Annotated in this window: 71 protein-coding genes and 1 pseudogene (1 of these 72 cut by a window edge); 49 read left to right on the forward strand and 23 right to left on the reverse strand. The window is 42.1% G+C overall.

All coding sequences use genetic code 11. The features are described from left to right. Nucleotides 1-164: 164 nt before the first annotated feature. The gene (locus tag A3775_RS05510; RefSeq protein ID WP_066377311.1) at nt 165-839 is read right to left on the reverse strand and encodes a LuxR C-terminal-related transcriptional regulator; all 675 of its coding nucleotides are present in this window, start codon (nt 837-839) and stop codon (nt 165-167) included. Between the two features lie 103 nt (nt 840-942). Here A3775_RS05510 and A3775_RS05515 point away from each other — a divergent pair, with 103 nt between their 5' ends. Next, complete coding sequence (locus tag A3775_RS05515; protein ID WP_066377314.1) at nt 943-1596, forward strand: DUF3386 domain-containing protein; 654 nt, start codon at nt 943-945, stop codon at nt 1594-1596. 140 nt (nt 1597-1736) lie between these two features. On the opposite strand, the gene A3775_RS05520 is transcribed toward A3775_RS05515, so the two are convergent. The 3 genes from A3775_RS05520 to A3775_RS05530 form a co-directional block, all read right to left on the reverse strand. Beyond that, nucleotides 1737-3131 (reverse strand): TldD/PmbA family protein, encoded by a 1395-nt coding sequence (locus tag A3775_RS05520; protein WP_066424172.1) that lies wholly within the window; start codon nt 3129-3131, stop codon nt 1737-1739. A gap of 119 nt (nt 3132-3250) precedes the next feature. Beyond that, entirely contained in the window at nt 3251-3673 is a 423-nt protein-coding gene (locus A3775_RS05525; protein WP_066424174.1) for a hypothetical protein, read from the reverse strand. 56 nt (nt 3674-3729) lie between these two features. Next, nucleotides 3730-4566 (reverse strand): FAD-binding domain-containing protein, encoded by an 837-nt coding sequence (locus A3775_RS05530; RefSeq protein WP_066424189.1) that lies wholly within the window; start codon nt 4564-4566, stop codon nt 3730-3732. 582 nt (nt 4567-5148) lie between these two features. Between A3775_RS05530 and A3775_RS05535 the strand changes: the two genes are divergently transcribed. Further along, nucleotides 5149-7059: a lipoxygenase family protein gene (locus A3775_RS05535; RefSeq protein ID WP_066424190.1), complete on the forward strand. Its 1911-nt coding sequence runs from the start codon at nt 5149-5151 to the stop codon at nt 7057-7059. 45 nt (nt 7060-7104) lie between these two features. Here the strand turns inward: A3775_RS05535 and infC are convergent, their stop codons facing one another. Continuing rightward, nucleotides 7105-7599, reverse strand: coding sequence for a translation initiation factor IF-3 (infC, locus tag A3775_RS05540; protein ID WP_082803683.1), 495 nt, complete (start codon nt 7597-7599; stop codon nt 7105-7107). A 222-nt stretch (nt 7600-7821) separates the two neighbouring features. Between infC and A3775_RS05545 the strand changes: the two genes are divergently transcribed. Further along, the gene (locus A3775_RS05545; RefSeq protein ID WP_066377372.1) at nt 7822-8481 is read left to right on the forward strand and encodes a general stress protein; all 660 of its coding nucleotides are present in this window, start codon (nt 7822-7824) and stop codon (nt 8479-8481) included. 68 nt (nt 8482-8549) lie between these two features. On the opposite strand, the gene A3775_RS05550 is transcribed toward A3775_RS05545, so the two are convergent. The 6 genes and pseudogenes from A3775_RS05550 to A3775_RS05570 form a co-directional block, all read right to left on the reverse strand. After that, nucleotides 8550-8921: a hypothetical protein gene (locus A3775_RS05550; RefSeq protein ID WP_066377321.1), complete on the reverse strand. Its 372-nt coding sequence runs from the start codon at nt 8919-8921 to the stop codon at nt 8550-8552. Continuing rightward, a pseudogene (locus tag A3775_RS24935) lies at nt 8914-9126 on the reverse strand (LLM class flavin-dependent oxidoreductase); the annotation flags it as partial. The pseudogene A3775_RS24935 and the gene A3775_RS05550, both read right to left, overlap by 8 nt. Before the next feature lie 95 nt (nt 9127-9221). Beyond that, a complete protein-coding gene (locus A3775_RS05555) occupies nt 9222-9584 on the reverse strand; it encodes a hypothetical protein (RefSeq protein ID WP_231866951.1) in 363 nt (120 codons plus the stop codon). 172 nt (nt 9585-9756) lie between these two features. Further along, on the reverse strand, nt 9757-10068 hold the full coding sequence (locus tag A3775_RS05560; RefSeq protein WP_066377323.1) for a hypothetical protein: 312 nt from the start codon (nt 10066-10068) through the stop codon (nt 9757-9759). Nucleotides 10069-10070: 2 nt separating this feature from the next. Next, entirely contained in the window at nt 10071-10361 is a 291-nt protein-coding gene (locus A3775_RS05565) for a hypothetical protein (RefSeq protein WP_066377325.1), read from the reverse strand. A gap of 75 nt (nt 10362-10436) precedes the next feature. Continuing rightward, nucleotides 10437-10865 carry a hypothetical protein gene (locus tag A3775_RS05570; RefSeq protein ID WP_066377330.1) on the reverse strand — a complete coding sequence of 143 codons (429 nt, stop codon included), beginning with the start codon at nt 10863-10865 and terminating at the stop codon, nt 10437-10439. 1060 nt (nt 10866-11925) lie between these two features. Between A3775_RS05570 and cysK the strand changes: the two genes are divergently transcribed. After that, complete coding sequence (gene cysK / locus A3775_RS05575) at nt 11926-12861, forward strand: cysteine synthase A (RefSeq protein WP_066377331.1); 936 nt, start codon at nt 11926-11928, stop codon at nt 12859-12861. 87 nt (nt 12862-12948) lie between these two features. Here the strand turns inward: cysK and A3775_RS05580 are convergent, their stop codons facing one another. From A3775_RS05580 to fdxB, 8 genes are all read right to left on the reverse strand, one after another. Further along, nucleotides 12949-13458, reverse strand: a complete 510-nt coding sequence (locus A3775_RS05580) for an ArsC/Spx/MgsR family protein (RefSeq protein ID WP_066377375.1) — start codon at nt 13456-13458, stop codon at nt 12949-12951. A gap of 88 nt (nt 13459-13546) precedes the next feature. Further along, the gene (locus tag A3775_RS05585; protein WP_066424192.1) at nt 13547-14158 is read right to left on the reverse strand and encodes a cupin domain-containing protein; all 612 of its coding nucleotides are present in this window, start codon (nt 14156-14158) and stop codon (nt 13547-13549) included. Nucleotides 14159-14163: 5 nt separating this feature from the next. Beyond that, nucleotides 14164-14340: a hypothetical protein gene (locus A3775_RS24565; protein ID WP_197480095.1), complete on the reverse strand. Its 177-nt coding sequence runs from the start codon at nt 14338-14340 to the stop codon at nt 14164-14166. Between the two features lie 41 nt (nt 14341-14381). Next, nucleotides 14382-14867: a hypothetical protein gene (locus tag A3775_RS05590; RefSeq protein ID WP_066377333.1), complete on the reverse strand. Its 486-nt coding sequence runs from the start codon at nt 14865-14867 to the stop codon at nt 14382-14384. A gap of 103 nt (nt 14868-14970) precedes the next feature. Beyond that, a complete protein-coding gene (locus A3775_RS05595) occupies nt 14971-15555 on the reverse strand; it encodes a heme-copper oxidase subunit III (RefSeq protein ID WP_066424194.1) in 585 nt (194 codons plus the stop codon). A gap of 113 nt (nt 15556-15668) precedes the next feature. Continuing rightward, on the reverse strand, nt 15669-17336 hold the full coding sequence (gene ctaD, locus A3775_RS05600) for a cytochrome c oxidase subunit I (protein WP_066424198.1): 1668 nt from the start codon (nt 17334-17336) through the stop codon (nt 15669-15671). 57 nt (nt 17337-17393) lie between these two features. Continuing rightward, nucleotides 17394-18344 carry a cytochrome c oxidase subunit II gene (coxB, locus tag A3775_RS05605; RefSeq protein ID WP_066424200.1) on the reverse strand — a complete coding sequence of 317 codons (951 nt, stop codon included), beginning with the start codon at nt 18342-18344 and terminating at the stop codon, nt 17394-17396. A gap of 478 nt (nt 18345-18822) precedes the next feature. Continuing rightward, complete coding sequence (fdxB, locus tag A3775_RS05610; RefSeq protein ID WP_066424202.1) at nt 18823-19116, reverse strand: ferredoxin III, nif-specific; 294 nt, start codon at nt 19114-19116, stop codon at nt 18823-18825. Nucleotides 19117-20041: 925 nt separating this feature from the next. Between fdxB and A3775_RS05615 the strand changes: the two genes are divergently transcribed. From A3775_RS05615 to A3775_RS05640, 6 genes are all read left to right on the forward strand, one after another. Continuing rightward, a complete protein-coding gene (locus A3775_RS05615; RefSeq protein WP_066377348.1) occupies nt 20042-21631 on the forward strand; it encodes a helix-turn-helix domain-containing protein in 1590 nt (529 codons plus the stop codon). A 244-nt stretch (nt 21632-21875) separates the two neighbouring features. After that, nucleotides 21876-22541: a deoxyribonuclease V gene (gene nfi / locus A3775_RS05620; protein WP_066424204.1), complete on the forward strand. Its 666-nt coding sequence runs from the start codon at nt 21876-21878 to the stop codon at nt 22539-22541. A gap of 127 nt (nt 22542-22668) precedes the next feature. Then, the gene (locus A3775_RS05625; RefSeq protein WP_066377352.1) at nt 22669-23295 is read left to right on the forward strand and encodes an FHA domain-containing protein; all 627 of its coding nucleotides are present in this window, start codon (nt 22669-22671) and stop codon (nt 23293-23295) included. A gap of 96 nt (nt 23296-23391) precedes the next feature. Continuing rightward, entirely contained in the window at nt 23392-25350 is a 1959-nt protein-coding gene (locus A3775_RS05630) for an FHA domain-containing protein (RefSeq protein ID WP_066424206.1), read from the forward strand. A gap of 203 nt (nt 25351-25553) precedes the next feature. Next, nucleotides 25554-26279 carry a GDSL-type esterase/lipase family protein gene (locus tag A3775_RS05635; protein WP_197480096.1) on the forward strand — a complete coding sequence of 242 codons (726 nt, stop codon included), beginning with the start codon at nt 25554-25556 and terminating at the stop codon, nt 26277-26279. A gap of 76 nt (nt 26280-26355) precedes the next feature. Next, on the forward strand, nt 26356-26787 hold the full coding sequence (locus tag A3775_RS05640) for a hypothetical protein (RefSeq protein WP_066377359.1): 432 nt from the start codon (nt 26356-26358) through the stop codon (nt 26785-26787). Nucleotides 26788-26855: 68 nt separating this feature from the next. Here A3775_RS05640 and nrtS read toward each other — a convergent pair whose 3' ends face one another. Beyond that, complete coding sequence (gene nrtS, locus A3775_RS05645; RefSeq protein ID WP_066377361.1) at nt 26856-27104, reverse strand: nitrate/nitrite transporter NrtS; 249 nt, start codon at nt 27102-27104, stop codon at nt 26856-26858. A 757-nt stretch (nt 27105-27861) separates the two neighbouring features. Between nrtS and A3775_RS05650 the strand changes: the two genes are divergently transcribed. From A3775_RS05650 to A3775_RS05660, 3 genes are all read left to right on the forward strand, one after another. Beyond that, nucleotides 27862-30054: a cation:proton antiporter gene (locus A3775_RS05650; protein WP_066377365.1), complete on the forward strand. Its 2193-nt coding sequence runs from the start codon at nt 27862-27864 to the stop codon at nt 30052-30054. Nucleotides 30055-30058: 4 nt separating this feature from the next. Continuing rightward, nucleotides 30059-30550, forward strand: coding sequence for a hypothetical protein (locus tag A3775_RS05655; RefSeq protein WP_066424208.1), 492 nt, complete (start codon nt 30059-30061; stop codon nt 30548-30550). Nucleotides 30551-30624: 74 nt separating this feature from the next. Then, the gene (locus A3775_RS05660) at nt 30625-31392 is read left to right on the forward strand and encodes an AMIN domain-containing protein (protein WP_066377368.1); all 768 of its coding nucleotides are present in this window, start codon (nt 30625-30627) and stop codon (nt 31390-31392) included. A gap of 188 nt (nt 31393-31580) precedes the next feature. Here A3775_RS05660 and A3775_RS05665 read toward each other — a convergent pair whose 3' ends face one another. Next, complete coding sequence (locus A3775_RS05665; RefSeq protein WP_066377370.1) at nt 31581-32120, reverse strand: DUF3172 domain-containing protein; 540 nt, start codon at nt 32118-32120, stop codon at nt 31581-31583. Nucleotides 32121-32339: 219 nt separating this feature from the next. On the opposite strand from A3775_RS05665, the gene A3775_RS05670 reads away from it, so the two are divergent. Further along, on the forward strand, nt 32340-33167 hold the full coding sequence (locus tag A3775_RS05670) for an ABC transporter permease (protein WP_066424210.1): 828 nt from the start codon (nt 32340-32342) through the stop codon (nt 33165-33167). Between the two features lie 84 nt (nt 33168-33251). After that, complete coding sequence (locus A3775_RS05675) at nt 33252-33710, forward strand: hypothetical protein (protein ID WP_066376308.1); 459 nt, start codon at nt 33252-33254, stop codon at nt 33708-33710. Nucleotides 33711-33811: 101 nt separating this feature from the next. Here the strand turns inward: A3775_RS05675 and A3775_RS05680 are convergent, their stop codons facing one another. Beyond that, nucleotides 33812-34300, reverse strand: coding sequence for an NAD(P)H-quinone oxidoreductase subunit N (locus A3775_RS05680; protein WP_066376310.1), 489 nt, complete (start codon nt 34298-34300; stop codon nt 33812-33814). A 1055-nt stretch (nt 34301-35355) separates the two neighbouring features. Here A3775_RS05680 and rplC point away from each other — a divergent pair. From rplC to prfA, 31 genes are all read left to right on the forward strand, one after another. After that, the gene (rplC, locus tag A3775_RS05685) at nt 35356-35991 is read left to right on the forward strand and encodes a 50S ribosomal protein L3 (RefSeq protein ID WP_066376313.1); all 636 of its coding nucleotides are present in this window, start codon (nt 35356-35358) and stop codon (nt 35989-35991) included. 78 nt (nt 35992-36069) lie between these two features. Next, nucleotides 36070-36702 (forward strand): 50S ribosomal protein L4, encoded by a 633-nt coding sequence (gene rplD, locus A3775_RS05690; protein WP_066376315.1) that lies wholly within the window; start codon nt 36070-36072, stop codon nt 36700-36702. After that, nucleotides 36695-37009, forward strand: coding sequence for a 50S ribosomal protein L23 (locus tag A3775_RS05695; protein ID WP_066376318.1), 315 nt, complete (start codon nt 36695-36697; stop codon nt 37007-37009). Before rplD ends, A3775_RS05695 begins: the two co-directional genes overlap by 8 nt. 6 nt (nt 37010-37015) lie before the next feature. Further along, complete coding sequence (rplB, locus tag A3775_RS05700) at nt 37016-37879, forward strand: 50S ribosomal protein L2 (protein WP_066376319.1); 864 nt, start codon at nt 37016-37018, stop codon at nt 37877-37879. A 101-nt stretch (nt 37880-37980) separates the two neighbouring features. Beyond that, nucleotides 37981-38259 (forward strand): 30S ribosomal protein S19, encoded by a 279-nt coding sequence (rpsS, locus tag A3775_RS05705; protein ID WP_066376322.1) that lies wholly within the window; start codon nt 37981-37983, stop codon nt 38257-38259. A gap of 71 nt (nt 38260-38330) precedes the next feature. Further along, nucleotides 38331-38690, forward strand: coding sequence for a 50S ribosomal protein L22 (gene rplV / locus A3775_RS05710; protein ID WP_066376325.1), 360 nt, complete (start codon nt 38331-38333; stop codon nt 38688-38690). Between the two features lie 51 nt (nt 38691-38741). Continuing rightward, the gene (gene rpsC / locus A3775_RS05715; RefSeq protein ID WP_066376327.1) at nt 38742-39497 is read left to right on the forward strand and encodes a 30S ribosomal protein S3; all 756 of its coding nucleotides are present in this window, start codon (nt 38742-38744) and stop codon (nt 39495-39497) included. 102 nt (nt 39498-39599) lie between these two features. Beyond that, complete coding sequence (gene rplP / locus A3775_RS05720; RefSeq protein ID WP_066376330.1) at nt 39600-40028, forward strand: 50S ribosomal protein L16; 429 nt, start codon at nt 39600-39602, stop codon at nt 40026-40028. A 3-nt stretch (nt 40029-40031) separates the two neighbouring features. After that, nucleotides 40032-40259, forward strand: a complete 228-nt coding sequence (gene rpmC, locus A3775_RS05725; RefSeq protein WP_066376332.1) for a 50S ribosomal protein L29 — start codon at nt 40032-40034, stop codon at nt 40257-40259. Between the two features lie 6 nt (nt 40260-40265). Further along, entirely contained in the window at nt 40266-40517 is a 252-nt protein-coding gene (rpsQ, locus tag A3775_RS05730) for a 30S ribosomal protein S17 (RefSeq protein WP_066376334.1), read from the forward strand. Nucleotides 40518-40542: 25 nt separating this feature from the next. Further along, nucleotides 40543-40911: a 50S ribosomal protein L14 gene (rplN, locus tag A3775_RS05735; RefSeq protein WP_066376335.1), complete on the forward strand. Its 369-nt coding sequence runs from the start codon at nt 40543-40545 to the stop codon at nt 40909-40911. After that, nucleotides 40911-41258, forward strand: coding sequence for a 50S ribosomal protein L24 (rplX, locus tag A3775_RS05740; protein ID WP_066376337.1), 348 nt, complete (start codon nt 40911-40913; stop codon nt 41256-41258). The genes rplN and rplX overlap by 1 nt, the downstream gene beginning before the upstream one ends. 104 nt (nt 41259-41362) lie before the next feature. After that, complete coding sequence (rplE, locus tag A3775_RS05745; RefSeq protein ID WP_066376347.1) at nt 41363-41911, forward strand: 50S ribosomal protein L5; 549 nt, start codon at nt 41363-41365, stop codon at nt 41909-41911. A 20-nt stretch (nt 41912-41931) separates the two neighbouring features. Further along, nucleotides 41932-42333, forward strand: a complete 402-nt coding sequence (gene rpsH, locus A3775_RS05750) for a 30S ribosomal protein S8 (protein ID WP_066376349.1) — start codon at nt 41932-41934, stop codon at nt 42331-42333. A 61-nt stretch (nt 42334-42394) separates the two neighbouring features. Beyond that, on the forward strand, nt 42395-42943 hold the full coding sequence (gene rplF / locus A3775_RS05755; protein WP_066376353.1) for a 50S ribosomal protein L6: 549 nt from the start codon (nt 42395-42397) through the stop codon (nt 42941-42943). A gap of 2 nt (nt 42944-42945) precedes the next feature. Then, nucleotides 42946-43308, forward strand: coding sequence for a 50S ribosomal protein L18 (rplR, locus tag A3775_RS05760; protein ID WP_066376354.1), 363 nt, complete (start codon nt 42946-42948; stop codon nt 43306-43308). A gap of 106 nt (nt 43309-43414) precedes the next feature. Further along, nucleotides 43415-43939, forward strand: coding sequence for a 30S ribosomal protein S5 (gene rpsE / locus A3775_RS05765; RefSeq protein WP_066376357.1), 525 nt, complete (start codon nt 43415-43417; stop codon nt 43937-43939). 58 nt (nt 43940-43997) lie between these two features. Next, on the forward strand, nt 43998-44444 hold the full coding sequence (gene rplO, locus A3775_RS05770; protein WP_066376359.1) for a 50S ribosomal protein L15: 447 nt from the start codon (nt 43998-44000) through the stop codon (nt 44442-44444). A gap of 74 nt (nt 44445-44518) precedes the next feature. Continuing rightward, nucleotides 44519-45832 carry a preprotein translocase subunit SecY gene (secY, locus tag A3775_RS05775; protein ID WP_066376364.1) on the forward strand — a complete coding sequence of 438 codons (1314 nt, stop codon included), beginning with the start codon at nt 44519-44521 and terminating at the stop codon, nt 45830-45832. Further along, nucleotides 45832-46386 (forward strand): adenylate kinase, encoded by a 555-nt coding sequence (locus A3775_RS05780; protein ID WP_066376368.1) that lies wholly within the window; start codon nt 45832-45834, stop codon nt 46384-46386. Before secY ends, A3775_RS05780 begins: the two co-directional genes overlap by 1 nt. A gap of 180 nt (nt 46387-46566) precedes the next feature. Continuing rightward, nucleotides 46567-46791, forward strand: a complete 225-nt coding sequence (gene infA, locus A3775_RS05785) for a translation initiation factor IF-1 (protein ID WP_006276978.1) — start codon at nt 46567-46569, stop codon at nt 46789-46791. Between the two features lie 116 nt (nt 46792-46907). Further along, the gene (gene rpmJ, locus A3775_RS23435) at nt 46908-47021 is read left to right on the forward strand and encodes a 50S ribosomal protein L36 (protein ID WP_082803684.1); all 114 of its coding nucleotides are present in this window, start codon (nt 46908-46910) and stop codon (nt 47019-47021) included. A gap of 113 nt (nt 47022-47134) precedes the next feature. Beyond that, a complete protein-coding gene (rpsM, locus tag A3775_RS05790; protein WP_066376371.1) occupies nt 47135-47515 on the forward strand; it encodes a 30S ribosomal protein S13 in 381 nt (126 codons plus the stop codon). A 54-nt stretch (nt 47516-47569) separates the two neighbouring features. Next, nucleotides 47570-47965, forward strand: coding sequence for a 30S ribosomal protein S11 (gene rpsK, locus A3775_RS05795; RefSeq protein ID WP_066376373.1), 396 nt, complete (start codon nt 47570-47572; stop codon nt 47963-47965). Nucleotides 47966-48284: 319 nt separating this feature from the next. After that, nucleotides 48285-49232 (forward strand): DNA-directed RNA polymerase subunit alpha, encoded by a 948-nt coding sequence (locus A3775_RS05800; protein ID WP_066376375.1) that lies wholly within the window; start codon nt 48285-48287, stop codon nt 49230-49232. A 36-nt stretch (nt 49233-49268) separates the two neighbouring features. Then, on the forward strand, nt 49269-49619 hold the full coding sequence (rplQ, locus tag A3775_RS05805) for a 50S ribosomal protein L17 (RefSeq protein ID WP_066376377.1): 351 nt from the start codon (nt 49269-49271) through the stop codon (nt 49617-49619). Between the two features lie 115 nt (nt 49620-49734). Further along, nucleotides 49735-50559 (forward strand): tRNA pseudouridine(38-40) synthase TruA, encoded by an 825-nt coding sequence (truA, locus tag A3775_RS05810; protein WP_066424212.1) that lies wholly within the window; start codon nt 49735-49737, stop codon nt 50557-50559. Between the two features lie 59 nt (nt 50560-50618). Continuing rightward, on the forward strand, nt 50619-51074 hold the full coding sequence (rplM, locus tag A3775_RS05815) for a 50S ribosomal protein L13 (protein ID WP_066376381.1): 456 nt from the start codon (nt 50619-50621) through the stop codon (nt 51072-51074). Continuing rightward, nucleotides 51074-51490: a 30S ribosomal protein S9 gene (gene rpsI, locus A3775_RS05820; protein ID WP_066376384.1), complete on the forward strand. Its 417-nt coding sequence runs from the start codon at nt 51074-51076 to the stop codon at nt 51488-51490. The genes rplM and rpsI overlap by 1 nt, the downstream gene beginning before the upstream one ends. Nucleotides 51491-51647: 157 nt before the next feature. Beyond that, on the forward strand, nt 51648-51887 hold the full coding sequence (gene rpmE / locus A3775_RS05825) for a 50S ribosomal protein L31 (RefSeq protein WP_066376694.1): 240 nt from the start codon (nt 51648-51650) through the stop codon (nt 51885-51887). A 102-nt stretch (nt 51888-51989) separates the two neighbouring features. Beyond that, nucleotides 51990-53090 (forward strand): peptide chain release factor 1, encoded by a 1101-nt coding sequence (gene prfA, locus A3775_RS05830; RefSeq protein WP_066376387.1) that lies wholly within the window; start codon nt 51990-51992, stop codon nt 53088-53090. A gap of 478 nt (nt 53091-53568) precedes the next feature. Here prfA and A3775_RS05835 read toward each other — a convergent pair whose 3' ends face one another. Further along, nucleotides 53569-54072, reverse strand: a complete 504-nt coding sequence (locus tag A3775_RS05835; RefSeq protein ID WP_066376389.1) for a hypothetical protein — start codon at nt 54070-54072, stop codon at nt 53569-53571. Between the two features lie 219 nt (nt 54073-54291). Here A3775_RS05835 and A3775_RS05840 point away from each other — a divergent pair, with 219 nt between their 5' ends. The 3 genes from A3775_RS05840 to A3775_RS05845 all read left to right on the forward strand — a co-directional run. Continuing rightward, a complete protein-coding gene (locus A3775_RS05840) occupies nt 54292-54654 on the forward strand; it encodes a helix-turn-helix domain-containing protein (protein WP_066376392.1) in 363 nt (120 codons plus the stop codon). A 93-nt stretch (nt 54655-54747) separates the two neighbouring features. Continuing rightward, nucleotides 54748-54885, forward strand: a complete 138-nt coding sequence (locus A3775_RS24940) for a hypothetical protein (RefSeq protein WP_231866952.1) — start codon at nt 54748-54750, stop codon at nt 54883-54885. Nucleotides 54886-54909: 24 nt separating this feature from the next. Continuing rightward, a protein-coding gene (locus tag A3775_RS05845) for a DNA methyltransferase (protein ID WP_339373755.1) crosses the window boundary here: on the forward strand, nt 54910-55246 show its start. Its footprint extends 2189 nt past the window's final position; the window shows 337 of its 2526 coding nt (coding positions 1-337); its start codon is at nt 54910-54912; its stop codon lies off the right edge, out of view.

Below are 55246 nucleotides of genomic sequence, written 5' to 3' on the forward strand. Positions count from 1 at the left end.
CGGCTCTCTCGCCTCGACACTTATCTAGAATAGCGAGGATTTTTGGCTTCGTCAAGGGGTAAAGGAAATTTTTTTTTTCTAACCTCTTAATGGTGCGGTCATTCAATAGGCTGAAAGGCTTGCTGGGCAAGGGCTGGGTTGCATAAAAAAATTTATCTTCCATCTCATCTTTGAATGAGCCAGTCTTGTAATCTGGCTACCATCTCAGCACGGGCTGATACTCCTAGTTTGCGGAACATTCTTTTGAGGGCTTGTTTGACGGAGTTTTGAGTAATCCACAGCCTTTGGGCAATTTCAGCGTTGGTTAATCCTTGTGCTACGAGTTCGGCAATTTGTAGCTCTCTGGGGGTTAAGGGATTAGTTGATGAGGAGGAAAATGTTTTTGGCGTGGTTCGTAGGGTGGCGATTTTGGCGGACAGATGTATACAGAGTGCACTGAGGTCGGCTAAATCGCTGGCGGTAAAGGGTGGATTTCCTCTGTCGCGGGCAAAATTCAGTGTTCCGATTAAACGACCGTCGCAAACAATTGGCCCTGTCATGACGTGTTCATGGTCATGGCGTGGACATAGGTTTTTCCAGTCTTCTGGGGTTAATATGAGTTGTTCATGGGCGGGAGAATGCCGCTCAACTACATATTGACCGATGGGATTACTTTCTAAACATACGGCTGGGATGCTTTGAATATCAATATTAGTTTTTGGCTGACTATCTATTAAATAGATACCCCAACGTTGCACACCGAAGTGTTCGCCAATTTTATCCATGAGGGTTGTTTGAATTTCTTCCTCGTTACGGATGTTAGCGATCGCATGAAATATATCATGTAGAGAATTAGGCATAAGTGTACCCAGTTGGGGTCTATGCGAGACTCAACAATTACTTCTATGCTAATACCAGCAAGATTAAAAAGCGACTATAAACTAATTGCGCTAGGAGAAGCACATGACAGTTACACAACTCTCTGCTCAGGAACTTTTCCGGGCTGCTTATGACAATCGATACACTTGGGACAAGAATTTTCCTGGTTATACAGCAGATATCACCTATAAACATGATGATCAGGTGATTACTGGTAAAGTTATTATCAATGCTGAACTCAAAGCGGAAGTTTTGGGTGTAGAGGATGAGTCAGCGAAAAAAGCTATTCACGGACAAGCTTGGGAGATAGCTATTCACCGTGTACGTCGCACCTTTGAAGAAACTCATGGGGCAAACACTTTTCGATATGGCGCGACTGACGAAGATGGTGCTGTGGAAATTTTAATGGGCGGTAAGGCTGAAGGCGATCGCTACAAAGTCCACAATAATATAGTGACTCTGGTTCATCGTCATATTCATGGTGTTGTTGTCACAATCAATACTTTTAGTGTTCACGACACTGGGGAAGGCTATCTGTCTCATACCTATGATTCGGTTTACCATGATCCTCAAACTGGTGAACAAAGAGGCGGAGTCAGCAACTTTGTAGATGAGTATGAAAAGGTTGGGGCTTATTTCATTCTCAACCGTCGGGAAATTCGCACTGAAACCGCAGGAAAAATCAATGTTCAGGAATTCAAATTTTCAAATATTCAGTTGTTAGAGTCTGCTGCTTAAGCTGAAGGTTTGAGATATTAGCATATTTATAGGGATACAGAATTAGCTGTGTCCCTTTTATTTGTGGGAATTTTTATCACGCAGAGGCGCAGAGGCGCGGAGAGTAAGAGTAAAAGAGTGGGAATTTTTGAGTTGCAGATTCATGTTTCTCCGCCTACTACTACATCTCGAATTCTTAGGCTGGGGCCTCCACATCCTACAGGTAAGCCATTTTGTCCGCCTTTGCCACAGCCGCCGGATTCATCCCAGTAAAAATCATCGCCAATGGCTTCAATATCTGCTAAGGTTTGAAACACGTTACCAGAAAGTGTGACATCTTTGACGGGTTCGGCAATTTTGCCATTTCTAATCATCCAAGCTTCCCCGGCACTGAAGGTGAACATTTCGCCGTTTGTCATGCCACCTAGCCAATTACGGGCATATACTCCTTCTTTGATATCTGTGAATAAGTCTGCAACTGGTGTTTTACCTGCTTCAATCCAAGTGTTGGTCATGCGTACAATCGGGTTAAAGTGGTAATTGAGACAACGAGCGTTACCTGTGGGGGTTTCGCCTAATTTACCTGCGGTTTCACGGGAATGTAAACGACCTACTAAAATACCGTCTTTTATGAGTTGAGTTGTGGTAGCTGGTGTACCTTCATCATCATAAAAATAACTACCACGATGTCCTTGTGGGGCTGCACCGTCAAAAATTTGTAGTTCTTCGGGGCCAAATCGCCGTCCAATAGTCATTACCTCTAATAAATCGGGGTTTTCGTAGGCCATATCAGCCTCGGAAAGATGTCCGAAGGCTTCATGAACAAATAAACCTGTGAGAATAGGGTCAATAACTACGGTATAGGTATTTCCTTTGACTGAGGGTAGAGATAAAGCTGCAACTGCCCTTGTGGCGGCACTTTTGACTTGTTTATCTAAATTGATCAAGTCTTCGTAGGCTTGGCGTGAACCTGTGGTTTCTCTGCCTGTTTGGACTATTTCGCCGTTTCTGGCTGTAGCTGCAAACCGCATTTCCATATCTACCCACGACTGTTGAATTAATGTCCCTTCTGAGGTGGCGATAATCACTTTTTGGGAACTGTCACTGTAACGAACTGAGGTGGTGGTAATGCGATGATCTACAGTTCTTAGTAATTCAGTATAGCGATCGCATAATTCTTTTTTTTCCGCAAGAGAAACTTGGCGCGGGTTTTTACCTTTCAAGGGTAGAGTACATACTGCTTGCACTGGTTCAATAGGTGCAAGTGTTGTCTGTTCATCACCAACCATCCGCGCGGCTGCAATTGCTTCTGTAATACGTTCTTCAATGGTGGAAAGCTGATTAAAACTACTTAAACCCCAACCACCTTTGTAACAAGCGCGGATATGTCCACCGATGGATATACCTTCGCTGAGGGTTTCTACCTTGTCGCCACGCAACAAGATATCAGTTCCTTCTGCTTGCTCTAGGCGAATCATTAAATAGTCTACACGCGATGAGTAGCGAGCAATCAGGTCAGAAAGTAAATTTTGTGTGTCAACAAGTGTAGATGTCATTTTTCGGTAGTCCCCAGATGAACTGCATTTATTTTGCAATTATTTGGGGAAAACCGACTAGGGGGTGAAAAAATAGGCAACTGAAAACAGTCTGACTTTCAGTCACCTACATTGATTAGCTAATCAAAAACATACTTTTCTGCTACCTTCCAGTAGCGTGAAAACCGCTTTAAGTCAATATATCCGTCATAATCAAAAAACGGTTCTACTTCAAACACTTCCAATTTTAAGGAACGTTCTATTTCATCACATGTATTATTAAACCGGGGACTGGGACTATCTGCCGTTACGACTAGGTTGGCATTATGTTCTTTAGCAAAGGTTAAAATTTCTTGTGCTACGTTCCCACGACGGATTTCAACTGGTAACTCTAGTAAGCATTCATAAATAAAGGTAAGTCTCTTGAGGCTGAGTTGCCATTCTTCGATCAAAGCATCATCCCAAACCCAAATAGCTGGCGCATCTGGGTATTCTTGTAATGCGGGGTTGTAGGGACTGAGACAGTCGCCGTGTATCCAAACAATTGCATTATTGTTAGTCATTAGTCATTAGTTATTGGGCATGGGGATTATGGCATAGGCTATATGATCTATCTTGTCTATTTTTTCTTGCCTCGCTGCCAAGTTTGACTGTTGGGTTTTTTGGTAAACTCACCTTTGGGAAAAAGTCGCTGTTCTATTTGTTCATAGCTGCCTTCAAAGTCACAATGACCATATAAAGGACATTTTTGGCAGTAAACGCCTTTGGTGTAACGTTCTAAGTTCTCGCGGTTGAAAAAATAAGGTTTATGGCTGAAGGTGCTGGCTACCCACTGCCATGACATATTATTGCTGGCAGGATCTCCGTCTAATAGGTGTTCTAAAAACCATTTTGCGCCTGCTTGCCAACGAATGCGCCGCCAATGAACTATGTACGCTGCTATCCACATTCGCGCATGATTATGCAGGTAGCCTGTTTCTCTTAGTTCTTGGCTGAAGTTGTCGATGCAAACTAAGCCTGTGCTTCCCTCTGTGATGTCTTGGGGTAGTTTGGGTGCGTATTCTGCGCTGGTGTAGCCTGTTTTATATTCTTCTTGGTCTTTCCAGATATCATTCCCTAATTTCACATATAATCGCTGCCAATAGTCGCGCCAACCTAATTCATTGATTAGTTTTGTCGCATCTTCCGGGTTTTCTACTTTATCTAATACGTAATCTCGAATTTCGCGTAAGCTTAAGACTCCGTAGCGGATGTATGGTGACAACCGAGTTACGTTTCCTGTGAAAAAGTTACGTGTTTTTGCGTAGGATGCTGGGTTGACTTTTTGTAAGGCTTTCTGAGCGGCTTTTCTACCGCCCACTGTGTTGCTAATATGATCATCACGTTCTGCTGCTTGCGGGAATTGTTGACGCAGATAGGCAACCAATTCATCTCGACTCGAAAAATCACGTAGCATATATTTACGTATTTATACAAAATATACGGCTGACAATATTTGTGGCTAGTAGGTTAAATAGCTTATGCTATACAACTGCATAGTAGTCGAAATCTAGAGTATCTATAGATAGTTTAGGTTGTTATCTATATTGGGACTTATGCAAGTATCACACAAAATTCTAGTTTTGTGTTGGTAGTAAGCGGCTCTAGCCTTGATTTTATCAAGTGCGTTTTGTTGGCGTAGGCTCTCATTGAGAAGAGAGGACTAAAGTCCTCACTACGAACTAGGTTATTATGCCATTGGCTTAAGTCCTAATTCTAGTTTTGTGTTGGTAGTAAGCGGCTCTAGCCTTGATTTTATCAAGTGCGTTTTGTTGGCGTAGGCTCTCATTGAGAAGAGAGGACTAAAGTCCTCACTACGAACTAGGTTATTATGCCATTGGCTTAAGTCCTATATATAAGACTTACGCATAGGTAAGAAAAAAACAAGGGTGGGGTTCGGGTTTGAGAATCTTAAATGTTACCTTGATGAAAAATACTTTTGCATAAGTCCTGCTATCTTATCTGCTGTCTATACTTAGTTCTGTACCAGGAATAAATTATGGTTTCTCAAGGAACTACCACGGAACAAAAAGGACACTATCGTTATAATCCCTATGGGTTAAATCAAAAGGGGCCAGCGCGGATTTTTCCTTATGCTGGTGAAGATGGGGTGTTGCGTTATATATTAACTAAACTGGGGGAAGATGCTATCAGTCAAGGTAAACTGTCTGAGCCTTGGAGTCTGCTGTTAAAACAAGCTAAGAGTACGATCGCTTCTTTAGATGAACTTTGGCTAGGTGTCTCTACTAAGTTGGTAGATTTGGAAATTTTTCAATCGGGGTGGTTTAATTTTAATTTGCCGCCTAATGAACAGTTTAACGCTAGCTATGTGCGGCAACGTCGGGGAATGATTGATTTCATCACTGCGGCGCAAAAGGCTGCTGATGCTAAAAATAGTATTGAGCAAAAGCGATCGCTCTTTTTCCAATCTTTAGAAAAAAGTGCTAAATCTAGCAAAAACGCCTCTCCCTACATTCCGACTCGTCCAGTAGCTAGTATCATACATCAACGAGATGGCGGTTTAAGCGATCGCGAATTTGCACGGCAACGATTAGCCGGTGCTAATCCTATGGTACTACGGCGGGTGAAATCAGCCGACCAAGGATTATTACAAGCTTGGGCAAATATACCCACTAATGTAGACTTGATTGAGTCAGCAGCCGCTAACCGTTTGTTTATTGCTGATTATCCCCTGTTTAAAGATTTAAAAGTGACTGATTTACAGGTGGGGAAGTATGTAGGAAGTCCGGTGGCTTTATTTCATCGCTCTGAAGCTGGGTTAGAACCTATACTTATTGAGGTGGAAAAAGGTAGAATAGTTACTCCTACAGTTACGGGAACACTTGCTGATGATTGGACAAGGGCAAAACTCTCTGTTCAAACAACTGATGTTACCCATCATGAGTTAATTTCGCATCTGTGCTATACCCATTTAGCAATGGAAGCATTTGCGATCGCTACTGCTCGACAATTACCGAATAATCACCCAGTTTCTCAGCTACTCAGTCCCCATTTTCAGTTTTTAATTGCGGTAAATGACCGGGCTAATACTATTTTGCTGGAAGAAGGCGCAGCAATCAATAAACTGACAGCACCGACTATTAGCACATCAGTCAATTTAATTAATCAAGCTTACCGCAATAAAATATTTTGGGATTATGCTCTACCCAATGACATCGAACATCGGGGAATTGAAACTAAGTTTTTGCCGGAATACCCCTACCGTGATGATAGTCTACTGTTATGGGAGGCGATCGCTAAATACACTAAACTATATTTACAACGCTACTATGTTGATGATCAAGCTGTAATCAAAGATTCTTATCTACAAGCTTGGGCTGATGAACTTAGCACACCATTAAATACCCGTCCGAAGTCAGAGTTTCCCCAGGTTCCTGCATGGTTTCCTCAAGAATGGGCGATCGCATTGGGACTACAACCCCAAGATTTACCTTCTCATCCCCGTGTACCTGGGTTTACTAAAATCACCAGCTTACAACAATTAATCGATATTGCCACAATTATTATCTTTACTTGTGGCCCTCAACACGCAGCTATTAACTATAGTCAATTTGATTATCTTGGTTACGTACCCAATGCACCTTTAGCTAACTACAGCCGACCAGATACACCTGTTAGTTTACCAGAATTCTTACCACCAGCAGATAGAGAAGTTTTGCAAATGCGGTTAACCTTTGCTTTGAATGCGATTTATTGGGGTAAGCTGGGAAGTTCTGAGTTAATTAATTTTACCAATAGAAGCGATCAAGAAATTCTCACCCAGTTTCAAAATGATTTAATGGAAATAGAAAACAAGATTAAAGCACGCAATCAAAAACGCCTGGCTGATACTGGGGTTGACTATCCCTATCTTCTACCTTCGCGCATTCCCAACAGTATCAACATTTAAGTAGTTTTTATCAAGGGATCTCTCCAGAGATCCCTAAAAATTATATTAAGCAGGAATCACTTGCACAACCAAGGCGCGTTTATCAAACGACTGGATTTTACCTACTTGACTGAGATCATTGACAACCCGATCTAACAATTCTCCAGCATGATCACGATGTTGGTGTTCTCTACCACGTAAACGCACAGCAAATTTTACAGAATCACCTTTACTTAACCACTGTCTTGCTTGCTGAATGCGTAAATTATAATCAGCCAAGCCGACGTTTGGACGAAACCGTACTTCTTTTACGGTTGGCCTAGCACTATTTCCTTGACGTTTTTTCTTTTGATATTGTAATTTGCCATAGTTGATAATCTTAGCTACTGGAAACTCTTGGTTTTGAGAAACCACCACTAAGTCAAGCCCTACACTCTCTGCTATCTGTAGAGCCTCATTGGTATCAACCAAGCCACGATTATGATTTTCATGGTCAATCAAGACGACTTGAGATGACTTGATTTGGGAGTTAATTTGTTGTTTTTGAACTACGATAACGATTTCCTCTTAAAATTACTAAACATTTTACCTTGTCGGTAATACTAAGGTAACACAATATTCATTGATGAGAATTTTTAGGGAAAAGTGGCTGATATTATACCTTTCTTCTGATGGAGTGGCACTTAAACCTATAGATTGATGAATTTATTGATGCCAGAAGCCAAACTTGAAATAAGTATTACTAACAAAAATAGTGCCAAAGTAATTATTTCAGGAGGAAAAATGGTATCTACTCATTATAAACGTGCAATTGGTACATTTAGAAACCGACAAGAAGCTGAACAAGCACTACACGAACTGAGAAATTCCGGTTTCCCAATGGATAGGGTTTCTATCTTGGCAAAAGACACAGAACGGAATGAGCAAATAGCAGGCGCGCGTGTAGAAGATCGTGGTGATACAGAGGCTCAAGAAGGTGCTGGTATTGGTGCGACAACAGGTACTGTCTTGGGTGGTATTGGCGGTTTACTGGTTGGGTTGGAAGCTTTATTAATTCCCGGTGCTGGGCCTTTTCTAGCAGCCGGTACAATTGCAACTACCTTGGCTGGTGCTGGTATTGGTGCGGCGGCAGGTGGTATCGTGGGGGCATTGACTGGTTTAGGTATCCCTGAAGAAGATGCTAGACGTTACAGCGATCGCGTGTCTCAAGGAGAATACTTGGTAATCTTAGAAGGCACGGAAACAGAAATTGATCGCGCTGCTCATATTTTCAGAAACCGGGGTATTCGTGACTGGAGAGTACACGACATCTCTGATACTCGTGGTTATAGAACTGAGGTTGCTCCTACTACAGTAGTTGAGCGAGAAACCGAGGTTTACCCTGGAACATCACCAGATGAGGATGTGGTGGAGATTATTGATAAGCGCGATCGCATTTCATAAAAAAAATAACTCTCCCCAAGGGTGGGGAGGTTAAGGTGAGAGTTGAAAAACTTAATATTTACAGCCAATCACAGCCAATCACGGTAAGCTGAGATTTCATTGACGCTAATTTCTAATGGCCCACCTTTACCAAAAGGGGGATAAACACGAATTTTGGCGTGAGTGGTGAATCTTTCTAGTCGATTACCTAACTGGGGAATGTTGCTGACTATATGCCAGTAAGATACTATATCAGGGCAGTCAATGACTAGCATGACAATAGTATCTTTTTTGGTTAAATACCATTGGCAGTTAGATAGTAGTGCTTGGGTAATGCGATCGCAGGCTAAATAAAAGCATCTGCCAATAGATTGTTCTAGTTCCAGATGCAGCATTCCATCCTCTTTTGTCACCTCGCTGGGAGGTAGATCATCAGGAGGAAGCAAGTTAAGTTTAGACATAATTTTTAACCTCTTGGTTATAGCACCGCCAACTTTCTTGATTCTTTTCCAGACTCAAAGATGCTTGTTTAAATGCTAGTTTCCCTCGATGCAATGTGTCCTGAAATCTCGTGATTTTGTCGCGACAAGTGAATACATCCCCAATAATTGAATTTTCAATCAAGTAGTCTTCATCAAAACAGAAGTTTTTTCTGCTCAAAAGCTTGATGATGGTGAGAACTATTTTGCAATGCAAAATAGTCCATTGTTCATCTTTAGCTTACTTGTGTTAGTGCTTCATCTCCAGCGAGATGCCAATCTTTAATTCGTCACCATATGCAAATCCAACCACAAACGTGGATCATTATCCTTGAGCTTCGACAAGGGATCTCGTAATAATCGTTTAGCATTCATGCAAACAACTTGTACTAATCCCATGTTTTCTGCTAACTCTCGCAATATTTCCTTATGCGCTTGCACATGAGGTAGCATCTCATCAGAGCAGTAAATTCCTATATATTGCAAGCGTCTAACTGGCCGTCCCCAAAAACAGGTGATGACTTTCACATGACACCCATCTAATAATTCCCCAACTTTTGGGTAGTATTGATTGACGACTCTTGTGAATTCTTTAGCTAATATATCCTCTGCAATCATTGCCACTGATATTTTTGTAGCGTTCATCACTACAATTAATATAACATATATTTGTTATTTAATGATGACAAATAACTTTATTTGTTTACATAAATTTATTAAAATATACAGAAAAAAAGGGGTTGCTTGATATCAAGTAAACCCCTAAAAATTTCTAGTCAATTCATGCCACTCAATGATTTATTGATTGGTATTTATATTATCTAGCCTTGCGTTCTGCAACCAAGACTTCTGCAAGTATTTCTGGTAAATTATTCAAATCAACAAACCCATCGGAACCGTTAATCGGTGTCATAAAAGTATAATTTGGGTCACAAGCTCCTGTATCATAGACTTGAATAAACCATTTATCTGGAAAGCCTTCTACACCCAATTCCACAATGTACCAACTCTCACCAACAAGACGAGAATTTAAAATAGTAAACCAATCTCTATAATCTTCTGGTATATTCCAATCAGCCAAGAGAAACTCTAATGCTATATGTCCAGCATCAGTTGCAGTCAGTAGCATTTTTACTCCTTGTTTGCAACTTCAGAACTGTTATCCGCAGAGTTTTGAAAATCAGGATATAAGCCCAACTGTTTTGCTAATTCACGCGCAATAAAAAACAAAAATTTTGAACCGTCTTGATTACCTTGGTGTGCAAATGCAGTTGCAACTTGTACAACTATTTCCACAAAACCAGCATCAATTAATTCTTGATTAGCTTCCAAAATTGCTGGTTCTTCACCATTCGGACATTTGAGTAATTCATCAATCAAATTAAAGTATAAACTTTGGCGTTCTTGTTTTATGTCTTGCATAGTAGTTTACTGGCTGTGATCAGGTGAATATGATGAGTTTTCAGTCAATCATCAAAGATAAAATATCTTTGAAATTTACTGCTCAATACTTTGCTGCCAAAGTCTTTCTAACATCTCAATTTGTGCTTGTAAAAGACTGGCACGATAAATTAAATATTTATCATAAATAACAATTCCTAATCCAATCATTGCGGGTGTTAATATAATCAGCCACTGGAAAATAATCAAAATTTTGTAATGTTCAATATTAGCCAGCATTTGATTAAAAATTTGACAAGTAGGTGATTTTCTTGCAAATAGGGCTTGTGACGAATTTTGATTGATGTTGCTGATAGATATTGAAGTATCTGTTGCATTCAGCTTACTAACTTCATAGAGTAATTTCTGTGTTTTAACGAACTCTATATGTTTTTCCCACACAAAATTTAAAACTACCAGCCCCGGAGACACTACAGCGAAAGTCACTAGACAAACTGTGAGAACATTTAGAAGTTTAGGTTTCATCTTTGCTCTCCTTGCTAGATAGTCAACACCCCAAATTTTAAATATCGTAATATTTCAATTTCTGACAAGCTGAGAAATTGAGTTATAATTTAAATCAGAAAGCTACCAAGAATACAGAATTTTCATAAATTTAGCTGTTAATACCTGAGTTTGTTTTTGTCATTAAAAGTTAACTGGGTAGTCATAGATGTTGCTTAATATATGCTTATTGATTAAGAAGTCCCCCCTTGTTCTTTGGTTTTACCCATTGAATTTCGGGGGGTAGAGGGGAATCTCTGCGTAAATCCTATATGTTTTATATCAGTTACTCCTTTTGTCCATAGTCTAGCTGAGTCAGATTAAGATTATTAAAGTTATTAAATTTGTACTCAACATTTAAAACCCTTGCAATGCAAGGATTACAAAGATTATTTTGGGTTGGGGTGCTAGTATTTTTGAAGTGGGGTACTAGCATTAATTGGGGAGGGTTCTAGTATTTATTAACTTCACCTCAAACCTAACTGGGCTGTTAACTCAAGCCAATCTTGCTTGAGTTATTTAGTTTTAAAACTTGTACTCAAATGAAATATGTTGATGGGAAAGTATACACAAAGGAACAAGAAAAAACTATTAAATATTAGTGAAAAAGTTATGATTGATGCAATTAACTAAAGGAATTAAAAAAATATTAAAAGTTAACTGTTCATTGCAATATATTTATATAATTCTCGTTTAATTGACGGCAGGTTTAGCAACTTAGTTCCGTCATAGGAATTAAATTTATCTTTAAAAATGTTTTTAAAAATACTAAATGATAAATGATGAGGCAATAAATAAAAAATGTGATGTAATATATTTTTTTTGAAAAATTTTTGTGCTTTAGTGGGAGTTAATGCCTATAGTATAGGTTTGTAGTAAGCACTTTAATGCTAAGAGCTTAAGGACTAAAGTCCTTACTACGAACTTGTTAGGAGTTCACAAGCTTGAGTTTGTACCTTTGACGGAAGTGTATTGTTTTATAAGTTAAGTATTATTGGTAAATAGTCTGTGGTTATAAATTAATAAGTTTAGGAGTAAATTTATGCGAATTGCTAAAGATGTCACAGAACTTATTGGAAAAACTCCTTTAGTACAACTCAATAAAATTCCTCAGTCAGAAGGTGTAGTTGCTAGGATAGTTGTCAAATTAGAAGGCATGAATCCGGCGGCTTCTGTGAAAGATAGAATTGGGGTGAGTATGATTCTTTCCGCAGAAGCTGAGGGTGTAATTGAGCCAGGAAAAACGATTTTAGTTGAGCCTACTTCTGGAAATACAGGAATTGGTTTGGCAATGGTGGCAGCAGCCCGTGGCTATGGTTTAATTTTGACTATGCCAGAAACTATGAGTCAAGAAAGACGGGCAATGCTGAAAGCCTATGGTGCAACTTTAGAATTAACACCGGGGGCGGAAGGAATGCGGGGCGCGATTCGCAAAGCTGAGGAAATTGTGGCGAATACTGCTAATGCTTATATGCTGCAACAGTTTCGTAACCCAGCAAACCCTAAAATTCATCGAGAAACTACTGCTGAAGAAATTTGGACGGATACCGATGGGGAAGTAGATTTTTTGATTGCAGGGGTAGGAACTGGAGGAACTATTACTGGGATTGCAGAAGTGATTAAGCAACGCAAACCCAGTTTTCAGGCGATCGCAGTTGAACCTAGCAACAGTCCGGTTCTCTCTGGTGGTGAACCTGGTTCTCATAAAATCCAAGGTATTGGTGCTGGTTTTATCCCCGATGTCCTGCGTGTGGAACTAATTGATGAAGTCATCAGAGTTAGTGATGATCAAGCCATGAGTTACGGACGGCGTTTAGCCAAAGAAGAAGGTTTACTGTCTGGGATTTCCTCCGGTGCGGCTTTATGTGCAGCCATTCAGGTAGGTAAACGCCCAGAAAATGCAGGTAAGTTAATCGTGATGATTCAGCCTTCTTTCGGTGAACGTTATCTGAGTACACCTATGTTTCAGAATGTGTGATTGGGGATTGGGGATTGGGGATTGGGGATTGGGGATTGGGGATTGAGTAACAGTTCTTGTCCCCTGCACCCCTGCACCCCTATCTAATTAATGATTAGAACCTTGACGCTGGTGTTCTTGCTGACTGTGATGGTTGCAATTACCTCGTTCGTCGTGGTGATGATCATGACTATGCCCGTGGGCGCAACCTTGTAAGTTTTGACTCATCAGGTTTTCACTCATGGCGCGGAAGGATTCATCTACAGGTTTCAAGCCAATCCAAGCGTCTAGTGTTTCGACATCAAAACCAACTTCCCGGCGATCGCCTACTTGCAGTAAAGGACGACGAATCAACAGAGGGTCTTGTAACATTAATAATAAAGCGGTTTGTTCGTCTAAATTTTCGGGAACTATCTCACCAGATTTAATTTTAGGTGCAGAACGGTTAAACCATTCAGCAACCGGGCGATCGCCAAAAAATGACCGCAGACGTTCCTTTGTCCAAGGTTCAGTTAGTAGATTATAAGCTACAACTTCATGTCCAGCCGCAGTTAGCAACACCTTTTGTTTAGTACCACCTTTACAACCAGGTTTTTCATAGAAAATTACTCTCGCCATTGCATTCTCTCCTTTAATTGGGGACTGGGTATTGGGTATTGGGGACTGGGTATTGGGGACAGGTTCTACTCCCTGTTCCCTCGTGGTGTTAAAACTTTTTGGCGCGATGGGTGACTGCATCAAACTCAAACCTTTGTTTGGGATCAGTTTCACCGTAAACATTAAAAGTCACAGTAGGTTGATCACTTAGTGCTTCCACACTATGAATTGCGTCGGGAGTGAAGCTAATAATATCTCCAGGTGATAAAATTATTTCTCCCGTGGGTTCAATTTTGTCTGGAAAATCTGGGTTGTGGGTGCGTCGCCAAACAGTATTTTTTTCTTGTCCTTTTAATACCGCCACTACTCCCCATGTTCCATGATTATGAATAGTAGATATGCTTCCTGGTGCAAATGTAACTGTCTGCACGGTTAACGGAAAACCTAACTCATCATATAACAGGACAACAGAGGTTCCGGTGGTAGAAGAAGGCTCTAAATACTGACTTCGCACCCAGTAAGAATTGACAATCAAGCGTCTGACAAGCATTCGGATTTCTGGTAGACAAATTAATTCATCTTCTACCCCATTTAGAACATCTTCTATTTCAGTTAAAAACCGATATAGACGATAATTCTCTTGTAATAAATTCCAACTTCTTGCAGCTTTACACACTTGATATTGACCGTCTCCTGTCAGGAGCCAATCTCTACCTTGCATAATATTTAAAATCTTAGTTGAGAGATGTTTGGAAAGACAAATACAGGAGTGACAATTTTAGGCATCTCCGCACGAGGAAATGTAGGAGCTACCACTTGAGAGGGTAACAGGTCATTATTAGGGTTAGAAGATGTAGTGAGAGCTTGATAGGAAGATGCGCTGAAAAATGAAAAACTGTTCATAGCTGTTGATAGGTGATTCTTGGCTGTTAACTATGGGCTAATCAATCATCTTCTTCGGCTGGACGTGTTAAAACATCCCATAGGATTCCTGCTCCGAAATCATTCTTTTCGTCAATCTCTTTGACTCTGAGACTGATTTCTTTAGCACGCTCGATTTCCCCTAATTTTGCTAATACTAATCCAGTAGCGGCATAAGCATTTAAGTACAACCTGATTGGGGATTCTTCCCGGCGATTAATGAGTATCGGCTTGAGTTGTTCCCATTCATCAGGTAACTTCTCTGATTCCTTAATTTTATCTAATAATTGGCGAGTTGTTTGCAATGCCAAAGAATAATTATTTTTATAAAAGAAAAATCTATAAGCTGCTACAAATACATCAGTATTTTCCCCAGTTTTAGCCAATGCTTCTTGAATGTATTTTTCTGATTCTGAGGTATTTTCCCAATGTTGTGCAGCTAAAATTAATAACTTTTTGATGTCTTCGGGAACTTGAAACCAGGAGAATTTGTTGGTGTCAATTTGCATAACTTTATGGATAGGGAATTGGGCATGGGGCATGGGGCATAGGGCATTGGCTAAATCTCACTTATTTGCTTCATCTCCCCCTACATCCCTACACCCCATTCCCTTAAAACAGTGTGAGGATATAAATTAAGGTGAACAGAATAATCCAAATGATGTCTACGAAGTGCCAGTAAATTTCTGCCATTTCGATGCCAGTATGCTTAGTAGCAGAATAATGACCGGGACGACGCGATCGCCACAACACTCCTAAAATTAATAACAGTCCCACAAACACGTGCAAACCGTGGAAACCTGTCATCAAATAGAAGCAGTTAGCAAACACATTAGTAGTCAGACCATACCCTAAATTTTGGTACTCATAAACCTGACCAGCTAAAAATACTGCTCCCATAATAGCGGTCACCAAATACCAAAACCGCATTCCCCAAACACTATTCCTTTTAATCGCCATATCACCGAAGTGAATGACAAAACTACTAGACACCAAAATCGCCGTATTAACTGCGGGTATAAATAACTCCACCTCTGTTCCCTCTGGCGGCCAAACATCCGTAGACCCCCGAAAAAACAAATAAGTAGCAAAAAACCCGCCAAACATCAAAGATTCCGACACCAAAAAAGTCAACAACCCCCAAACCCGTAAATCAGGATGCGCCTCATGATGCTCATTCGCCGTTAAAACAGTCATACATACCTCTTAATTAAATTTTTGATGATGACCTCTCCCCTAACCCCTCTCCTACGAGGAGAGGGGAACTGTGATTACTCCCCCTTCCCTACAAAGGAAGGGGCTTTGGGGGGTTAGGTTGATGAACTTACTTCCGACGAATGACCATATTCATAAGGCCCATGAGTCACCACGGGTAAAACCTCCCAATTCTCCACCATCGGAGGTGAACTTGTAGTCCATTCCAAAGTTAAAGCATTCCAAGGATTATCACCCGCCAATTCTCCCTTACGCCAACTCAAAATAACATTCAGCGCAAACGGAATTACCGACAACCCCAACAGAAACGCCCCAAATGTACAAAGCTGATTTAAACCTGTAAACTGTGGGTCATACATTGCCACTCGTCGAGGCATACCTTGTAAACCCAACTGGTGCATTGGTAAAAAGGTTAAGTTAGTGCCGATTAAAGTCAGAACAAAGTGAATACGTCCCCAGACTTCATTTAGTTTGCGTCCGGTCATTTTCGGGAACCAGTGGTAAATACCCGCATAGATGCCAAACACAGAACCACCAAACAATACATAGTGGAAGTGTGCCACTACATAATATGTGTCGTGAACGTGAACATCAAAAGGTGCTGTTCCCAAGGTTACGCCGCTTAAACCACCCATGACAAACATCGACAGCAAGCCGACTGCAAATAGCATGGCAGTGGTAAAGCGAATCTTACCACCCCAGAGGGTAGCTACCCAACTGAAAATCTTCACACCTGTAGGTACAGCAACTATTAGAGTGGAGATGGTGAAGAACATCCGCATCCAGCCTGGTGTACCACTGGTAAACATGTGGTGTACCCAGACAAACAAACCGACAACACAGATGGCAAGACTAGAATAGGCGATCGCTTTATATCCAAAAATCGGTTTGCGTGCATGAACCGGAACTACTTCGGACATAATGCCGAAGATGGGCAGAATCATCAAATATACTGCTGGGTGAGAGTAGAACCAGAATAAGTGCTGGTAGATAATCACGTTACCACCGGCATCTGGTTTAAAAAAGGATGTACCAAAATTCAAGTCAAACAGTAGCAATACCAAACCTGCGGCTAACACAGGTGTAGACACCAACGCTAGGATTGAGGTTGCTAAGATAGCCCAGCAAAATAAAGGTAATTGATCCCATTTCATGCTGGGGACTTTCATCATTAAGATGGTAATGACAAAGTTCACCGAACCGAGAATCGAAGAAGTCCCCACCAACACTATCGCTAAAACCCACATACTTTGAGCGATGGGGGCGGTGACAAGACTTAAAGGTGGGTAAGCTGTCCAACCAGATTGAGAACCACCGAAGATGAAGCTAGCTAATAGCAGTAATCCGGCTGGTGGGTTTAACCAAAAGGCGATCGCATTTAATTTGGGAAACGCCATATCTCTCGCCCCCACCATCAACGGGATGAGATAGTTACCAAATCCCCCGATCGCACTGGGAACAATCCATAAGAAAATCATGATTGTTCCGTGGTTAGTCATGAAGGCGTTGTACAGATTCGGATCGATGAAGTCTGCTTCTGGTGTGGCTAATTCGGTGCGGATAGCGATCGCCATCAACCCACCAATCAGATAAAACACAAAGGCAGTCACTAAATATTGGATGCCTATAACCTTATGGTCTACGTTAAACTTGAAATAGTCATGCCACTTCCAAGTTTGAGAATGTAAGGTGTGACCTACCACCAGATGTTGAGATGAATTGTCGTCTGGTGGCGTGTGCCGGGGAAATTCTACTTGAGTCATACTTGTTGTCTTAACTATTGGTTCAGTTGTCAGTAGTCGAAAATTGACAACTGGACTTTACTTGTGAAGTTGAGCTAAAGTTGCTGCATCAATTCCCATGTTGTGGTTATGGGGTGCAAGAAACTCTGATGTTGATAACTCGGCTGGATTCACAGCCACAGCAGTTGTCAGGTTATGCTGTTGAGCAATTTGATTTTCTGTCAGCCAGCTATCAAACTCTTCTGGTGTATGAACCACAACCTGTGTCCGCATTGAACCATGATAACCACCGCAAAGTTCAGCACAAACTACAGGATATGTTCCGGGTTTAGTGGCGACAAAGCTGAGTTGAGTTGGTACACCGGGAATTGCGTCTTGCTTGAGGCGGAATTGGGGAACCCAAAAGGAGTGAATGACATCCTGTGCTGTGAGATTGAGTTGTACATCCGCACCGACGGGAACGTGTAACTCACCCGTAGTTACAGCATGATCAGGATAGTCAAATATCCAAGCAAACTGCATACCAGTGACATTTACCAGCAAATCGGCTGTTTTTGCTTCTTCGGTGGGAGCTATGCCAATGCCAATGCTAGGAGCAGTTTCAGGTTTTGGGGTATTTTCTAGAGTGGCGGCGATCGCCTGATGAGAAGCATGGGGATGACTTCCTGGTTCTAAACCACCCATCTGGTTATAGACATCCACACTGTAAATCCCCAGAAAAACCACTATCAAGGCGGGAATTGCTGTCCAGAAGATTTCTAAGGGAACATTACCTTCTACTGCTACACCATCACTGTTGTCACCCCGGCGACGGCGATATTTGATCAAAAAAATCAAAATTGTACCTTGCACTACTAAAAACAGTGCGATCGCAATGGTAAACATAATATTAAAAAATCCGTCTACCAAAGGTGCTTGTTGTGATGCGGCAACTGGCAGTAATGTGTGATGTTGACCTATCCAAATACTAATGCCTCCAATTACTATTCCCGCAATTAGAGTCCATAGTGAAATAGGAATCTGTTCCATAAATACTACCTAATTTTTTAATCTTATGTCTTGGTAAAAAGTAATAGATATTACCCATTACTCATTGCCTCACCTCTAGCTTCCATATCTAGTAAATCCTGTAGACTTTATCTCTACTCATAGGTTTTTACATAGTCACAGAATAGTTTTTGGATTTCACTTATTAACGTTTTACCTTACCCCTATAAAAATTGGGGGATTTTTTCCAGATATCTTTACATCTGTCCCCCAAAAACTTAACAATATATGTTGCATTATTTAACAATGTTGCTTTTGCTCAACAAAAGCTGAAATTTTCTTTAAGCACACTTTTAGCGTTCACAGCAAGTATAAATTTGTTAATAATTAATAATTAGTGATTTACGCATTTGTTTATCGTCAACTTTTCAGCTACGATAAATATTTCTATATTCCCCTCTAGTTACCTTACTGTGTATTTTGTTACAGCTAACAGTGTCTGACTCTTAAGACTTAGAGCTTAATTGTCCAAGGTAACATGGGTGTAGCAATTCTTAGGACAAATCCGCGCACAAGCTTCACAACCGACGCAGTTCTCTGGATAAGCAACTATCATCACTTTGCGCTCGATTTCATCATCATCCTCATCATCTACAAATTCACCTTCTTCATTCAGTGCTTTCAAATCCAACACAGAATGACCACATACTTTCACACATCTGCCACATCCGATACATTTATCTTTGTCAATTGATTGAGCAAACTTAGGTGTCCAAGTTTTGCCTCCAAAGGTCAATCCTGTGAGTACGGCCATGAATGAACTCCCGGCTATTCTGCCAATAAACTTGTTGGTACGTTAATCTTCATATTACTTGAATTTTATCTAAAAATTTTGTTATTCAGCAATTAATTGTGATGTGAAAAAATGATTCTTTTATACAAAAATTCTTTGTAGTAAAGCCAGATTATTCCTAAATAGAAATCTTTACTATTAATCAAGTCTAGAGATATTTGAGGTTAACAATTACGTCAATAAATTTTATTGACTTTGTGTTTAATTAAAGGAACTTAATTTTATACATTAAACGTTGAGTTTATCTCAAATTTAATGACATTAATTAGCAATTAATCCGCATTTATAAATTTGATACAGTAAATTGTATTAAGCTATACCAACAAGATTTTTTGATATTTATAGCTATATACTTTTATTTCAAGAAATTTTTGTTAATTACTTATACAAGTTTACGCAGATTAATGAGTAAAAATTTTGAAAAATCATGTTTAGTTCATACAAATCAAATTTGTAGCTGTGATAACAGATTATTAATTTGACTTGAATATTAAAATTTTTAATTGACTAATAAATCAAATAATTTTGGTCATAAATATTTAACAAATATCCTTGGGTTAAGATTTTAAGTTCAAAGAAAAATCTTCGCAAGCTAAGTATTTATTGAATTCTTAAAATCTTTTTCCACGCTCATTGTGAACAAAATTGTCAAAATATTTATGAAATCTTTATCTAATGAAGAAGCAAGAAGTGAGTTAAAACTAATAGCCAAAAAAAGCTTCTGATTGGGTGCAAAGTCTAAATATGGATGTGGGCAATTATTGTGTTAAACATTATTTTTCTTGCTCAATAGATAATTGGGTTATCAATGAAAAATAAACAGGACACATCCAGGGGAGACTTAAGCCAAACATCTCAACGATTAAATTGGGAAAAGAGCCATATTATGCCTTACACAATTCCTAACAAAAGTTGCGTTGGATGTGACAACTGCCGTCCCCAATGTCCTACAGGTGCAATCAAAATAGAAAATAATGAATACTGGATAGACCCATGTCTTTGTAATAATTGTGAAGGCTACTATCCTGAACCCAAATGTGTAATAGCTTGTCCAACCAAGTCTCCTATACCTTGGCAGGCCAAGAAAGGAAGATGTAAAGTAGAACCGAGAGATGCTACCAGCCCGGACTTATTTTCTAATGGTAAAAATAATCCATTTGCGTCTGCAATTGTAATTTGGGAAGCTTGCAACGTACTAGCACAACGTACATCCTTAAAATGGGAAATCGACGCAACAGGCTATCTGAGCTATAGCAGAAAAGTCAACCAAGGAAAAGGTGCGATCGCCTTTCACATCCAACATCCATATCAAGTTAATGAATATGCCAAAGATATTAGTGCAATTGAGGTGTTAGATATTCGCGCCGCTTGTATTCATTTAATTTTTGCTGCCCATGCTACAGCTTTAGATAAACCTTGGGAGGAAGAATTTACCATTGATGAACGACAACTAGAGAAATATTTAGGACTAGAAAAACGCAAAGACTTAAGTAAAATTGCCAAACTAGCCTTAATGAAAAACCTAGTTCAACAAACTTGTTCGCTCAACATATCCATTGACTGGCCCCAACAAGGTAGAGTTAAAGGGTTTTCAGTCCAAAATAGCCGTTTATGGCACTTAGTAAAGGTTCAAAATCACTTTCAAGAAGATGACTTAGGCTGCAAATATCTGATTGGGTTAACCTTTACAATTAAAACAGGTATCTGGGCGCAGCACTTCTTGAACAAACAAGCTTGTAAAGAACGCACCGGATTTTATCAATATGGCAGTCTGCCTAAAACTGTATTAACCACAGTGATGAGCATTTGGCAGCAACACGAAGGCGCAGTTAGACTAATGCTGTGGTTATTATTCAAAACCAAGATGGGCAAGGAACAACGCATTACTGTGCCGACTTTACTCCGGATTGCCTATGGCGAAGCAAAAGTTAGCCTTGCTTCTAAATATCGGGAAGAACGCAAACGTCTATTAAGGACATTTGAAAATGATTTAGAAGTTCTCAACCATTTAGGAATTAAACCAATTTTTGACCCGATTACCTATCCTCTAGAAATTCAACCTCTGTGGGCGAAGTTAGTAGATATTCCCGAAGATCCAGATGAAGCGTTAGAGTTTTGGATTAATGATGCAGGTGGAGAGACTCGCCTCACAGACAACGGCCCTCGTGGTAAATGGAACTTGTTAATGAATGCGCGTATCTTAGCTTTTGAATTACCTCCAGAATGGGAAAGACAAATATCTGAGTCTGAAAAAAAACAACGCCGTACAGCTAGAGTTAGACGTAAAAATCAAACAGCCAATGATTTAGTTGGTGAACAGATTTTGCAAGCGCGTAAGACTTTAAATCTTTCTCAAAGGGAATTAGCAAAATTGACAGGTAAAAGCCAAAGCTGGATTCGAGATGTAGAAAATGGTCGCTTAAAGGCGAAGCTAGAAGATCAAGCTATATTACGGAAAGTGCTGAATATTGCTTAACCATCGTAATACTACCAGTCAGAAGTAAAATCATATTTAGTAGGCGATCGCTCTCAGTATAGGCGATCGCCTACCCTTTTTGGGAACTATAAACAGGTACTCCTACCTCAAAAACTCACCAAACATGAATAAAATCGAGATAGTTCAGTAATTGTGCAGTAATTGAATAAAGCTTTGCTTGTTTAGTGACAGCTACTCATCGATAAATTTCTCACAAATAAACTTTTAATTATTGCTTGACAATATGAAAATTTATCAACCTCATGCTTGGCCTCAAACTGTAGAGGAAGCCATAGTTATTCAAGAGCAATTAAGAAATCAGGTAATCACAAATGATCAACTTCCATCACAGATCAAGTATGTTGCTGGCGTTGATATGGGTTTTGAAGCTGATGGTACAATTAGCCGTGCAGCTGTAGCGGTGCTGAGTTTTCCTGATTTGCAAGTTATTGAGACACAACTAGCATATCGTCCAACCTCATTTCCTTATATTCCTGGTTTTTTATCCTTCCGAGAAATACCAGCAATACTTGATGCACTAGAAAAAATTCACACCACACCAGATATGCTTTTGTGTGATGGACAGGGAATTGCTCATCCTCGTCGGTTGGGGATAGCCAGCCACTTAGGAGTGATCATCAATATACCGACAATTGGCGTAGCTAAATCATTACTGATTGGTAAGCATAAGGAACTGCCAGAAACTAAAGGCAGTTGGCAACCATTAATACATAAGGGTGAAACTATTGGCGCAGTTTTACGCACTCGTACTGGAGTCAAACCGGTGTATGTTTCCAGTGGTCATAAAATCAGTTTACTAACAGCAATTGATTATGTACTGCGTTGTACGCCAAAATACCGGTTACCAGAAACTACGCGTATAGCTGATAAATTAGCATCAGCGAGATAACAATCAAATTTTGCGTATTATTTTATTGAAGTTTGTTTTCAAAACTTGCTTGCTATCACAAAATAGTGTTAGGAATCGCACAGAAAAAATTTGAAGTATCTAAATAAGAGGTACCCAAGTTAGAACAATGAATGCACTAACTTTACAGTGGAACGATGCTGGTCAAAATAGAACTCAGCATATTTATGAACAACAGCCCAGTAAAAATCCTGGCACCGTCCGCATCGGTAGAGATCCACTCCGTTGCGACATTGTTTTGACTAACTTGACTGTATCAGGTTTGCACGTAGAAATATTTTTTGATTCTCAGCAACAGAGTTTTTATATCAGAAACTTGCGATCGCAAAATCCCCCCCTAGTAGATGGACAACAACTAATCCAAGGAGAAAAACCGCTAAATCAAGGTAGCATCATCTACTTAGGACAAGTACAACTACAAGTTACCGCCGTTAACATTAACACCATTGCCGCTACAGTTATAGCTCCGCCCCAACCCCAAAGCCATCAACACCAACCAGTTACACCCCCACAACCACAGCCACCAGTACATCAACATCGAGCAGTTACCGCACCTGTACCACAACGGCCACCAGTACACCAACACCAGCCAGTGACACCAGCACAAGGAACTTATGGTTTACAGTGTCCGAAATGTCATAAAGTATCTCCACCGGAAAGTTTACAAGTAGGCTGTCCCTGGTGTGGTACATCTTTAGCTGCGGCAGTCAGTGTATTAGTAGCACCAGGAAATTGAGGAAATAAGGGAGCAGAGGGAGCAGGGGAGCAGAGGAAGCGAAGAAAAAGAACTTTTACTAATGACTAATAACTAATGACTAATAACTAATAGCTAATGACTAACCTACAAATTCAATTAACTTGGGAAGATCCGACGACGGGGGAACGACGAGAACCTAAATTAAATGCACCTATAGCTTTTGGTAGAGAATTTGCTCGTTTACCGGCAGAATTAAACGGACAGCGTGTAGCGCGAATGCTACTCAATAGTAGTGAAGTTTCTCGCTACCATGCTTTGATTATCTGGGAAAATAATCAATTTGAGGTGATTGACCAAGCTAGTGCTAATGGTGTGTATGTTAATGGTCAACGGCTACCACGCAGCGTGATTAATCATGGTGATAGGTTGCAAATAGGCCCTTATATCATGATGGTGACTCTGGCTAATCATGCCACTCCACCAGCCACCTCCAATCCCCCTTCTTTAATTCAGTTTAACCCCAATACTAATATCCCCGACCCCAGTTTACCGCCAGTCCGTGCTGTTACACCTTTGGGGAGCAATTTCCCACCCCCAGCATTTCAAGCGGAACAGGTAGCTGTGCAAGCACTTCACGCCACAGGTTTACCTGTAGATGAATGTGATTTTTTGGCAGTTGGCGGCGGACTAGGAAGTTTTATCTGGTCTGATTTACTCAGAATTAGCGGTGTACGTGCTGAGAAAATTGTGGCTTTAGGATTAGAACCAGAACCTTATGCACGTTATAAGCGGCTGTGTTTGAATTCCCAGATTCCCTTACATGAAAGGTTGCGTTCTAATTCTGATTCTTGTCCTGATAATATTTGGGGTTGGCCTAGCTATGCTTGGCGCGAAGCCTGGCATGATTTCACCAAAGGTAAGCCGAATACAGCATTACGGTATTTATGGCAGGTGTTTGCAGAACCCACCTTTACAGAAACTTATACTCCCCGTGCGGGTAATGTGTTTGATTCAATTGACAGAGAAGCCAAGCGTATAGGCTGGAGTCAAATTTATCGTTATGGACGAGTTAGGGCAATTCGTAAAACTGATGATGGTAGATATTGTGTAGCTTATTCTCGCGGACAAGGGAATCATGCTTTTTTCGTGAGTCGTTATTTACATTTGGCTACTGGCTATCCAGCAATTCAATTTTTGCCGGATTTACAAGCTTATCGAGAAAAATATCAAGATTTTAAATCAGTTGTGAATGCTTATGAAGCACACGATCATGTATATGAACAATTAGAACGCCAAGGTGGCACAGTATTAATTCGGGGGCGGGGTATTGTGGCTTCGCGTATTGTGCAGCGTATTTATGAAGCTAGGCGCAAAAATCCCAATATTACAGTTTTGCATTTAATGCGATCGCCTAAACCCCAAGGCAACAAATTTGAAAAAGCCACTCGTTCCGTCAAAAACCATTACGAATTTCAGCCCTTTAACTGGCCTAAATCCTGTTGGAGTGGTGAACTTCGCGTTATGTTAGAAAAAGCCACACCAGACGAGCGCAAACGCCTACTTACAGAGTGGGGCGGTACAACCACCGCCGACCGCTACGACTGGCAAAAAATTACTGAAGATGGCTTAAAAGAAGGTTGGTATCAAATTACCTTTGGGGATGTGTTGACAGTAGAGAGAGACACACAAAATCGCACTATCACCCAAATCAAAGAAAAAGGCTTTGGTGAAATGAAATTAGTGGCTGATTTTATTGTTGATGCTACGGGTTTAGATGCCAAAGTACAAGCCAATCCCCTACTAGATGATTTAGTCAAACATTACAACCTACCCTTGAATTACATGGGACGCTTGGCTGTCGCTAATAACTTTGAAATCCCAGAAATGCGGAATGGTAAAGGTCAAATGTACGCAGCTGGGGCAATTACCCTGGGCGGCCCCTATGCAGCCGTTGATAGTTTCTTGGGTTTACAATACTCCGCCTTAGTCGCCGTCGATGGACTCGCCGCCACCCGTGCGCCAGGAGTCCGGCGTTTAAATGCTTTCAGTTCTTTTGCACAGTGGTTAAAGTGGGTGTTTAATCAATCACCTTAAACCGTGTTGAGTAATTCGTGATTAGTCGTTAGTGACTGGGGATTGGGCATTGGTTTTTCTCCGATGTACTCCTATCAAGACTTTTTGGCCAATCTCCAATCCTCCATGAATCAAGTCTTCACGGTAAAAATAAAAAAATATACTGGTTAATGGTGTAGAAATGTATAGAATCTTGTAAAGATATAAATTAAACTTTTTTTAAAATGCAAACATTACCAGTTCATTCCTCAATGCAGCTGTCTTTATCACCAACTCAATGTCAGCCTTTGAAGATTGTCGCACTGGGGGATAGTTTAGTATACGGTTTTGGCGACCCCGAACAAGGCGGGTGGGTAGAACAATTGCGTCGCTCGTGGATGTTACCTAATAATGGGGGTCATGTCCTGTACAATTTGGGAGTAAGAGGCGATCGCACCCAGCAAGTAGCGCAAAGGCTAGAAGTAGAATTCCGTCATCGTGGTGAATTGCGAAATCGTGTCCCCGACTTAATCATTCTTTCCGTAGGAGTCAACGATTCACCACGCCTAGGCCGTCCCGATGGACGACAATTTACAGACTTTGCCGTGTTTGAGTCAGACATCGCCGCACTATTAGACCAAGCACAGCAACTATGTCCTGTATTATTTATCGGCATGGTTCCTGTCAATGAAACCAAAATGCCTTTTTTAGATTGCTTTTATTTTAATCATGCCGACCAATATCGCTACAAAGAAGCCACTAAAATCGCTTGCAACCAACGCCACATCCCCTATTTAGATATTTTTGATCGCTGGATGGCACGCGGCAACACTTGGCGGCTACAACGCATCAGTGAAGATGGACTACATCCCAACACATTAGGCTATCAAGCTTTGTTAGAAGATGTGATTCATTGGGAACCACTAGCAGCCTATCATCAGGGAGTAGCTACAGGCACGTTTAACAAATAAATTTGTTACAGTTACCGAATTGCTAGAAATGAAGCCGTAGTAAATAATTGAGCATCCATTGAGTATTGAATAATCTATGACTCCAACTTTGTTTGGTCGTTGGCAAACTCGACTATTATTAATGGCTACTGTAGGTGTATTAGTATCCTTGCCCTTTGCAATGGGTTTAATTGCTCCTGCTAATTCTATCTACTTTTGGACACTCGGCTATGTGACTGTTTTCGGTTTAGGCTGGGATGTACTTTATGACTATCTCCAAAAGTTTCGATGGGATAGGGATTGGCCAGCAGCTTATCAACTTTTAGCTGGTATCTGGGAATTAGTGTTTGTGTTTTGTGGAGTGAGAATTTTGGGATTTTTACCAGCACCCATACCCAAAGACATCATGCCATTAGATGCTTTATTAATACATTACAGTGTTGTTTGGTTATCAGTATTTATTGCTTCTCAAAGTCTGATGCGAATTATATTCCCTCGTTGGCGTTTCCGAGGTGGACAATGGTTATAAAATACAGACAATAGAGTATATTAGTGACTACTAATTAAAGATTAAAAAGTACATCAATCAATCGACTATCAAGATTGCTGGCGATAAAGACTGATGTACTGACCATGAATATTCACAAAATAGGGAACAAGGTAAGTTAAGCCAGCAGAAATCCAGCGATCGCGTCCCATGTTCCCTTGTAATAAAGCACTACCATGATTAATCACAAATAAAATCGAGCCAACCACACCCGCAACCTTTAACGCTGTAGGAACAAATTTTGGCTCAATCAAGCTGGCAAAATATCCTTGAATAAATTTAGTCCTGATTTGACTCATTTAACTACAGAAATCCGAATTAATTTGTGAAAAAACTGAGCATCACTCTGAGCATCCCCATATTTTATATCGCTTTCTGTGTTCCTTGTCGTTAAAAAAGCCAATTCTAGCCGTATTCAGATATTTGAGGACAGATAGGAACAACAATGGTTTACCTCCCGCCTCCTATCAGATTTTCTGGTTCAAATTCCATAAGTTAAACCAATTCGCAATTGACTATATTGGCAATAATTTTGTCTAGCACCAAACTAACCGCACTCAAATCAGCTAACACTGATAAATTAGTATAAAAAAATACAGAATTATAAATTAGTTATAAAAACTTAATTTTTCCCAATTGCCTTTGATGATCATGATTGATTGTTCTCATGATAAATTTAAAACTTTATTGTTCAATCACCATAATTAACAAACACTGTCTTGTCGAGAAATAACGCAAATTATCGGGAAATCACGCCATAAATTCGCCAAAATTTCTTGAAAACAATTTACTTAATTTTGCAGGCAACTAGATAATATCCGGTTTTAGCAATCTTGAGCAAGAGTAACTTCGTGCTGACTGCTGGAGTACACAACTTTAATTTTCAGCTATTTATTCCATTATTTGGAAATTAGCTACACAATGCTTGATAAAGCATCGTAAAATCTCATTCAGTATTGCCGCAAAAATTAATATCAGTAATCATCAATTTAAGGTTGACATTTTCCACTAACTTGAAGAATTATCTAAGGGAAAGCAGTTGCCGTTGACAGAACTATGCACACAGTTATTCTCGTTCTGGTTGAGGTGTTGATTGTTATTGCATTGTCACGCCTAGTAGGACTAGCATTCAAATCAATTAAACAACCTTTAGTAATTGGTGAGATTGTGGCGGGAATTATGCTTGGCCCGTCCTTATTTGGTTTATTGGCTCCCAATGTAGCAGCTAGTATATTTCCACCAGAAACTGTTCCTTTTCTCCATGTTTTATCTCAGGTAGGATTGATATTTTTCATGTTTTTGATTGGGTTAGAACTCAATCCTAAATACCTGAGTAGTCAGTTAGATGTTGCGATTTTAACTTCCCATACCAGTATTTTAGTTCCTTTTTCCCTAGGAACATTATTATCATTACTGCTTTACCCGTTAGTTTCTAATGCTAGTGTATCTTTTACTGCCTTTGCTTTATTTTTAGGGGCAGCAATGTCAATCACAGCTTTTCCGGTATTGGCTCGCATTATTACTGAAAATAATTTACAAGGCACACGTTTAGGAACATTGGCATTAACTTGTGCGGCGGTGGATGATGTGACAGCTTGGTGTTTGTTAGCAGTAGCGATCGCTGTAGCCAGAACAGGTAATATTATCGGTGCATTGCCCACAATTGTGGAAAGTTTAGTTTATATCGGTTTCATGCTGACAGTAGGACGTTGGTTTTTACAACGTCTTGCCACCCATTACCGCCGCACTAGACGCTTGAGCCAATTGCTACTAGCGGGTATTTACATCGCCGTAGTCGCCTCCGCACTAATTACCGAACTGATTGGAATTCATCTAATTTTCGGAGCATTTTTATTAGGTGCAGCCATGCCCAAGAATGCAGATTTAGTGCGAGAATTAGCGGTAAAAACCGAAGATTTTGTTTTAATCTTCTTATTACCAATATTTTTTGCCTACAGTGGATTACGGACGCAAATAGGTTTATTGAACCGTCCCGAACTATGGCTATTGTGTGCAGCAGTTTTAGCAGTTGCGATCGCAGGAAAGTATATTGGTACTTATGCCGCAGCGCGTTTTAATGGAATCAGCAAACGCGAAGCCTCAGCCCTTGGTTGGTTAATGAACACTCGCGGTTTAACCGAGTTAATCGTGTTAAATATTGGTTTGGAATTAGGAGTCATTTCGCCCTTACTTTTTACCATGCTGGTAATAATGGCGTTAGTTACCACATTTATGACTTCCCCTCTACTAGAGTGGACTTATCCCAAAAAACTGATCAAATTAGATGTAGTCGAACCAGCACCAGAAACACACACCAGTTTCACCACCACAACCACAGGTGAAGTTTATGTCCGCCCTTATCGGATTTTAGTACCAGTCGCTAATCCCAGCACACAAAAAGGTTTATTACAGCTAGCAGTAGCATTAGCACTCAACTACCGCCAACCAGCCATAGTTAATCCCCTCAGCTTAATTGAATTAGAAGAAAACTATGGTTTTGAAAATACCCCAGATGAAGCCGAAAGATTCATTCTCCAGCGTCGCCAGCAGTTAGAAGAGTTAATTAGTACCCTAGAACCACCTTCCACACAGCCTTTTGTGCATCCGATTGTGCAGATATCCAGTAACGTGGCTCGACAAACAGCCGAAATTGCCAAAATCGAGTCAGCCGATTTAATTCTAGTAGGATGGCATCGCCCAGCTTTCAGTAAAAATCGCTTGGGTGGACGAGTGGGGCAAATTCTCAGCACCGTACCCGTAGATGTAGCAGTATTTGTAGATAAAGGAGGAGACAGATTAGAAAGTTTGTTAGTTCCCTACTCTGCCAATATCCATGATGACTTGGCACTGACACTAGCGTTGAGACTATTAATTAATCATGATACTTGCACATTGCAAATATTACAGGTACTTCAAGAACATCAAGCCCAAGATGAATTAAGTTATGAACTGCACACCATGATTAAACAATTACCAGCAAGTGTGCGCGATCGCATCAACATCAACATCATCCGTTCTTCAGAGCCAATTCCAGCTGTCATTACCGCCTCAGAAAGTGTTGATCTGACAATTGCTGGTACTAGCCGCGCCTGGGGTATCGAGCGTCAAACCCTAGGAAGATACACAGATGCGCTGGCTATTCAATGCCGTTCCTCCCTACTCATCACCCGGCGTTACAGTCAACTTACCTCTCATCTTACCTCCGCACTCGCTGATTTAAGTCATCAAGAGTCTACAATCAAGCACTGAAACTATGAATAATTTCCACTTCAAATCCCTAATATTTTATGCACTAGCCACAGGTTCAGTTCTCATATTATTTAACACCGTCACCGTTTATGGAGAAGACAATCTCCAAGCTCCTCCTGTAATTAACGGTTCCTATCGGGTGAATTTGGGTAAAAATTCCCCAAAATGTCAGACATCAGCACCACTCAGGCTAAATCTTCACCAATCAGGCATCTACTTCAATGCCTCTTTATCATCAGCAAATATCAAAGTCGATTCTCCACAACAGTATTCTCTCAAAGGTATCTTTAAAAATCAGCAGTTAACTTTAGCCGGAAAACTTGATCAAACTATTCTTTGTGACTTTGCTCCTCCTCATAAAATACAAGCCCAAATGCAGCTAGTAGATACGGATAGGCTACAAGGCAAAATACTTGTCAGTACCATCCCGCAAACTTTAGAATTTAATGCTACACCTGAAACAGCCCAGGCAAAACCCCAAAACGGAAACAAATAATAAAATATGGCAATCAATCAAGCAGAGTAATTTGGTAATCATTTTACCCTTTACCACATAACACATTGATCATTATGTTTAAGGAAATTTCCACTCAGCAATTTTTCCACAGCAGCAAGTGGCTGTTTGGTATGAGTTTATTTACAGCTATGAGTCTCCAAAGTGTCAGTAGTATTGCTGCACAGGTAGCCAAATTAAATAATTGGCGTTTCTACCCAGAAGGTGGCAAATTAGAAATTAACCTCTCAGAAAGTAAAACACCCAGCTATTTTTATCTCTCCCAACCGCCACGCCTTGTTGTTGATATTCCCAATACCAAGTTAGGTAACATCCCCACCGAGCAAAGCTACACCGGTGTTGTGCAAAAAATTCGCGTCGCTCAATTAAACGCCAATGTCACCCGCATTGTATTAGATTTAGCAGCAGACGTATTCGTAGATCCTCAGCAAGTACAACTACAACCTAATTCTCGAAAAAACCCTACTAGCTGGGTTTTACGTCCTTTTATTAGTGGCTCTAGACAACTGGTAAATTCCAGAAATTTACCCAGTAATACACCACAAACACAATATAACTACTTACAATTGCCCAATACTTTACCTTCCACAACTGCTAATCTACAGCAGCCTTTTGTGACTGTACCTCCCCTGAATTCTCAAAGCCCTGTTCAAACTCCTCATACCTCACAATCTGCATCAAACTTGCCAACTCAACCTAGTTATCCTGCAAATAGTCCTAATTTTCCCACGCCTACAACCCCAAACTCCGCCAACAATGCACCTAATTTTAGTAATCCCATAGTCATTGAATTTGGTCAACCTCTGCCAAAAATGCAAAATTAAGCAGTTACAATCAACTGCGGACATCAGCACTCAAAAAAAGGGGCTAGAGACGCTGACGCTAGGGAATAAATTTTTAGCAACAGTTAGCACATTTTGAAATTAGATACCCAATGTCCAAACAATTGGACACCATCACAGCATCAAATATCTTTTCCCTACTTTCTCCTATCCCCTACCTTCCTCACACATTAAAATCTTTCTGTTTCTTGAGTTGGCGCAACTGCTCCTGGCTGAGACATAAAAAAGTTTTGTGCCGCTTCATTCTGATAAATACATCTAATATCGGGTTTTTCACTGTCTAAGTTACCCGTAAAACCAAAAGTATTCAGGCGATTTTTGCATTCTCTCACTTGATCAGATGTCACCAGTTTGCGTTGTTCTAAAATTGCCCAGTTGTTTTGACGTAACACGCATCCAGGACGCATACTTGGTTGAGCAACATAAACATTAAATGGGTTGAGAGTCACAAATAATCTAGCGTCCATCACCATTGCACTGGCTCCGTACTGTACGCAAATCTCTGGATTCGGTGCTTTAGTGTCAATGAATTCACGAGAAGCCACATTTGAAGGTGTCAACGTAGTTGTGGAACTAAAAGCAATCCCAATTCCAATTCCTAGAACTAACACCCCTCCCAAAATGGCAATAGTGGTGAGGTTAAACAAGGAAGGTTGAAACCCAGAAGGTTTAGATGTAGTGACTTGTCTACCAGTAGATTTACGTCTCATTTGTGTTTATTAACCTTCAAGCCTGAAAACTAGGGAGTGTTTCCCTATTTTAGTATGCCGATTATTCATTAGATTGGCGTGCTGGTTTCTAGACAATATTTGAATATTGGGGATGTGGTTTGATTTGAAAGTCTCTATTTTTCAGTCGGCAATACAGGAAGATACACAAAAATGTTAAGTAATACTTAAGAACATTTTTGACACCTGATTGAAAACAAAGTGAAATTTCTAACAGCTTTACTCTGGGGTAATAAGTTCAAAGCTTCGCAGTTACAACTTTTGTTAGCCGACAGTCTCACTATTTTTTGGGGAGAATGGTTAGATTTACGCGTCAGAGTGGCGCAAGTTGCGGCTTCTGGGTTGGTATCTCCGTTGATATACATTTTAGCATTTGGCTTAGGTTTGGGTAGCTCCATCAGACCGGGTGCCGGCATTAGTGGCAACTACGACAACTATTTAGAATTTATGTTGCCGGGTATGGTGGCTTTATCGTCAATGACTATCAGTTTTGCTGGCACAACCTTCTCAATTTGTGGAGATAGACTGTTTAGTAAAACCTTTGAAGAGTTGTTACTCACTCCCATCCATCCTTTAGCACTGCACATTGGGAAAATGCTAGCGGGTGTAGTGCGGGGGTTGATGACTTCTGGTTCTGTGATTCTGGTGGCGTTGCTATTAACTAGGAACTGGCATTTTCTCAGTCCCTTGTTTTTGCTGTTGCTAGTGTTGAATTGTGCTGTCTTTGCTGGGTTGGGTGTGATTGTTGGCTTATCGGTGCGATCGCTCGAATCAGTGGGGCTATACAATAACTTTGTGATTATCCCCATGTCTTTTTTAGGAGCGACTTTTTTTGATCCTAGTACACTACCCATCGCCCTGAAATTTGTGGTTTACGTATTACCGTTAACCTACGCCAGCACTGGATTACGTGCAGCTGCCCATTTACCTTTAACTCAGTTTCCTTGGTATAGCGTACCAGTTTTACTGGTGATGGCGATCGCTCTGTCTCTGTGGGGTGGTTACAAATTCGCCCATCAACAAGACTAGCCACAAACAAAGTTTTTCTAAGTTTATCGCCTCTGATGTCTAGAAACCGCTAATCTTACTGGGTATATAGCTCAAAATTGTGCAATGACCCAACCTTCTAACATTCGTCAGTTGTTAACTGATGCCAAACTAGGGTTACTACCATATCTAGATCAACGTCTCCAGGAAATCGCTAATAGCTGGAAGCAACCAGACACTCTGCAATTGCAGCCTTATGATCTCAACTTCGGAGAATGCAACACTTCCGCCGCTAACGAACCCAGACCAGTTATTAGCCAGTCAATTGCTGTGAAATTTTTTATTATCGGTAGCATTTCTGAAAAACTAGAGTTATTTTTGCTTGCTTCTGAATTACAAAATGATGTTGATGCTGCCATTTTTGAGTGGAGTAACCGCGAATGGTATCAGTTTGAAAAACCTTTAAAACGACCTGTTACTCAAATTACAGGCGGATTAGATTACGAAGTCCTCGAAAACCCTAGTAATACTTGCCAAATAACTTTATATCGTGAATTTGATTTAATTTACGCAGTGAGTTTCTGAAAAAAATGGGCGATCGCACTCTGCTGAATTACGGCACAGGCGATCGCCCAGATTTTATGCTCCTCAGACCAGAAAATCAAGTTTTCTGTCTGATACTTGCTCTAGCTGGCTTGATAACTCGTAGAGAATGTATCTTTCAGAGGTTTCCAACGGAAGACGCGATCGCCACCTCTTTCAACAACTACTTTCACTTTTGGCTCTACACTAGGCAGCGTGGTCAAAAATTCTACTTCCTGATCAGAAAGAATATGTCCTTCAATAATCCACAACACCAAACCTTTAGACTTTGGCGGTAACTGCTCTAGTTGATAATTAAGAGTTGGTGGCAGATAATAGACATCGCCTACTGCTGCACCACTACCAGTGCTTTTTTTTCCAAGATGGGGAGGTCTAACCCCGTGGATTCCGGTAAGATAGGCAGCTACATCGCCTAATCCCCGCGCAGTTATATGCAGACTCTTATAGCCGACTGCACGCAAGCGGCGAAGATACCTACCTTCATAGCCTCCTTCCAAGGGTACGTAAACCCCTAAAGAGCCAAATTTTTCTAGATTGCGGATGAAACCGTTGCCAGTGGTAATTAGTGCCATAAATTTTCCGGAGTTTTGTCCTATCCCACTTTGATATCTCTATTATTTACTTTGAAGTGATCATTAATGAGATAACAAAGCTTATGCTCTAAATAAGCTAAACTCAATTCTATCAGTCTCTATCAGCATCTTCTCCAGCCGTTAACGGTTTTCTTACGGGTGTAAGGGTGTCAAAGACGCAATGATCATGTTAATTACTTCCTGCCCCGAAAAAATTTAGAAAATTGTGACAAAGTTTCTAGACAAGCGGCAACAAAGAGTTTATAATCTGAGATTGTGACCAAAATTGCAAATTTAAGATACTATGTAATTAGGATAGAGAGCGATCGCCCTCGCGCCTAATCACCGAAATCTCTAGAAAAAAATTCACTGAGATTACACAAAAACTGGTAAACTTGAAAAGCTTTAAAGTCACAACAAAGCTGATGGCTCAAAAAAACGAGCCTATAGTGAGTTTCAGGCTACATTGACTCTTGTAGTCATGGAAAAACAAGCAAAACCTAAAAATTTTGTACTTGTTCAACTGTGCGGAGGGGCATCTCGTGCAGTATAAACAAAGCTCAGTCAATGTCCGACGGGATACCGGGAGTCGCTGAGAAGCCCACACTGTATGTTGAGCATCAGTGTGTGAGTATGTCACCTGCATGACATTATCTAAAACTCAGTGGAAAGGATACTGAGCAGCAAAAGCCGCTTAAGTCCCACTAAAACACGGCAGTCTTAATGAATCGGGAGAACCGCTCAGAAAACTGCCGCCAGAAAGTGCCTAAGTAATTGCTAGGACGAAAGCATTACTGCACGAAGCGCAAAGCTATCAAGCCTTGCCTTGCTACCAGAAGTTAAACCTTCCCTGATAGAAGGTGCTTGTGGATGTTCTGGTGATTAAGTGAGTGCAACTAAATAGATTCACAAACAGTAAAGACACCGCCTGTTGTCTCCGGCAGAATTTGCAGTGGTAGCAGCCGCTTACAAATTCATCTAATTCGTCCGTTCATCACCGGAATTCGCACAGTGTGTCACCAAATCCGATTTAGTAGAAAGGAGAGCCAGTTACTGTGTCTGTAGGAATTCTCGGCACCAAGCTGGGCATGACCCAAATCTTTGATGAAGCAGGAGTAGCCATTCCTGTAACCGTCGTCCAAGTAGGGCCATGTGTCGTTACACAAGTAAAAAGTAAACAAACCGATGGTTACACCGCCATTCAAGTTGGATATGGCGAAGTTAAACCAAAGGCACTCAATAAACCCTTGTTGGGACATTTAGCCAAATCGTCCGCGCCAGCATTACGGCATCTCAAAGAGTATCGCACAGATAGTTCTAGCGATTACAGTTTAGGACAAGAGATTAAAGCAGATATTTTTAGTGCAGGTCAAATTGTAGACGTTATCGGTACGAGTATCGGTCGCGGCTTTGCAGGCAACCAAAAGCGGAATAACTTTGGTCGTGGGCCAATGTCACACGGTTCTAAAAACCATAGAGCACCCGGTTCAATAGGTGCTGGTACAACCCCAGGTCGTGTTTATCCCGGTAAGCGGATGGCAGGGCGTTTAGGTGGTAGCCAAGTCACAATTCGCAAACTAACCGTAGTGCGAGTAGATGCCGAGCGTAACTTGGTGTTAATCAAAGGCTCTGTTCCTGGGAAACCAGGCTCATTACTGAATATTGTGCCAGCCAAGAAAGTTGGCAAGTAGTCAACAGTCAACAGTCGATAGTCTCAGGACTATGGACTACAAGCTATGGACTATGGACTAACGACAAAGGACACAAAAATGGTTGAAAGTGTAGTGAAAAATTGGCAAGGAGAAGAAGTTGGACAGAAAACGTTCGACTTGCGCTCTGCCAAAGCGGAAACAGCATCTCATATTGTACACCGCGCTTTAGTAAGACAAATGACCAACTCCCGCCAAGGAACTGCCAGCACCAAAACCCGTGCTGAAGTTCGAGGCGGTGGTCGTAAACCTTGGCGGCAAAAAGGCACAGGTCGCGCTCGTGCTGGTTCTATTCGTTCACCATTGTGGCGTGGTGGTGGTGTGATCTTCGGGCCAAAACCCAGAGATTTCAACGTCAAAATGAACCGGAAAGAACGCCGGTTAGCACTGCGGACAGCATTAGTCAGCCGTGCAGAAGACCTGATTGTAGTAGAAGAATTTAACAACGAGTTAGCTCGCCCCAAAACCAAAGAATTGGTAACAGCACTTGCGCGTTGGGGTGCGGCACCAGAACAAAAGACATTATTAATTTTGTCTGAGCTTTCCGAAAATATTTACTTGTCAGGTCGCAACATCGAGAACTTAAAGCTGCTTGCTGCTGACCAACTAAATGTTTACGACTTGCTACACGCTGACAAGATTGTAGTGACAACCTCAGCCCTAGATAAAATTCAGGAGGTCTACAGTGGCTAAGTTTGACCCCCGCAACCTTGCTGACTTAGTGCGTCGCCCCATCCTCACGGAAAAAGCGACCATTATGATGGAGCAGAACAAATACACATTTGAAGTCACTCCCAAGTCCACCAAGCCACAAATTAAGGCCGCAATAGAGGACTTATTTCAGGTCAAGGTTGTACAAGTAAACACCTCATTACCTCCCCGGAAAAAGCGGCGTGTAGGTAAATTTATTGGATTTAAGCCCCAATATAAGCGTGCGATTGTCACCGTTGCGCCTGGGGATGTAGAGAAAATTAGACAAGTTCTATTCCCAGAGGTCTAAGATATCATGGGTACTCGTTCTTATCGCCCCTATACCCCCAGCACTCGTCAAGTTACCATCTCTGACTTTGCGGAAATTACCAAAACCGAACCAGAAAAATCTCTGACGGTATATATACACCGCGCCAAAGGTCGGAACAACCAAGGGCGGATTACTAGCCGTCGTCGCGGTGGTGGACACAAAAAACTGTATCGGATCATCGACTTCAAGAGAGACAAGCGGAATATTCCCGCTACAGTAGTAGCTGTTGAATATGATCCAAACCGCAATGCTCGGATTGCGCTGGTAACTTATGAAGATGGTGAAAAGCGGTACATTCTCCACCCGAATGGTTTAAAAGTAGGGACAAAAATTATTGCTGGCCCTGAAGCCCCAATTGAAGATGGTAACGCTTTACCCTTGGCGAATATTCCCTTGGGTACCACCGTTCATAACGTTGAATTAGTTGCCGGTAAAGGCGCGCAAATCGTCCGCGCAGCTGGTGCATCTGCCCAAGTCATGGCAAAAGAAGGTAATTACGTCACACTCAAGTTACCTTCTGGGGAAGTCCGCATGATTCGCCGCGAGTGTTACGCCACCATTGGGCAAGTAGGTAACACAGATGCTAGAAACCTGAGTGCAGGTAAAGCCGGAAGAAATCGCTGGAAAGGCCGCCGCCCCAAAGTTAGAGGTAGCGTCATGAACCCAGTAGATCACCCCCACGGTGGTGGTGAGGGTAGAGCGCCTATCGGTAGATCCGGCCCTGTAACACCTTGGGGTAAACCAGCCTTGGGTGCAAAAACACGCAAGCCTAAGAAACCCAGCAGCAAGTTGATTGTACGTCGTCGTCGTAAATCTTCTAAACGCGGTCGCGGTGGTCGTGAGTCCTAGAATTGTAGGTTTTAGATTGGGTCTAACTGTCATTGAATTAGACATTTAATTATTCAAAATCTAAAATTCTCAATCCCAAATCCAAAATCCAAAACTGAACTATGGGTCGTTCTCTTAAAAAAGGTCCTTTCGTTGCCGATCATTTACTCAGCAAAATTGAAAAGCTGAATGCAAAAAACGAAAAACAAGTAATTAAAACTTGGTCGAGAGCATCGACAATTCTGCCCCAAATGGTAGGCCATACCATAGCAGTTCATAACGGACGGCAGCACGTACCAGTGTTTATCAGTGATCAAATGGTAGGTCACAAATTGGGTGAATTTGCTCCCACACGCACCTACAGGGGGCATGGGAAAAGTGACAAAAAAGCAGGGAGATAGTCAAAAGTCAACAGTCAAAAGTCGCAAGTAATTACTGAATGACTATTGACTATTGACTCAAGGAGAAAATTATGGCTACAGAGACTACTGAAGTAAAGGCGATCGCCCGTTATATACGCATGTCTCCCTTCAAAGTACGTCGTGTACTTGATCAAATCCGGGGACGCTCCTATCGGGAAGCATTAATTATCCTGGAATTCATGCCTTATCGAGCCACTGAGCCAGTTTTAAAACTGCTAAGAAGTGCTGCCGCCAACGCTGAACACAACGCCGGGTTAGATCGCACCGAGCTAGTAATTACTCAGGCTTATGCTGATCAAGGCCCTGTATTGAAACGTTTCCAACCTAGAGCGCAAGGTAGAGCTTACCAAATTCGCAAGCCAACGTGTCATATCACCTTGGCTGTGGCTGCAAGTGCCAATGCTAAGTAAGTTCTCATCCCAAAAAATTGCGTAAAGTTAGAAATTTTAGAGGAAACATTTGTGGGACAGAAGATTCATCCAATTGGTTTTCGCTTGGGGATTACCCAAGAACACCAATCACGTTGGTTTGCAGATCCAGAACGCTATCCAGAACTGCTCCAAGAAGACCACAAACTCCGTAAATACATAGAGCAGAAACTGGGTAGATACGCTCAAAACAATGCTGGCATTTCTGAAGTAAAAATTGAGCGCAAAGCAGACCAAATCGACCTAGAAGTACGCACCGCCCGTCCTGGTGTAGTTGTAGGTCGTGGTGGACAAGGTATTGAAGCATTACGTACCGGACTGCAAGAACTGTTAGGCAACAACCGCCAAATTCGCATTAACGTTGTTGAAGTCCAAAAAGTAGACGCTGATGCTAACTTAATCGGCGAATATATTGCACAACAGCTAGAACGTCGTGTATCCTTCCGTCGTGTAGTTAGACAAGCAATTCAACGCGCTCAACGTGCAGGTATTCAAGGCATTAAAGTGCAAGTCAGTGGACGACTCAACGGTGCGGAAATTGCCCGAACCGAGTGGACTCGTGAGGGAAGAGTACCCTTACATACCTTACGGGCTAACATTGACTACTCTTACTGCACAGCTAAAACCATTTATGGAATTCTGGGCATCAAAGTTTGGGTATTCAAAGGAGAAATTATTCCTGGACAAGAAGAAGCCCCATCCCAACCAGCAACCCGTGAACGCGAACCTCGTCGTCGTCAACAACAGCGTCGTCGCCAACAGTTTGAAGACCGCTCTAATGAAGGCTAGGGTTTAGACCAACTTAGGCTAGAGCCTAGAACAGAACATACTAGACTTTAGTCCTAAATTCCTAATCCCTAATCTCTAATCCCTAATCGCTAGTTAGTCGTCATGTTAAGTCCTAGAAGAACTAAATTCCGCAAACAACAGCGCGGACGGATGACGGGTCTAGCCCACCGTGGTAGTACCCTCAACTTTGGAGATTTTGCTCTCCAAGCTCAAGAGCCAGCTTGGATCACCTCTCGGCAAATCGAGGCTTCCCGTCGGGCAATGACTCGCTACATCCGCCGGGGTGGTAAAATTTGGATTCGGATTTTCCCAGATAAACCCGTAACTATGCGTCCGGCTGAAACCCGGATGGGTTCCGGTAAAGGTAATCCAGAATTCTGGGTAGCCGTAGTCAAACCAGGACGGATCTTGTTTGAAATCGCTGGCGTTTCTGAAGAAGTCGCCCGTGAAGCCATGCGCTTGGCAGCTTACAAGCTACCGATTAAAACTAAGTTTATTGTGCGCTCTCAACAAGTAGAGGAGCAGGAGTAGGTTATGCCTCTTCCCAAGATTTCAGAAGCTAGAGAATTAACTGACGAGAAACTGGCGGAGGAAATTATCGCCGTTAAAAAACAACTGTTTCAGTTGCGCTTACAAAAGGCAACTAGACAGTTAGATAAACCCCACCAGTTCCGCCATGCCCGCCATCGCCTCGCCCAACTACTGACAGTAGAAGCAGAAAGAAAGCAGGTGGCCAGTCAACCGACTCAAGAAGAAAAGTAGGAATTTATGGCAGTCAAAGAACGAGTTGGCTTGGTAGTGAGCGATAAAATGCAAAAAACGGTGGTAGTCGCCGTAGAAAACCGCTCTCCCCATCCCAAATACGGCAAGATTGTAGTCCAAACCCGGCGTTATAAAGCTCACGACGCAGAAAATCAATGTAAAGTGGGCGATCGCGTGCGGATTCAGGAAACCAGACCCCTGAGTAAAACCAAACGCTGGCAAGTGACCGAAATCCTCAACACTAAGGCTACAACTTAAAAGTTGTGCAGAAGGGAGATAAATTGTGATTCAACCCCAAACTTATCTGAATGTGGCAGATAATAGTGGCGCACGTAAACTGATGTGTATCCGTGTTTTAGGCGGGGGTAACAGACGTTACGGTTTCGTGGGCGACAAAATTATCGCTGTTGTCAAAGATGCCAATCCTAATATGGCAGTGAAAAAATCCGATGTGGTCGAGGCGGTAATTGTTCGCACCCGCCATAACATCAATCGTGATAGCGGCATGAGCATTCGGTTTGACGATAACGCTGCCGTAATTATCAACAAAGATGGTAATCCCAGAGGTACACGGGTATTTGGCCCAGTAGCGCGGGAACTGCGCGACAAGAACTTTACCAAAATTGTTTCTCTGGCTCCGGAGGTGCTGTAATGGCAAGCCAAAAGGACAAAACATTCCACAAAATGCACGTCAAAACCGGCGACACAGTGCAAGTGATTGCTGGCAAAGACAAAGGCAAAGTAGGCGAAGTGATCAAAGCACTGCCCGAATTTAGTAAAGTCATTGTCAAAGGCGTAAATATTAAAACCAAGCACGTCAAGCCCCAACAGGAAGGGGAATCTGGGCGGATCGTGACTCAGGAAGCACCCATCCATAGCTCCAACGTCATGCTTTACTCCACCAAACAAAACGTCGCTAGCCGTGTTTGTTACACTTTCACCGCAGAAGGCAAGAAAGTAAGGAAACTCAAGAAAACTGGCGAAATCCTCGATAATTAAAGGATTTGCTGGCTTGAGATTTGAGATTGTAAATTTAATCCCAAATCGAAACTCTGAAATTAAGTTTCCCTGACCAAGCCCAGGGATTATCAGGACAAAAAACTATGGCGACACCCAAACTCAAAACCTTATATCTAGAGACGATTGTCCCCAAACTCACCCAGCAGTTTCAGTACACCAACGTTCATCAAGTACCAAAAGTGGTGAAAGTTACTGTTAACCGAGGTCTAGGGGAAGCCGCACAAAATGCTAAGGCTCTGGAAGCATCTTTGAGCGAAATTGCCGTGATTACTGGTCAAAAACCAGTGGTGACCAGAGCGAAAAAAGCGATCGCTGGCTTTAAAATTCGTCAAGGTATGCCTGTCGGCATCATGGTAACTCTCAGAGGCGAGAGAATGTATGCCTTTCTCGACCGACTGATTAACTTATCTCTACCTAGAATCAGAGACTTCCGAGGCATTAGCCCCAAAAGCTTTGACGGCCGTGGTAACTATACCCTGGGCGTAAGAGAACAGTTGATTTTTCCTGAAGTCGAGTACGACAGCATCGACCAAATCCGTGGTCTTGATATTTCTATTATCACTACAGCGAAAACCGACGAAGAGGGCCGCGCCCTACTTAAAGAAATGGGAATGCCCTTTCGCGATCAATAAGTTCATCTAAAGAGGGAACGATGGCGGCTAACGACACAATTGCAGATATGCTGACGCGCATCCGCAATGCTAACATGGCAAGGCATCAAACTACACAAGTGCCAGCCACAAAAATGACCCGTAGCATTGCTAGAGTGCTACAGGAAGAAGGCTTTATTGCTGAATTTTCAGAAGAAGGTGAAGGTGTAAAACGTAACTTGGTTATTTCCCTGAAATATAAGGGGAAAAATCGCCAGCCTTTAATTACCGCCCTCAAGCGTATAAGTAAGCCTGGGTTGCGTGTTTACTCCAACAGAAAAGAATTGCCAAGGGTACTAGGCGGCATCGGTATTGCCATCATTTCTACATCCAGTGGGATCATGACCGACCGCGAAGCACGGCGGCAGAACTTGGGTGGTGAAGTGCTCTGCTACGTTTGGTAGTCGTCAATAGTCAATGGTCAATTCTCATTGACAACTGACAAATGATAAAGGACACAGAATCATGTCTCGTATTGGTAAACGTCCAATTACTGTTCCCACCAAAGTACAAGTGACAATTGATGGTAGTAAAGTGAGCGTGAAAGGGCCGAAAGGTGAACTTTCCCAAGATTTACCCACCAATGTCACAGTTACTCAAGATGGGGACACACTGCTAGTAACCCGTAAGGATGACTCCCGTAGATCCAGACAAATGCACGGTTTAAGCCGGACTTTGGTAGCCAACATGGTAGAGGGAGTTTCTCAAGGTTTCCAAAAGCGTTTAGAAATTCAAGGTGTAGGTTATCGCGCCCAAGTACAAGGGCGAAACTTAGTTTTGAATATTGGTTTTAGCCATCAAGTACAAATTGAACCACCAGACGGAATTCAGTTTGCTGTAGAAAACAACACTAACGTCATTGTCAGTGGTTATGACAAAGAAGTAGTAGGGAATACAGCAGCCAAAATTCGTGGCGTTCGTCCACCAGAACCTTATAAGGGCAAAGGTATTCGCTATGCCAATGAGGTGGTAAGACGCAAAGCTGGTAAGACTGGTAAGAGTGGTAAGAAGTAAACATGAAACTTACTCGTAGAGAATCAAAACAGCGTCGTCACAGACGCATCCGTGCCAAAATTAAAGGTTCGCCAGAACGCCCACGGCTGTCTGTATTTCGTTCTAATGAGCATATTTATGCTCAAGTAATTGATGATACAAAACATCAAACTTTGGTCGCTGCTTCGACTTTAGAACCAGGTTTGAAATCTGAGCTAGCTTCAGGTGCTAACTGTACAGCATCAGCGCAAGTGGGTAAATTGATCGCCGCCCGATCGCTCGAAAAGGGCATTACCCAAGTCGTGTTTGATCGCGGTGGTAACTTGTATCACGGTCGCATTAAAGCACTAGCTGAAGCAGCACGCGAGGCTGGTTTAGATTTCTAGAGTCATTAGTCATTAGTCATTAGTCATTGGTCATTCAACAAATGACAAAGGGCAAATGACAACTGACAAATGACAATTGACAAATGACATTGAGAGAACAGTAATTATGGCAACAAATCGTCGTAAAGCTAACCGCGCGAAAAAAGAAGAAACCAACTGGCAAGAGCGGGTAATTCAAATCCGACGGGTGAGCAAGGTTGTTAAAGGCGGTAAAAAACTCAGCTTCCGCGCGATCGTCGTCGTTGGTAACGAACGCGGCCAAGTCGGTGTCGGAGTTGGTAAAGCCTCAGATGTGATCGGTGCTGTGAAAAAAGGCGTAGCCGATGGCAAAAAGCACCTGATTGATATTCCCATCACCAAATCTAACTCCATCCCTCATCCGATTGATGGTGTAGGTGGCGGTGCTAAAGTAATTATGCGGCCAGCCGCCCCTGGTACTGGTGTAATTGCTGGGGGTGCTGTGCGGACAGTGCTGGAATTAGCCGGAGTTCGTAACGTTCTAGCTAAACAACTCGGCTCTAACAACCCACTCAACAACGCCAGAGCAGCTGTTAACGCCTTGTCTACCCTGCGTACCTTAGCTGAAGTCGCTGAAGACCGAGGCATTGCCATTGAAAAACTCTACATCTAAATCGTCATTTGTCCGATGTGAAAATGACAACTGACAACTGACAAACACAAGAAAGGTTATGAGACTCAACGATGTTAAGCCCCAAAAAGGCTCTAAAAAACGCCGTAGCCGTGTAGGTAGAGGTATTTCTGCTGGTCAAGGCGCAAGTGCTGGTGCAGGTATGAGAGGTCAAAAAGCTCGTTCTGGTAGCAGTACCAGACCAGGGTTTGAAGGTGGTCAGCAGCCATTGTACCGCCGCATACCAAAACTCAAGGGTTTTCCTTTAGTTAATCGGAAAATTTACACTACGATTAATGTAGAGAAGCTAGCCTCTCTTCCTACCAATACAGAAGTAACTTTGGACTCACTCAAAGCAGCAGGGATCATCACTGCTGTGAAAGGCCCATTGAAAATTTTGGGTAACGGAGAATTGGGCGTGGCACTCCAAGTCAAAGCGGCAGCTTTCACAGGGCAAGCTCGTAGCAAAATTGAGGCAGCTGGAGGGAGTTGCGAAGTTTTAGGGTGAGCCAGCAAAGCGCACTTACTTAACTGCCGTCTAACTCGCTTCCAGCGTCTGGTTCACGACAAAGGTAGCACTCTATGATCAGTCGAGATAAAGCCCCAACGGCTCAAGAAACTTTTATGCAGATGGCACAAGCAGCTGGACTCAGAGGTAGGCTGCTTGTCACTGTCGGTATTTTAATTTTGGTTCGCCTGGGTATCTTTTTACCAGTACCAGGAATTGATCGGACTCGGTTCGCGGAAGCTATATCGGGAAACAATTCCATATTCGGTTTATTGGATATATTTTCCGGGCGAGGACTTTCCACATTAGGAGTCTTTGCTTTAGGAATTCTTCCCTTTATTAATGCGTCCATTATTATCCAATTGCTGACAGCTGCCATTCCATCTTTAGAAAATTTACAGAAAAATGAGGGAGAAGCTGGTCGGCGGAAAATTTCCCAAATCACTCGCTATGTAGCACTAGGTTGGGCGATTGTTCAAAGCGTGGCTTTTTCGGCTTTATTTCTCCAGCAATTTGCTTTAAATCCAGGGCCGGTATTCGTCGGGGAAACGGCGATCGCTCTCACTGCTGGTTCCATGTTCGTTATGTGGGCTTCTGAACTGATTACAGAACGTGGTCTAGGTAACGGAGCATCTTTGTTGATTTTTGTCAACATTGTTGCTTCCTTGCCGAAATCCTTGGGTGACACAATTGACTTGGTGCAAGTAGGCGGTAGGGAAATCGTCGGGCGCGTGATTGTCCTCGTCTTGGTGTTTATGTTGACGATTGTGGGGATCGTGTTTGTTCAAGAAGGAATTCGCCGTATCCCCATCATCTCGGCGCGTCGTCAAGTAGGCAGACGTGTATTAGCTGAACAACGCAGTTATTTACCTCTGCGTCTCATCTCTGGTGGTGTAATGCCGATTATTTTTGCGGCTGCCATTCTGAGTTTGCCACTATTGATTGCCAATTTTACAAAAAACCCCGAACTAGCAAACATTGTTAATACTTATTTAAGTCCCGGTGGTTCTGGTTCTTGGGTTTATGCCCTAGTTTACTTAATTTCCATTGTTTTCTTCAGCTATTTCTACTCTTCTTTGATTATTAACCCAGTAGATATAGCGCAAAACTTGAAGAAAATGGGTTCTAGTATTCCTGGTATTCGTCCAGGTAAAGCAACTAGCGAGTACATCGAGCGTGTAATTAACCGACTGACTTTGTTAGGTGCTATCTTTTTGGGCTTGGTAGCGATTATTCCCACCGCCGTTGAAAGAGCGTTAGGAGTGCCAACTTTTAGAGGATTGGGTGCTACTTCCTTACTCATCCTTGTGGGTGTGGCGATAGAAACAGCCAAGCAAGTCCAAACTTATGTGATTTCTCAGCGATATGAAGGAATGGTGAAGCAATAGTGACGCGATTAATCTTCTTGGGGCCGCCTGGAGCCGGTAAAGGAACGCAAGCTCAAATTTTGGCAGAACATCTACACATTCCTCATATTTCCACTGGGGAAATATTGAGACAAGCCATGAAAGAGCAAACTCCTTTAGGAGTTAAAGCCCAAAGCTATGTTGATAGCGGTGAGCTAGTTCCTGATCAGTTGGTGCAGGACTTGGTAGAGGAACGTTTAAAACAACCAGATGCTGAATCTGGGTGGATTTTAGATGGCTTTCCCCGTAAAGTCACACAAGCAGCTTTTTTAGAACAATTACTGCAAAAAACTGGTCAAGGCGGCGAAAGGGTGGTCAATTTGGATGCGCCTGATGATGTGGTGGTAACGCGGTTATTAGCAAGGGGACGCAAAGACGATACGGAAGAAATTATTCGTCGTCGTCTGGAAGTTTACCGTAATGAAACTTCACCCTTGATCAATTATTATCGCGATCGCCAGAAACTCCTGACTGTGAATGGCAATCAGTCCCAAGAAGAAGTCACTGATGAATTGCAAAATGTGATCCGTTCCTAAACTGAGCATTGGGAGTAGTAGATCGAGAATTCGTCACTCACTACTCCCTTCGGTTTCAGGATGCTAGACAATTTTAGCTAAGATATATTAATAAACCATTGATATATTTATCAATTTGTGTTCTCTTGCAGATCAGCAAGGTGAAAACAAACAAAACTGTTGAGTTGAGGAATAAATAAGTTGTCTAAGCAAGATTTAATCGAAATGGAAGGCACTGTCACCGAATCATTGCCGAATGCGATGTTTCGCGTTGACCTTGACAACGGGTTTAATGTTTTAGCCCACATTTCTGGTAAGATTCGCCGGAACTACATCAAGATTTTACCTGGCGATCGCGTCAAAGTGGAACTCACCCCTTACGACCTGACCAAAGGTAGAATTACTTATCGCTTGCGGAAAAAATAATCGTATGTAAGGAAGTTTACCATAAAACAATTTATTTGGGTGTTACTCACTCACTTAATTGGATAATTTTTCCTAAAAATGCTATAATTTAATATTTGGAGTCCATTACAACAGGCATGAAAGTCAGAGCCTCAGTCAAAAAGATTTGCGAAAAGTGTAACGTGATCAAACGTCGTGGTCGCGTCATGGTGATTTGCATTAATCCCAAACACAAGCAACGCCAAGGATAATCCTCTCAAACATTGAGAGTAACTAGGAAGACAGATAATCACTAGAGAAGATACAGACGCATTCAAAGCGTTTTACGATCAGCAACTGCGAAAACAATAGGGAGAGATTAGTTGTGGCACGTATTGCCGGAGTAGACCTGCCACGCGACAAGCGTGTTGAAATTGGTCTGACCTACATTTACGGGATTGGCTTAACAAAATCCCACCAAATTTTAGCGGCGACAGGAGTAAATCCTGATACCCGTGTTAAAGAACTCAGTGATGCCGATGTGGCAGCCTTACGCGCAGAAATCGAAAGCAACCATCAAGTTGAAGGTGACTTGCGCCGTTGGGAAGCTATGAACATCAAGCGGTTGGTTGACATCGGTACCTATAGAGGTCGCCGTCACCGCATGGGCTTACCAGTTAGAGGACAAAGAACTCGTACTAACGCCAGAACCCGCCGAGGGAGAAGGCAGACAGTGGCCGGTAAGAAAAAAGCTCCCGGTAAATAACATCTCTATGCTTGCTGACTCAAGCAAGTTTTCCTTTAGATTTACTGAACAAATATGGCGAAACAACCAACTAAAAAATCTGGGAGTAAGAAGCAGAAGCGTAACGTTCCCAACGGAAAGGCATACATCCAGTCTACTTTCAACAATAGCATTGTCACCATTACCGATCAAAATGGCGATGTTATCTCCTGGGCCAGTGCTGGTTCTAGCGGTTTCAAAGGTGCTAAAAAAGGAACTCCTTTCGCAGCCCAAACAGCCGCCGAAAGTGCAGCCCGCCGAGCCATCGACCAAGGAATGCGCCAAATTGAGGTAATGGTAAGTGGCCCAGGTGCAGGGCGAGAAACTGCAATTCGCGCCCTTCAAGGTGCAGGACTGGAAATTACACTGATTCGGGATATCACACCCATTCCTCATAATGGTTGCCGTCCACCCAAACGTCGCCGCGTGTAGAGCCAAACTTTTGGCCAGTCAGGTCAAGAAGTTTCAGCAAAAACAATCATCTGCAATTACTGTTGCTAAGTAGGGTGAGCGCAAACTTCCGACGGCTATGGCAACAAGAAGAGTACCAGCTCTTCCATAAGGGAGGGCTGCTAAACTTCAAATTACCAAAAATATAATCAACGCCGTTAGACTCAATCAGGTCAACAAACATTGTCGGCATCAGCAGTTGGCAGTTTGATCAACCTAAATTCAGTCTAAGGCAATAAATTAAATTCGATAGGCAAGATTTTTGCCTACTAGCAGCACCTTAAATAAGGGAGGCTACTCCGTGGCGCAGTTTCAAATTGAATGTGTAGATTCCAGTACAGAAGAAAGTCGGAGCCATTACAGTAAATTTATCCTAGAACCGCTAGAACGTGGTCAAGGAACCACAGTCGGCAACGCCCTGCGGCGGGTATTACTGTCCAACTTAGAGGGAACAGCAGTTACAGCCGTGCGAATTGCAGGTGTGACACACGAATTCGCGACAATTCCGGGAGTCCGGGAAGATGTGCTTGACATTATCATGCGAATGAAGGAAGTCATTCTCAAAAGTTATTCTTCTCAGCCCCAGATTGGTAGATTACTGGTGAACGGCCCAGCAACAGTAACTTCCGCCCATTTTGATTTACCAAGTGAAGTAGAAGTCATCGATCCTACCCAGTATATAGCCACCATTGCCGAAGGTGGCAAACTGGAAATGGAATTTCGCATTGAGAGAGGTAAAGGCTATCGCACCGTAGAAAGAGGACGGGAAGAAGCTACATCTTTAGACTTTTTGCAAATTGACTCGGTGTTTATGCCGGTGCGAAAAGTCAACTACAGCGTGGAAGAAGCTCGTGCAGATGGTTCGATTACCAAAGACAGACTATTGATAGAAGTTTGGACAAATGGTAGTCTTTCGCCTCAAGAAGCACTGTCTTCAGCCGCAGGGATTCTGGTAGATTTATTCAACCCGTTGAAAGATATTTCTCTAGAACCTACAGATACGAGTTCAGAGATTCCAGACGATCCCACCGCTCAGATTCCTATCGAAGAGTTACAACTGTCTGTGCGGGCTTATAACTGTCTGAAGCGAGCGCAGGTTAATTCTGTGGCTGACTTATTGGATTATACCCAAGAAGACTTGTTAGAAATTAAAAACTTCGGTCAGAAGTCGGCAGAAGAGGTAGTAGAAGCTTTACAGCGACGTTTAGGTATTACCTTGCCCCAAGAAAGAAGCTCTAAACACAGCTAAATCAAAACCTTTCATAGTTCACAGTCAACAATTATTATGCGTCACCGTTGTCGAGTTAAAAAACTAGGTAAACCAGCTGATCAGCGTCGCGCCCTGTTGCGTGCGCTCACCACTGAACTGATTCGTCATGGTCGGATTACCACTACTTTGGTACGTGCTAAAGTGCTACGTAGTGAAGTAGAAAAAATGATTACTTTAGCTAAAGATGGTTCATTAGCAGCCCGTCGCCAAGCTTTAGGTTATATCTATGATAAACAGCTAGTTCATGCGCTGTTTGAGCAAGTCCCTACTCGGTATGGTAATCGTCAAGGTGGTTACACTCGCATCCTGCATACCGTACCTCGCCGGGGAGATAATGCCGAGATGGCAATCATTGAGTTAGTCTAAACAGCAGGCAGAAGGCAGAAGGCATAAAGAAGGGTAAATATGGCTGAATTGCTTCACGTTTCATATTTCAAATTTCATACTTGACGCTTTATACTTCAGCCTCTATTTAGATTTTATGATACTCAGCCACCAGCCTATCCCAAAAGAGCGAGTCGCCTTGGTTATCCAATACCTTGGCACTCATTTTCATGGCTGGCAACGGCAAAAAAATCACAGATCAGTTCAAGAAGAAATCGAAACAGCGATCGCCCAAATTGTCGGGCATCATGTTACACTCCACGGTGCTGGTCGCACTGATAGCGGTGTCCATGCTGCTGCTCAAGTCGCCCATTTTGATGCTCCTGGTTTAATCCCGCCGCACAAGTGGGCAACAATCCTCAATAGTTATCTGCCTGAAGATATATTGATCAGAGCTTCAGCAGGTGTAAATCACAATTGGCACGCTCGCTTTAGTGCAGCATATCGACGGTATCGCTACACAATATATACTGAAGGTCGTCCGAACTTGTTCGTGAAACCCTTCAGTTGGCATTATTATCAGGCACCCCTGGATGAATCTCTCATCCTAGCTGCTTTGCAACCACTGGTAGGTAAGCATGATTTAGAGGCATTTCATCGTGCCGGTTCTAAGCGATCGCATTCCTGGGTGGAAGTGCAAGCAGTCGAGTGTTATCGCCAAGACCCGTTTATCCATATTGAAATTCAAGCAGATGGATTTTTATATGGCATGGTGCGGCTATTGGTAGGGATGCTAGTACAAGTAGGTTCTGGGCAAAGAACCCTTGCCAGTTTCACCGACATCTGGAAAGAACAACGGCGGGAAGAAGTAAAACACGCCGCACCCCCCCAAGGCTTATGCTTGTTGCGAGTCGGCTATCCAGATTTTCCCTTTTCCCCCGATGTTTGGTATGACACCATGCCAAAGTTAGTTATTAGTTAAGAGTTAAGAGTCAATATTGACTAAGAACTCCCAAATAAAATGACAAAGGAACAACCAACATGACTAAAACCTACCTTCCTCCTCAAGATACTCTTGAGCGTGATTGGTACGTAGTAGACGCTACCGATAAACGCCTCGGTCGCTTGGCTAGCGAGATTGCCATGATTTTAAGAGGCAAAAATAAACCTCACTATACCCCCCACCTGGACACAGGCGACTTTGTGATTGTTGTCAATGCAGAAAAAGTAGCAGTCACAGGTAAAAAACGGACTCAAAAAGTTTACCGTCGCCACTCCGGCCGTCCTGGTGGAATGAAGACCGAAACTTTTACCAAGTTGCAACAGCGTTTACCAGAAAGAATTGTGGAACACGCTGTTAAAGGGATGCTACCTAAAAATAGCTTGGGTAAGCAATTGTTCACTAAACTAAAAGTTTATGCTGGGCCTACTCATCCCCACGCAGCCCAAAAACCCAAAGAACTGAACGTTAATACAATTCCTGGAGCAGAAGGTTAATGGTAGTAGCAGAAGCAAATAGCGGCCGTGCCGTGTACTGGGGTACTGGTCGCCGTAAGTCCGCGATCGCACGTGTACGTTTAGTTCCTGGTAGCGGTCAAATAATTGTCAATGGCAAACCTGGAGATTTGTACTTCCAATTCAATGCCAACTACTTGGGACTGATCAAAGCACCCTTGGAAACCTTGGGTTTAGAAACCGAATACGACATTGTAGTTAAAGCAGAAGGCGGCGGCTTAACCGGACAAGCTGATTCTGTCCGCTTAGGCGTAGCTCGTGCTTTATGCCAACTAGACCCCGATAACCGCCCACCTCTGAAAACCGAAGGTTACTTAACTCGTGATCCCAGGTCAAAAGAGCGGAAAAAGTATGGTTTGCACAAAGCCCGCAAAGCTCCTCAATACTCCAAGCGATAAAATTTTGGGGACTGGGTATTGGGTATTGGGTATTGGGAAACGCTTTTTAATTGAGCAAAGTTTAAAGTTCCTAGTCCCCAGTCCCCAGTCCCTAATACCTAGTCCCGAATCAAGCGCAAAAAGTTATAATTCTTTTAGATTCACCACAAAAGGAAAAATGGCTAAATCTGAAATTCATCCCCAGTGGTATCCAGACGCAAAAGTTTACTGCAACGGTCAAGTTGTAATGACTGTTGGTTCTACCAAACCAGAATTACACGTAGATGTTTGGTCTGGAAACCACCCATTTTATACCGGAACTCAGAAGATTATTGATACTGAGGGTCGTGTAGAAAGATTCCTCCGCAAGTACGGTATGAGCGGCTCTCAAGCTGCTGGCGACCAAAACAAAAAGTAGCGGGTTGGCTCTGCTGTTAACGACGACCCTGCGTCTGCTGGGTCGATTGTCATTTTTTGCCGAGCCAACTTGTTATTTTTTTAAGGAGCGATCGCACTCGTTATGGCTGAATCATACCTGCTGGACAAACTCAAATCCGTTGAACAAACATTCAATGAATTAACTCGTCGTCTAGCCGACCCAGATACCGCTAAAAACCCCGATGAGTATCAACAAATTGCTAAGTCTCGGTCTTCTTTAGAAGAGGTAGTCAATACCTACGAAACTTGGAAAACCGCCCAAGAAGAATTGGTAGGGGCGCGTCAGGTACTCAAAGAGGCAAACGGTGATCCAGAGTTACAAGAAATTGCAGCCCTGGAAGTAGATGAACTAGAACAAAAAATTGAATATTTAGAGCATCGCTTGAAGGTGTTGCTGCTACCCCGCGACCCCAATGATGATAAAAACATCATGTTAGAAATTCGCGCCGGGACTGGTGGCGATGAAGCGAGTATTTGGGCTGGGGATTTACTGCGGATGTATTCCCGCTATGCTGATACTCAGGGTTGGCGAGTCAAGCTAGTCAGTGAGTCCCTGGGTGAAATGGGCGGCTTCAAAGAAGTAATTCTAGAAATTCAGGGCGATAGCGTTTACAGTAAGCTAAAATTTGAAGCTGGCGTTCATCGTGTGCAGCGTGTACCAGCAACTGAAGCTGGGGGAAGAGTTCATACTTCTACAGCGACAGTGGCAATTATGCCAGAAGTGGATGATGTAGAAATCCACATTGACCCGAAAGATATTGAAATGACTACAGCGCGTTCCGGTGGTGCTGGTGGACAAAACGTCAACAAGGTAGAAACTGCCGTTGACTTAATGCACAAACCAACAGGAATACGGATTTTCTGTACAGAAGAACGCAGCCAGTTACAAAACAAAGAACGGGCAATGCAAATTCTGCGGGCGAAACTGTATGAAATGAAGTTGCGGGAACAACAAGAAGAAGTAACTTCCATGCGGCGATCGCAAGTTGGTACAGGATCGCGTTCAGAAAAAATTCGTACCTATAATTATAAAGATAACCGCGTCACAGACCACCGTCTAGGTCAAAACTTTTCTCTTAACCCAGTTTTGGAAGGCGATATAGAATCACTCATCCAATCTTGTATTTCTCAAGATCAACAGGAACGACTAGCAGAATTAGCCGCATCCGGCACTGCTGCCTAGTTATTCGGGGTTTGACACTCTCCGCCCTAAAAGTGCGGAGATTCTTGGGCTGAATCCTGCCTCCACCAACGATGTTGATTTTGGTCTTACAGTTTCATGTCTAGTCCGAAACATATCTCTCGATATACCCCACTTAAGGACTACTCCCCAAGCGTAAATTTGGGTATGCCCTACCCTATTTAATTGCTTTTCGACCTTACAGTTTGGACTTATTTTTACACCATTGACTGTTAGGCATTTTGAGATCACGGAGTAGGACGTTTTACCTGTTTCCTCATCGTTCTCACGGTCTACAACCTACTGCTAGTATACCAGAAAGCCGTCGTAGAACGACGGGGTTTTCAACCCAAATTTTCGATAAGTGTATAGGGGTGTAGGGGTGTAAGTATTCAAACCCTTACACCCTTAAACTTTTATTAAAATCAAAGTCACTCAAACCTAACCCCTTTAACCCCCGTCCCTACAAGGGAAGGGGGGTCTAATGTAGAGACGTTGCATGCAACGTCTCTACAGTTTTAGGGGAGAGATTTTGAGAGGGGTTTTCAGTAATTTTCATGACTTGCCCAACATCCTCTAACAAACTCAGACGATTTTCTAATGCCGCTTGCAGTCTATAAGCCATCTCACTAGGATAGTGATAATAGGCAAATTCGTACTTCAGGAGATAATTTAACTTCTGCCATTCCTTGAGGGTTTGACATTCCGCAATCAAAGTTTCTACTTCCTGTTGCCAACGGCTAAAAATTCGATAGCTAAAAAAGCTGCTACATATATTACCTTTGATATCCCAGTAGGAGATACTAACTTGATGCTTGAGGCAATGAACTTTTTTGATTTCTTTAACATTACAACCTTGAGCGTTTAAAGCTGCTTGTGCCTCAGACTTAGATATGCACCATTTTTCTGGTTGAATTTTCTTAGCAGCTATTAAGTTTTTATTTTTACGGCGATATTGATTAATTTTACGTAGTTTACGAGACACGATGCACCTTTTCTAATGACACACACTGGTATTGCAGCCTTGGCTAATAAATTTATGCTCAAGACTAGCTAGTTAAGAGCAATTTTTACTATTACTTTAGTTATAATATTGAAACTCAGGATTTATAGTTTACTGCTAAAAAACAAATTTGTCAATCAAAAAGTAAACTGGTAGTGTTAGAACTAAATTTGTAAATAAAACTAACGAATTATCAAAACTGTGAACATTGAAAGCAGACAAAAACTGGTTGAAATCATTAAATTAGCTCGTGGTTCGTTGAGTCAGCGAGCTTTTGGCAAAATGTTAGGAGTTTCTGCCACTGCGGTTCAGATGTGGGAGAAAGGCGTAAAAGTCCCAGATACGGAAAATTTGGCGCAAATTGCCGCGAAAGCCGGCTACACAATGGAAGAATTACTCTGTTGCTTAGAGGGTAAACCAGTAGCAGAAAAGTCTGACTTGAATTTTATCTTACGACAAATCAAGTATATGCCAGAGAGTCAACTTGCTCTGGTTGTTCATGCGGTAGCTGATAGACTAGCTACTCTCACAGACGCATCAGATGATCAAGCAAAAGCCAGTTAAATAACAAAATCCTTGAGATTTTTATCACCAATTGTATTGATTAATTTATAACATGGGAATAGTTAAGATTACTGAAACTAATCTCCCAATCAAATGGTAAGAGCAACACCCGAAAGCCTGAATAAATTTGTTAGTTTTTGTCAGCAGCATATTACAGGACAAGAAAAGAAAGAAGCACAAACTTTTTTAGACCGCTTTTTTCGGGCTTTTGGACATGAGGGCGCATTATAAGCAGGAGCTAGTTACGAGGAGGCAATTAAAAAAGGTAGCAAGAAGGGTAAAACAGGTTTTGCTGATTTGGTATGGAAACCCCGCGTTTTAATTGAAATGAAAAAACGCGGGGAAGATTTAAGCAAGCATTACTCGCAAGCCTTTGATTATTGGACGCGCTTAGTTCCCCAACGTCCTAAATATGTCATTCTGTGCAATTTTGATGAGTTTTGGATTTTTGATTTTGATATCCAATTAGATACACCCGTTGATGTAATTCCTCTGGAGCAGCTACCAGAAAGGGATGGAGCCTTTGGATTTATGGAATTAGGGGAAAAAACTCCTATTTTCCGTAACAATCAGGTAGAGGTGACAGAAAGGG

The organism is Anabaena sp. 4-3, assembly GCF_001597745.1.
Taxonomy (GTDB): domain Bacteria; phylum Cyanobacteriota; class Cyanobacteriia; order Cyanobacteriales; family Nostocaceae; genus Trichormus.

Excerpts from the sequence above, each read along its gene's own strand:
- A3775_RS05510 (WP_066377311.1), bottom strand. The coding sequence starts at position 839 with ATGCCTAATTCTCTACATGATATATTTCATGCGATCGCTAACATCCGT.
- A3775_RS05515 (WP_066377314.1), top strand. The coding sequence starts at position 943 with ATGACAGTTACACAACTCTCTGCTCAGGAACTTTTCCGGGCTGCTTAT.
- A3775_RS05520 (WP_066424172.1), bottom strand. The coding sequence starts at position 3,131 with ATGACATCTACACTTGTTGACACACAAAATTTACTTTCTGACCTGATT.
- A3775_RS05525 (WP_066424174.1), bottom strand. The coding sequence starts at position 3,673 with ATGACTAACAATAATGCAATTGTTTGGATACACGGCGACTGTCTCAGT.
- A3775_RS05530 (WP_066424189.1), bottom strand. The coding sequence starts at position 4,566 with ATGCTACGTGATTTTTCGAGTCGAGATGAATTGGTTGCCTATCTGCGT.
- A3775_RS05535 (WP_066424190.1), top strand. The coding sequence starts at position 5,149 with ATGGTTTCTCAAGGAACTACCACGGAACAAAAAGGACACTATCGTTAT.
- A3775_RS05545 (WP_066377372.1), top strand. The coding sequence starts at position 7,822 with ATGGTATCTACTCATTATAAACGTGCAATTGGTACATTTAGAAACCGA.
- A3775_RS05550 (WP_066377321.1), bottom strand. The coding sequence starts at position 8,921 with ATGTCTAAACTTAACTTGCTTCCTCCTGATGATCTACCTCCCAGCGAG.
- A3775_RS05555 (WP_231866951.1), bottom strand. The coding sequence starts at position 9,584 with ATGAACGCTACAAAAATATCAGTGGCAATGATTGCAGAGGATATATTA.
- A3775_RS05560 (WP_066377323.1), bottom strand. The coding sequence starts at position 10,068 with ATGCTACTGACTGCAACTGATGCTGGACATATAGCATTAGAGTTTCTC.
- A3775_RS05565 (WP_066377325.1), bottom strand. The coding sequence starts at position 10,361 with ATGCAAGACATAAAACAAGAACGCCAAAGTTTATACTTTAATTTGATT.
- A3775_RS05570 (WP_066377330.1), bottom strand. The coding sequence starts at position 10,865 with ATGAAACCTAAACTTCTAAATGTTCTCACAGTTTGTCTAGTGACTTTC.
- cysK (WP_066377331.1), top strand. The coding sequence starts at position 11,926 with ATGCGAATTGCTAAAGATGTCACAGAACTTATTGGAAAAACTCCTTTA.
- A3775_RS05580 (WP_066377375.1), bottom strand. The coding sequence starts at position 13,458 with ATGGCGAGAGTAATTTTCTATGAAAAACCTGGTTGTAAAGGTGGTACT.
- A3775_RS05585 (WP_066424192.1), bottom strand. The coding sequence starts at position 14,158 with ATGCAAGGTAGAGATTGGCTCCTGACAGGAGACGGTCAATATCAAGTG.
- A3775_RS24565 (WP_197480095.1), bottom strand. The coding sequence starts at position 14,340 with ATGAACAGTTTTTCATTTTTCAGCGCATCTTCCTATCAAGCTCTCACT.
- A3775_RS05590 (WP_066377333.1), bottom strand. The coding sequence starts at position 14,867 with ATGCAAATTGACACCAACAAATTCTCCTGGTTTCAAGTTCCCGAAGAC.
- A3775_RS05595 (WP_066424194.1), bottom strand. The coding sequence starts at position 15,555 with ATGACTGTTTTAACGGCGAATGAGCATCATGAGGCGCATCCTGATTTA.
- ctaD (WP_066424198.1), bottom strand. The coding sequence starts at position 17,336 with ATGACTCAAGTAGAATTTCCCCGGCACACGCCACCAGACGACAATTCA.
- coxB (WP_066424200.1), bottom strand. The coding sequence starts at position 18,344 with ATGGAACAGATTCCTATTTCACTATGGACTCTAATTGCGGGAATAGTA.
- fdxB (WP_066424202.1), bottom strand. The coding sequence starts at position 19,116 with ATGGCCGTACTCACAGGATTGACCTTTGGAGGCAAAACTTGGACACCT.
- A3775_RS05615 (WP_066377348.1), top strand. The coding sequence starts at position 20,042 with ATGCCTTACACAATTCCTAACAAAAGTTGCGTTGGATGTGACAACTGC.
- nfi (WP_066424204.1), top strand. The coding sequence starts at position 21,876 with ATGAAAATTTATCAACCTCATGCTTGGCCTCAAACTGTAGAGGAAGCC.
- A3775_RS05625 (WP_066377352.1), top strand. The coding sequence starts at position 22,669 with ATGAATGCACTAACTTTACAGTGGAACGATGCTGGTCAAAATAGAACT.
- A3775_RS05630 (WP_066424206.1), top strand. The coding sequence starts at position 23,392 with ATGACTAACCTACAAATTCAATTAACTTGGGAAGATCCGACGACGGGG.
- A3775_RS05635 (WP_197480096.1), top strand. The coding sequence starts at position 25,554 with ATGCAAACATTACCAGTTCATTCCTCAATGCAGCTGTCTTTATCACCA.
- A3775_RS05640 (WP_066377359.1), top strand. The coding sequence starts at position 26,356 with ATGACTCCAACTTTGTTTGGTCGTTGGCAAACTCGACTATTATTAATG.
- nrtS (WP_066377361.1), bottom strand. The coding sequence starts at position 27,104 with ATGAGTCAAATCAGGACTAAATTTATTCAAGGATATTTTGCCAGCTTG.
- A3775_RS05650 (WP_066377365.1), top strand. The coding sequence starts at position 27,862 with ATGCACACAGTTATTCTCGTTCTGGTTGAGGTGTTGATTGTTATTGCA.
- A3775_RS05655 (WP_066424208.1), top strand. The coding sequence starts at position 30,059 with ATGAATAATTTCCACTTCAAATCCCTAATATTTTATGCACTAGCCACA.
- A3775_RS05660 (WP_066377368.1), top strand. The coding sequence starts at position 30,625 with ATGTTTAAGGAAATTTCCACTCAGCAATTTTTCCACAGCAGCAAGTGG.
- A3775_RS05665 (WP_066377370.1), bottom strand. The coding sequence starts at position 32,120 with ATGAGACGTAAATCTACTGGTAGACAAGTCACTACATCTAAACCTTCT.
- A3775_RS05675 (WP_066376308.1), top strand. The coding sequence starts at position 33,252 with ATGACCCAACCTTCTAACATTCGTCAGTTGTTAACTGATGCCAAACTA.
- A3775_RS05680 (WP_066376310.1), bottom strand. The coding sequence starts at position 34,300 with ATGGCACTAATTACCACTGGCAACGGTTTCATCCGCAATCTAGAAAAA.
- rplD (WP_066376315.1), top strand. The coding sequence starts at position 36,070 with ATGGTTGAAAGTGTAGTGAAAAATTGGCAAGGAGAAGAAGTTGGACAG.
- rplB (WP_066376319.1), top strand. The coding sequence starts at position 37,016 with ATGGGTACTCGTTCTTATCGCCCCTATACCCCCAGCACTCGTCAAGTT.
- rpsS (WP_066376322.1), top strand. The coding sequence starts at position 37,981 with ATGGGTCGTTCTCTTAAAAAAGGTCCTTTCGTTGCCGATCATTTACTC.
- rplV (WP_066376325.1), top strand. The coding sequence starts at position 38,331 with ATGGCTACAGAGACTACTGAAGTAAAGGCGATCGCCCGTTATATACGC.
- rplP (WP_066376330.1), top strand. The coding sequence starts at position 39,600 with ATGTTAAGTCCTAGAAGAACTAAATTCCGCAAACAACAGCGCGGACGG.
- rpmC (WP_066376332.1), top strand. The coding sequence starts at position 40,032 with ATGCCTCTTCCCAAGATTTCAGAAGCTAGAGAATTAACTGACGAGAAA.
- rpsQ (WP_066376334.1), top strand. The coding sequence starts at position 40,266 with ATGGCAGTCAAAGAACGAGTTGGCTTGGTAGTGAGCGATAAAATGCAA.
- rplX (WP_066376337.1), top strand. The coding sequence starts at position 40,911 with ATGGCAAGCCAAAAGGACAAAACATTCCACAAAATGCACGTCAAAACC.
- rplE (WP_066376347.1), top strand. The coding sequence starts at position 41,363 with ATGGCGACACCCAAACTCAAAACCTTATATCTAGAGACGATTGTCCCC.
- rpsH (WP_066376349.1), top strand. The coding sequence starts at position 41,932 with ATGGCGGCTAACGACACAATTGCAGATATGCTGACGCGCATCCGCAAT.
- rplF (WP_066376353.1), top strand. The coding sequence starts at position 42,395 with ATGTCTCGTATTGGTAAACGTCCAATTACTGTTCCCACCAAAGTACAA.
- rplR (WP_066376354.1), top strand. The coding sequence starts at position 42,946 with ATGAAACTTACTCGTAGAGAATCAAAACAGCGTCGTCACAGACGCATC.
- rpsE (WP_066376357.1), top strand. The coding sequence starts at position 43,415 with ATGGCAACAAATCGTCGTAAAGCTAACCGCGCGAAAAAAGAAGAAACC.
- rplO (WP_066376359.1), top strand. The coding sequence starts at position 43,998 with ATGAGACTCAACGATGTTAAGCCCCAAAAAGGCTCTAAAAAACGCCGT.
- secY (WP_066376364.1), top strand. The coding sequence starts at position 44,519 with ATGATCAGTCGAGATAAAGCCCCAACGGCTCAAGAAACTTTTATGCAG.
- rpmJ (WP_082803684.1), top strand. The coding sequence starts at position 46,908 with ATGAAAGTCAGAGCCTCAGTCAAAAAGATTTGCGAAAAGTGTAACGTG.
- rpsK (WP_066376373.1), top strand. The coding sequence starts at position 47,570 with ATGGCGAAACAACCAACTAAAAAATCTGGGAGTAAGAAGCAGAAGCGT.
- rplQ (WP_066376377.1), top strand. The coding sequence starts at position 49,269 with ATGCGTCACCGTTGTCGAGTTAAAAAACTAGGTAAACCAGCTGATCAG.
- truA (WP_066424212.1), top strand. The coding sequence starts at position 49,735 with ATGATACTCAGCCACCAGCCTATCCCAAAAGAGCGAGTCGCCTTGGTT.
- rplM (WP_066376381.1), top strand. The coding sequence starts at position 50,619 with ATGACTAAAACCTACCTTCCTCCTCAAGATACTCTTGAGCGTGATTGG.
- rpsI (WP_066376384.1), top strand. The coding sequence starts at position 51,074 with ATGGTAGTAGCAGAAGCAAATAGCGGCCGTGCCGTGTACTGGGGTACT.
- rpmE (WP_066376694.1), top strand. The coding sequence starts at position 51,648 with ATGGCTAAATCTGAAATTCATCCCCAGTGGTATCCAGACGCAAAAGTT.
- prfA (WP_066376387.1), top strand. The coding sequence starts at position 51,990 with ATGGCTGAATCATACCTGCTGGACAAACTCAAATCCGTTGAACAAACA.
- A3775_RS24940 (WP_231866952.1), top strand. The coding sequence starts at position 54,748 with ATGGTAAGAGCAACACCCGAAAGCCTGAATAAATTTGTTAGTTTTTGT.